Genomic DNA, 57,496 nt, shown 5'->3' on the forward strand with positions numbered 1-57,496 from the left:
TACATGACTTATTAGAGATAGGCGGAGGTCATGTGACCTTTACGTCAAAACAAAAGTTTAAACGTTGACGCTCAGTGTAACGGCGATATTGTTACGAGTCGCATTTGAATATGGGCAAACTTGATGCGCATCATCCACTAATTTTTCTGCAAGCGTTTTGTCCAATCCCGGTATGTTAACCACGAGTTTTGCAGCAATACCAAAACCATGTTCAATTGGCCCAATGCTAACAGACGCATCAATACTGGTTTCTGTTGGTAACGTGACTTTTTGTTGTGATGCAACCAATTGCAGCGCACCAATAAAGCAAGCCGAGTAACCCGCGGCAAACAGTTGTTCAGGGTTGGTGCCTTCACCACCGGCGCCACCAAGTGCTTTTGGGGTGCTCAGTTTAACATTGAGAGCGCCATCATCGGAGCGTGATTCTCCCGTACGTCCACCTTTTGATGTTGCGTGTGCGGTGTAAAGAACCTCATTTAATGTTGTCATTGCTGTCTCCTAATGTTGAAATTTAAAATAAAATAGCTAGCTATTAAATAGCGCGCTATTAGATAGCTAAAAAATAAGAACTTAGTTACAAGGCACTCTTCTATAATCGTCTTAAGAGTGTGTAAGTAAGCTCTGTCGAAGTGCTTCTATTGCTACTTTGGTATTCGATAGCTCATCCAACGAAAGATCCACAGCACAAACTGCCTGTTGAATGATGCCTTCTACTTTGGTTTCTAAGGCTTCACCTTGCTCGGTTAGCTCGATGATGACATGACGTTCATCCTCTTGAGCGCGGTGCCTTGTGACAAAGCCGGCCACCTCCATTCTTTTCAGTAACGGGGTGAGGGTGGCTGAGTCTAAATAGAGCTGTTCTCCAATGGTTGATACGGAGCAGGATCTATGTTGCCAAAGTACAATTAAAACCAGGTATTGTGGGTAAGTGATGCCTAAAGGCTTGAGTAATTTCCGGTATAACTTATTCATCGCCAACGACGTTGAATACAAGGAAAAACACAAAAGCTCATTTAACTTTGGAGCGCCTGTCATGGCGGACTTACCTCTAAACTCTGGATTCGTTTATAGTAGATAGCGCGCTATTTAATAGCAATACCTTCTATTCCGCTTCCTTGCTTTTTGACGCCTTGATCCTATTTTAGTGTTCTTTTGACTCCAAATTTGAGCATTTTGTTATGTCGCCTTTGATGGAGTTGGCGAGCCATTAGGTGTAAACCCCCAATTGTCATTTAGTGGTTCTGTGGCAAGATGTCTGGGCTGCTCTGACCAATGAATAAGATTGAGTTGCCCGCTTGGTGCTTCGGTTAATGCGGTGCAATGCTCAACCCAATCGCCATCATTGCAATACAACACATCGTCTTTGATGCGAAATGATGCGTAGTGAATATGCCCACAGATATAGCCATCGACCTGATGATTTTTAGCCGATTTCAGCGCCGCGGTTTCAAAACGCTCGATGAACTCTTTTGCCTTGTTAATATGTGTTTTTAGATAACCAGCCAGCGACCAATAGGGCAAACCGAATAAGCGGCGTACGCCATTAATCCATTGATTCAGAGAAAGCATAAGGCCATGGGCGCGGTCGCCAATGGCTAACATAAGAGGGCTTATCTTTATCATTTGGTCGAATTCATCACCGTGGCTCACATAAAAGGTACGTCCATCTGAGGTGGTGTGTCTGGCATTCAGACGGATATCTATGCCTGATAGTGTTTGTCCCGCGAATTGTCGAAAGAAGGCGTCATGGTTCCCAGGAATATAAATCACCTTAGTGCCAGTGCGAGCCATGTCGAGTACTTGTTCAATAATCCGTGTATGGGTATCGACAAAATGCGCGCGGTTTTTCATCTCTTGTAAATCGATAATGTCGCCAACCAAATACAGGGTTTCCGTCGTGATTTTTTGTAGAAAATCTAGCAAATGATCCGCTTGGCACGCTTTAGTGCCTAAGTGGACATCTGAAATAAAGACCGAACGAAAAGTGTTTTGCATAACAGCTTCCTTTAAACGATTTAGTCTTAGAGTAGGGAGGCTTTATGACAAATTCATGAGCGCCATATGACAGTTTTGTCACACCGCGCTCATTGGTTCGCAATAGGTGTTTTGATAAGGTTGAATATAAAGGGCATTTCCGCCTTTTTGTTTGGCTGATTTTTTTGCTTGGGCGGCCAGTTCTGCAACAAGGTGATGGTTGTCACACTCTTCTGGGTTCGGGTTTACTACGCCAATGGCTAAGCTCAAAATCGGATGAAATAGCGTATTACCTTGGCGATCCTGAGTCCAAACACCGCCTTCTTGTAAAGTCTCTTGGGTGTAGAAATGACGCACCTCTAGGGCAAACTTATCTAAGATGGCGCGGCATTGATGCTCCCAATTTTGCGAGCGGAAAATAGCGACAAAATCGTCTCCACCAATATGGCCTATAAAATTACCTTCGGGGCTGACCAGTTCTTTGATTAGATTCCCCACGAGTTGGATCACCGCATCGCCTTTTGCGTAGCCAAAATAGTCATTGAAGGGTTTGAAATCGTTGAGATCGAAATAGGCCACGTGAAAATCTTCTTTAGCGGCCAATCGCAAACTGACTTCTTTATGAATTGGAACATTCCCGGGCAACAAGGTTAACGGATTTGAGTAGGTCGCATTCTGTATTTTTAATTCGGTAATGCGCTTTAGTAAGTCACGTAAATGCCCAGTACCTATAAATTTCCCTTCTTGAACAATGATGATTTCATTGTTCAATGCATCCGCTTCTTGATTGGTTACTAGTGCCGACACGCTTGATAAGCTGGCCGTGCTCTCAACGATTAATATGTCGTCACTGAGTAATAGCGTTGCGGGCTTATGCTCGTATAAAGATCGTCCATAGGTGGTCGAGAAAAGCTCATGGAGCTGGTGTCGACGAATGACACCAATCGGTTTTTCATTCTTGAGTATGGGAACCGCAAATAAAGTCGGGTAGTCAGTAAAAAGCTGCGACACCAAATTTAAAGGGCTATTGGCTAATGCGGCTGGTGTTGTACGACATAATGTTTGTACTGTTTCGGCGTGATCTATGTTAAATGTTGAACGTCGTTGGGCCTGTTTTTGTAAATAAAGATGAGTGTTTGGAATCGGGTTCTCTGTTGGTCTGCCTAGGAAAAAACCCTGACCAAGAGTGACTCCCATTTCAATAAGTTGGTCCAGTTCTTGTTGTGTTTCTATGCCTTCTGCGATCAACTTACAGTCAAGACGCTGTGAAATTGTGATGATGGAGCGAACAAACTCACGCTTGATGTCGTCTTTATCAATATCATGAATAAAGTGTTTGTCGATTTTAACAATGTCAGGTTGTAATTCTGACCAGAGTCTTAGTCCCGAATAGCCGACGCCCAAATCATCAATAGCAACTTGGAAGCCCATTTTTCGATAATGCTCGACACTGGTTCTAGATAAACCATTGTGATCGTAGGGGTGTTGCTCAGAGAGCTCGATAATAATGTCTTTCTGGTCTAAACCGAGATCATTAAGAATGGATAATGTCATGCCTTTTTGGTGGTAAGGAGAGCTTAGTAAAGAAGCGCTAACGTTTAAAAAAAGGCGACCCGGTAGGGAAAGTTTTGCGTAGCGAGTTAAAGCTCGTTCACGGCAAAGTAGCTCAAGCTCATGAAGGCGGTTTTCTTCTGTGGCTAAAGAAAAAAGCGCATCAGGTGAATAAAGCGGTGTGTTTTTTGGACCACGAGAAAGGGCTTCATGGCCGTAGACTTTACCAGAGGTTAAATCAAATATAGGCTGAAAAACCGGCGTGATTAAACTATGGCTAAGAATGTTATCCAGTAAGACATTTTTTTCAATCGGGCTCATGCTCTCTCAAATACTTATATGACGGTATTAAAATGCAAGTTTATGTCAAATTTGTGACCGTTTAATGACCGAGCGAAATAGGTAAAAAAGAAAGGATTGTTTTATTCTTGGTTAATGATTACGACTCAAAATACATTAGAGAGAATAGCTCAAAAGGAATGTCTGAAAGGTTAAAAAAGAGGGTGTTAAAAATGTTTATTGAAAGGTATGTAAGTATGAATAACTGAGTTCAAATAGCTGGGTTTGAATTGTGGACAACTACGTCGTCTAGGAAGTAAAACAGCACCCCGTAGCCTGATCGGTATTTTTATTCTTACCTTACGATCGGGAACATTGGGTTCTTAGTCTTCACAACGGTTGTTTTGTGACAACGGAAGTCGACTAATGGTATTAGCGCTAATGATTAGTGAGCTGTGTGGCCTTGAGCAGAACGTGCTGGAATTAAACTAACAATGGCTTTTTTCATGGCAGAAAACATTTTTTTGAATGCTAGCGCTAAATAGTAGCGGCGCATTTCGTATGCTTTTTCAACATAATAATCAGTGTCGATGTTACCAGTGTTATCGTATTTTAAATCAGTATTCATGTTATATCCCCTACATTAGAATCGTATTTTCTTTACGATGCTAATGATAGAGGGAGAGTAATTCTTGTACAAACGATCAATACTCAGCTTATAGATGAGAAAAACTAAACATCAAAAATCATCATGACTTTAGGCTATTATTGTCAAAAGATGATGAGATTAATGTATGCCGCTTTATCTTTTTTACTTTGTTCGTTTTCCGTGCATCTGACATCTGAACGCTACTTTTGGCCAGTCAACCAAGTGAACAAGAAAGAGACCGCTTTCTTAGACCAGTCTGCTGAGGCTTTGTTTTTAGCGCTTTCTTTGTTTTTATCTATACCTCTAGCACTGACATTCCAGGTGGCGAGCCGGCTACCACTTGGTCCGGTGAGGGACAGAGTACCTTCTTCAAACACATAGTAGCGGCCATTTTGGGTTTGTGTATGGTTTGAGGTCTGCGAAGAGAGCGTGAAAACAGCGTTATTTTTTGCGGTTAAACCATATTTTGACAGTTCGCTAGCAAGTTGATTTGCTTTATTTGTTGTCGATACATCAAATCCATACTGGCTTAGCGCTTGGTTCAATTGGCGTTCAGCGTTTTGAATAGTGTGATCGGCGTGACCGATTAATGCCTCTTGTGTTGAGTACAGATTTAATTCGTCTTGATAGGTTTTGCGTTGGGCAAATAATGGAATTAATCCCATGTAGGTTCGCCAATCTTTCACCTCAGCGGGCTCATCACTCGTGGTGCTCAATCTTGCCATTGCACTGCGAATTTTGTCATCGGTATCTTGAAGGGTTGTTTTTAATTTAGCCACAATACGTTGACGATCAATAGACTGCAGTACATAAACGTAATCATGCCCTGCAAAACGCTGCTCATTAACGGTTTGCTCCAGCTCAATAGGCGCTGTTTTCACTTGGGTGTAAGCACTTTGAACACGAACAACTTGCTCACCTTGGCTTGATGTAGAAGAAACCTGAGTGTCTTGGGTGTTTATCTGGCTGACTTGCGTACGCAGCTGTTGGGCAATCTGAGCATTGCCATTTTGTTCCGCTTGCGAAAAGGCTAAAGCAAGATTGTCGATACGCGGTGCGCTGCCCACACCATAAAGGTGTGAGCTGTCCCTTGGAGGAGATAGCACCCAATCAGGAACACTGGATGGATCTGTTTTGACTAGACCGTCCTCTGGTAGGGCGCTAAGGCAGCCAGTAAGGCTGACAACGCTAAATGATGCAACCAGCAACCAACTAAGGGTGCGGGGGAGTGACGCTTTTTTCATGGTTAAAAGAAGCCGCCCTTAGTCGCCAGTTTTTTGATTTGCTTCTGGCCATTCCACACTTCTTCATTGGTGGTCATATTAATCAATTTCAAATCCACTTGATAAAAGGTAACGCGTTGATCGCCATTAGAATCGACAATGGAATTGATGGTTCCTGAAAGCGCAAAGCCAGCACCTTGTTCAAGACCGAATTTTGCAGCGGTGTCGGGCGCGGCGTTCATTTCTTGGTCGCTTCTCTCTGTACGAATGTCTTCACGTTCGGCGCCAGAGACGACGAAATTGACCTTGCCAGCACGTAGTAAGCTGCGCTTAATGTCGTTTACAAAGGTATCCACCGGAATATGTTCTGAGCTTTTATTGCGAATGGTTTGAATGATAATAGTTGGATTGCCTTTTTTCGAAAAACTGTAATCTCGGTACCAAGGAAAACTCAGCATGTCATTGATCATGGCATCAGCAACCAGTTTTGAATCGATATTATTCCATCGATCAGAAAGTGCGACTTCTGTGTTGGTATCGATACGCTTTACGCTGCCAGAGCAAGCGGCCAAGGTGACGGCAAGCAGTATTACCAGCAAGTGTTTCCATTGAGCTATTATTCGCATAATTTGAGTCCTTGTTTTCTGCCCAAGATATTAGGCGGTTATACTAAGTTTAGTAGGGGTTACGTAAGTTCCACACTTTTATTTCATTCGGTTTTAAAGCAAATTTCTCATGTGAAAAATGTTGTTTATCCACTGAATAGTTTGGTTCATAGGTATTCGGAGGTAACGGCTCTCGGGTTAATCTGATCTGTGCTGGGAGCGTTAGCCAATTGCGAGTGTCGGCGGCAGACGAAGAAAAAACTGCGACTTGCCCAATCAAACTTAATATTAAGCTAGCCGTATTGTCTTTCACGCTTCGGGCGATTCTATCAGCCAACCAGCTTCTTAATAATTCGCGTACTAATCCTTCGTATATATCTCGTTGTGCTTCGGATAACTGTTCTTGTAAGGCAATATCAGCCAGCGATGTCATGCGAATCGTGTTCACAGGCGGTAGTTCACTGTCTTGTCCATTTAGACTTAAAATTGGTGTCTGGTCATCAAGCTTAAAGCGGCGGTAATAAGGAACGGTGACACGGATAAATTGTTGAGTCAGTAAGGTGTCTAAATGAGCGGCTTCTAGTTGTCGCCACACTGCTGGGCCAAGGATAACACGCTTAGTGAAAACACCTCCTAGTGCTCCCCAAGCACCGCCTGCTTTGTAGTTGGCGATGAGATTTAAAGGACTGATGTCTGAATACACCATAGTAAACCAACGAAAGGCATCGTTTTGCTGTCCTTGGTCGCTTCCCCCAAGTGGCTGGAGCACTAAAGAGTAAGCGCTCGGGTCTGCATACAGTTGTAAGGTCATTTCACTTTTGTCTGGAACGAAGCCTTCATTTTCGAGAATAACTAACTCGCCATCGTCTTTTTTGTAGGAGGCAAGTACCGTTTGCATCTTTGGTGACAGCTTGGCCGCAATCAGCTTATCGATATCATCCTTACTCCAATCACCGCCTTTACGCATCATGCGAATACTATCCAGCCAGGCGCGTTCAGCCGTCATATTAGAGAGACTGTATTGCTTGGCATACCCTTCTTCGTAGAGTTTGGCAGCGTCCTGATAGCTGATACGAGCATCGTCGTATTGTTGGCTTATTTCGTACTGTAAGCCTTCCATATATCGGGCCCAAGCATCATCTCGATACGCGTATTTTTCAGTGCTGCGGCCACCGTTATAAAAGTTGCCTAACCAACTTAGCGCTTTCATATAAAAAGCTTGGTTAGCCTTTGCGTTTAGATCTTGATAAGTCGGTTTTTGAGCTTGAATTTCATTAAGTTTGTTATCGATACGGCGAGCTTCTACAAGGGCGGCATCGAGTAATTTCTCTTTTTGATCGCGGTCTTTGGCTTGTGAGGACAAGGCGAGATAGTTAAGCGATTTAAAATAACTGATATAGACGCGTTCTAGTGGGCTACCTCGATAGTCTTCTTGTCTAGGGTTGCTTAACAAAGCCCATGCACGATTTTTGAAATTCTGTTGAAAGAAGGTATCACTTAAGATATCGGCTTGTGCAAGTAACTCGTTGCTACGTTTATAGTCGCCTTGGTTTTGTGCTAAAGCGCCCATTTCGAGGAAGTAGAGTAATTGATCTTGAGGGCTATCATGCAGCGCATCGGAAAATTTTCCTTCTGCACTTTTCCATTGTCCCTGTTTGGCGAGAGTAAGGCCTTGATCTATTTCTTGTTTATAAGTTGCACAACCGGTTAGTAAAGTGAAACTAATCCATATCACAGCCCACTTCACATTAGTGCCCTTTACCTAAAAACTGATTAATGAACAGTAAGCCGATCAATGCCATGCAAGCCAAGTAAAGTAGAAGCCAGCGAGCTTTTAAACAATATGGGCAGGGTTTTTTCTTCTTTTTTGTCATGATGGTCAACGCCGTATTTTTAGGTCGCTATAAAAATGATCGAGATGATTACACTATGCCACAAAAAAGGAGGCGCTGAGCCTCCTTTTATAAACAATAATGCGAGTAATGGCTACTGCGTTGTTGTCGTTTCTTCTGCTTGCTGTGATTGCAGGTTATCTAAATAAAGCGCATCAAAGTTAATCGGTGCAAGCATAACTGCTGGGAAGCTTCCTTTAACGATAGTTGCGTCAACATTTTCGCGAGCATAAGGGAATAATGTTGCTGGGCAGAAAGCGCCTAGTGCATGATGAAGTTGTTGATCATCAAGACCTGCAATAACGAATAGGCCACCTTGTTGAACTTGTACAAGGTAAGCAGGCTCATCAGCATTTTTCACATTCAATGTAATGTCCAGAACAACTTCATACACGTTTTCACCTACTTGGCGACTACGGGTATTAAGTTCCATGCCAACTTCTGGTTGCCATTCTTCTTGGAAAATCATCGGTGAACGTGGTGATTCAAAAGAAATATCTTTTAGAAAAACACGTTGCAGAGAAAGCTGAGGACCTTGTTCTTCTTGGTTTACTGCCGCTTCGTTATTATCAGCCATTATTATTCCTTTTTCTTATGTTGAGTATTCCGATCCACTGCGAAAGGTAGCAGCGCCGTTTTTATTTAATGGTTTAACGCCGTGCTGTATTAGCTGGCGAGTAAACGATCAAGTGTTTTGTTTCTTTCTAAATCAAAAAGATCATCACAACCACCAACATGGGTATCACCAACCCAAATTTGAGGGACGGTATGACGACCACTTTTCGCCATCATTTCTTGGCGTTTTTTAGGTTGTCCATCCACACGAATTTCGTCGAATGCAATGTTCTTTTTGGCTAATAACTGTTTTGCACGAGTACAAAACGGACAATAGTCACTAGAGTAAATTGTTACAGTCGCCATAATCGTCTCTCTTATTTTTTCACTAGAGGCAAGTTAGATGTTTGCCACTCGGAGATGCCGCCTTGGAGTTTGTATATCTTGCTGAAGCCTGCTTTTTTCAGCTCTTTCGAGCTTGCGCCAGAGTGGACACCAGATTTGCATACTACAATAATAGGGGCATCTTTGTGTTTCTCAAGCTTTGCTAAGCTATCTTTGATTTTAGCGGCAGGGATGTTTATCGCGCCGGTAATATGACCTGTTTTAAATTCCTTTTCTGGACGGATATCTAAAATCACCGCCTCTTCCGTGTTCATTAGGTTTGTTGCTGCAGAAGGAGATAATCCTTTTGGGCCACTTTTAGTTTCAGAAAAGACAAGAGTCACTAGGATTGCCAAAAATACAGCAACCATTTCCCAGTGAGCAGTCGCAAATTCAATAAATTGATTCATCATCATAACGGTAAGACCTGTAAAAAAACTGCCAGCATTATACACGGCCAGCTTAGCGGGTACATACTCCTGATAGGAGGATGTAGTTTCTTAGAAAAACATTACACTTTGACAACAATGATAAAAAAAGCCAATTGGCTATTTATCGAGGCTGATACAAGCCTTTTTAAATAGCCAACTGGCTTTTAATGAATGCAAGGATTGAGCTTAGTTTGACGTTACTTGGTGTTTGTTGAGTCAAATATCTTGTCGGCATTACCTTCAATAAAACTATCGAATAATGTTCCATCACTTGTTTTATGACGACGAGCGAATTCATAAAAGCAGCTAGGGATCGTTTTTTCTTTGCCGTCAGAGAAGGTGTAATGAATTTTATCGGCCATGGTCGAAGATTGCTCTAAGTACACACTTGGTGAGCCCTTAATGACACCGCCAACTTGATTCAACAAATAACCTTCGCTTAATAGCAACTGATTCACTTCTTCAAGAGTCGTGAATCTCTCAAGTAAGTTAACGCTGACTGTAAAATGGTTAGCTTGCAAACCCATAGTGGCAAACCAAGCGGCGTATTCACTGTGTTCAGTTAGCGTATCGTACTGATCTAAAGTCGGTTTTTTCCATAATAGACCTGACCAGAAAATGGCAGGAGACTGAACGGCGTCTTCTGGAATTTGATCGATCATGGTGTTGATAATACGCTGACAGCTTTCTGGTAACTCATTAACGAGCAGTTCTGAGAGAAAAATCTTAGGCCAATCATTATGATCAGGGTGCTTGTAACAGCGGGCAACTAGGTGTTTGTTTTCAAAACGAAAAGCGCCATAGGCTTGATACCCCATACTTTCTAATTGAGGCTCTAACTTTTCTAAAGAAATTGGCGAATTAGCAAAAGTACGGAACGCAATGTGGTCATTTAATACGGTTTCACCGTGGCTTTTAAACAAGGCCTGAATGCGATTAGCCTGAGGCGTCATGGTGATATAATGTTGCCATAGAGAATCGAAAAATTGTGGTGCTTGCATAACTTACCTCTAAAAAATGATTGGCCGTTTGTGTGACTTTACTGGATAGCGTGTTTTATCAGCAAAGGGTAAAAATGCATTTTGTCATGCGAAAAAATTATGCGACTCTCGATTTAATGGCGCTTTTTTTGCCAAAGAATTTATTCTTCGACATTAAAATGGTGTTTATCACGTAAGCGGGAAAGCTGCGGTCTTTATTATGCGCCAAACCAACCACACGTTTCAGTGCAATATCATTCAATGTCCGCAAGACAATGTCTCCTCGGCCTCGCGCTGAATGCTCCGGAATCAATGAGATTCCTAGCCCTGCTGCCACTAGATCTAATGCGTATTCTTCTGTTTTGACTTGCGCTCTCACATCAGTAGTAAGCCCTTGTTTTTGCATGATGAAGTTCCACGACTCCAAAATGTCGCAAGGCGTCCGAGAAACAAAAGGTTGTTTATCAATTTGCTTGATGGAAATGGATGTGTAATCCGCTAACCAGTAGCCGACGGGCATAGCCACGACATAATCATCTTCCCATAGTGGGTAAAAGACATCGTCGTTTTTTGTGTAGCTATCACAAGTGAATCGTAAGTCGGCACTCTCGGAGGCATCTACCAAACTTAGCGTGAGCCCAGGGATTTCATCAAGCATGGTTTTTATTACTTGGCTGATTAGGGTTCCAGAAAGGAATGGAGCTAAAGAAATGGACAAGGTTAATGGCTTGGCATTCTTACGGAACATGTCCTTTATGTCGTTGAGTTCATTTACCATTCGACATGCATGGGGATAAAGTTGAGTGCCACTGTCTGTTGGTGCAACGCCTTTAGAGTGACGAACAAATAATTTAGTGTCTAAATCCTCTTCTAGTTGTGACAGTGTGGTGGAAATCGACGGTTGTGCAATAAAACAACGTTTCGCTGCAGCGCTTAAACTGCGCTCTTCAAAAACAGCAATAAAATATCGAAGTGATCGAACATCCATAAATATTTCCTCTGTGTCGCTTTTGTTTATTTAAGTATGGAACAGGCTATAGGTAAAAACTAGAGCACCCACAGAAAAACGATATTTCTCACCGATGGTGAAGCTGAGTAAGGTGTTGGAAAGACGCAAACGACTTATTTTTTTAACAGACGTTTCATTCATTTTTCAACACAAGTATTACAGAGGTTCATCATGTCACTCACTTGCTTAGAAACACTAGGTGTTAATACATTAAAACAAGGCGATATTTTTTACAGCGTGCTCACGGGTAATACACTTGCATTGGGTAAAGGCGCTGAGTTTTCTGCTTATAGCCCGATTGATGGGGCTAAACTGTCTCAATTTAACAATGCGACACCTGAGCAACTTGAGACAGTCAGTGCGGAGTTAAAAGAGGCATTTAAAGTATTGCGTACGATTCCTGCGCCACGCCGCGGTGAGTTGGTACGTCGCATCGGTGAAGAAGCACGTAAATACAAAGAAGAGCTTGCTCAGGTTATCTCTTTAGAAGCGGGCAAAATTGTCCCTGAAGCCTTGGGTGAAGTTCAAGAATGGATCGATGTGTGTGACTTTGCGGTGGGTCAATCTCGTATGCTGCATGGTTTGTCGATTGTCTCTGAACGACCAGGTCACCGCATGATGGAACAATGGCAACCGCTTGGTCCTGTTGCTGTGATTACCGCGTTCAACTTCCCTATGGCGGTTTGGGCATGGAACACCATGTTAGGTTTGGTGTGTGGTGACCCTGTTCTATTAAAGCCATCCGAAAAAGCGCCTCTTTGTGCATTGGCAATGTATCAAATTGCTCAAAATGTATTAGCGGATATGCCTGATATTCCTAAAGCCGTGGTCTCCGTCATGATTGGTGATCGTGATCTGGGTGAAGCGATTGCCGCAAACGATACTTTCCCGCTAGTTTCTGCAACTGGATCAACCACCATGGGGCGCGCGGTAGCAACGACGGTAGCGGGTCGCCTTGGTCGCTCTTTGCTTGAGCTTGGTGGCAACAACGCGATGATAGTGTCGCCAACCGCAGATTTGGATTTGGCGCTGCGTGCCATTGTATTCTCAGCAGCAGGAACGGCTGGTCAGCGCTGTACTACTCTGCGTCGATTGATTACTCATGAGTCGATTGTTGATGGTTTGGTTGAACGTTTGGCGAAATCTTACGGGTCGTTACGCGTTGGCAACCCACTGGAAGACGGAACCTTAGTAGGTCCTTTGGTCGATGATGGCAGCTTTTCTCGCATGCAAGCGGCGTTAGTAACGGCGAAAAAGCAAGGCGGAGAGGTTGTGTGTGGTGGTGAGCGTGTAACAGAAGGTGTCCCTGCTGGTGGCTTTTACGTTAGGCCTGCAATAGTCCGTATTGCTCACGATGCACCGATTGTTCATGAAGAAACGTTTGCCCCTATTCTTTATGTTCTTACCTATCGCAATTTCGATGAGGCGATCGATATTCAAAACGAAGTACCTCAAGGTTTGTCTTCTGCCGTGTTCACAGAAAGTTTGCAAGAGGCTGAAATGTTTATGTCACCAGAAGGCTCTGATTGCGGTATTGCCAATGTCAATATTGGGACTTCTGGGGCAGAAATTGGCGGCGCATTTGGTGGTGAAAAAGAAACCGGAGGTGGTCGCGAATCAGGTTCTGACGCATGGAGAAACTACATGCGCCGTACGACGAACACGATCAACTATGGTGGTGATCTGCCATTAGCCCAAGGTATTGTTTTCGAGTGATGAATGCTTGAAGAGATGGCAGTAAAGGTGAGCATAGGCTCACCTTTACTCGTGTTAATAAGTTTGGATGTACACACTTCGATTATTTGCTCTATTTTTAAGGTCGGCTTGGTCGACTTTTAAGGTCGTGGATATGGCGGAACGTTTATGTGATTCATTGTGGCGAGCAAGTGCGATAGCAGGGCCAGACCTGATACCTTTGCAAGGTAGTCATAACGCGCAGGTAGTCATTGTTGGTGGGGGCTTTACGGGTTTATCAACGGCACTGCATCTCGGCAAATTAGGTATTTCTGTGATCGTGGTTGAGGCTCATGAAATTGGCTTTGGTGGTTCTGGGCGTAATGTCGGTTTGGCAAACGCAGGAGTCTGGCTTGAGCCAGATCAGCTAGATAGTGCCATTGGCCCAGAAGCGGGCCGAACGTTATACAACACTTTGGCCGGTGCTCCAAATCTGGTCTATGCATTAATTGAAGAGTACGACATACAGTGTGAAGCGGTGCGTAATGGTACCTTGCATGCCGGTGTAGGTAAGCAAGGTTTAGCTCAGTTACAGCGTCGTTGTGAACAAATGCAAACACGCGGTGCCCCGGTGCAATTGTTGGAGAGCGCTGAAGCGCAATCACGCATTGGTTCTAGTAAGTTTAATTCAGCGTTGTTTGACCCAAGAGCGGGTACGATCCAACCTCTGTCTTATGCTCACGGTTTGGCGCACGCAGCGATCAAAGAAGGCGCTAAGCTTTTCGACTATTCTCCAGTCACTAGTGTGCAGCCGACACAAGATGGTTGGATTGTCCAAACATCTCATGGTGAAGTGCGAGCAGAGACGGTGGTTTTAGCCACGAATGCTTACAGCGAGCATGGGGTGAAAGAGCAGGCGAGAAAATTCGTGCCTATTTTTTACAGTCAATTAGCCAGCAAACCATTAACGTCCTCTCAGCTTGAACAAATCCTACCCAACCGTGAGGGAGTTTGGGATACCTGTACGGTGATGAGTTCTTTTCGCCTTGATCAGCAAGGGCGTTTAGTTTTTGGTGGCATGGGAGGAGAAGGAGGCGTGCTAGCAAATTGGGCGTCACAACGGGTCAGCGAATTGTTTCCATTCTTAAGCAATGTTGAATGGGATTATTCATGGACCGGGCAAATTGCCTACAGTGAAGACCACCTACCACATTGCCAGCAACTCCAGCGCGGATTATTTAGTGTAGCGGGATACAGTGGTCGAGGTATTGGACCAGGTACTATGATGGGTAAAGAATTGGCGGAATGGTTTGCTGGGAAGCGTGAGTCCTTGTCTGTTCCAACGACGATATTACGCAATATACCACTTAGAGAGCTAAAACGATTATTTTATGAAGTTGGCGCGCAGACCTATCACCTAGGCCAAAAAACACATGCCCTTGATTAGTTAATCGGATGATTTGACAATAAAAACAAAGGAATGCGCAATTATCGAGCATTCCTTTGTTTGCCTAATTAGCTTAAGGTAAAGTACTTGTCATTCCTCTTACATCTTGAAAATAAAGTGGCCCAGAATGCGGAGATATATCCCGTCGTCAACCGCGCTAAAGTGTTTTGAAGCGTCGGTTAGGCATCTTAGCTTTACGCGTGCAGCAGAAGAGTTATGCCTAACTCAGAGCGCGGTGAGTCGTCAGATTCGTAACCTCGAAGAATTTTTATCACGAGATTTATTCATTCGTCTAAATAAACGTTTGGTCTTGACCGGAACCGGTGCCGCTTATTATAAAGAAGTCGTACCTTTGCTCGATGGAATGGAAAACGCTTGTTTACGAATGTTACATCGAGAAGATGAAAAAACCACTTTAACCATTTCTGCATTACCTACATTTGCTTCTCATTGGTTAGTACCCCATTTAGCGGAATTTCAACAACAGCATCCACAATTTCAAATCAAAGTTCGATCTTTAGATGACGCCGCAAAAGTAGACCCAGAAAGCATTGATATTATTCTGCATTACGGTGGTGATCACTGGCCACGAGCGGTATCTCATCAATTGATGCAAGAAAAAGTCATCGCCGTTTGTTCTCCTCGTTTATTAGAACACTACCAGAAGAGTGATCATCAGGCTGAATGGGAATGTGGGGACGTGGTGATGTTCCCATTATTGCATTCCTCCGCTCGTATTAATGCTTGGCCGGATTGGATGGTCGCTCAAGGGCTAGAAAATGGCTCTTTTGCGGGGACGTCTTTTGAGCATTTTCATATGTTGATTGAAGCGGCGAAAAACGCCATGGGGGTTGCTGTTATTCCTAGCATACTGGCAGAGGGCAGCTTAAGAGCGGGTGAACTTGTGGCGCCATTTGGCGATGCTGTTGCTACGCCACATGAATATTTACTTTCTTACCCTGCGGACAAAGCAGATTTGGAACAAGTCGTGATTTTTCGTGATTGGTTATTAGCGAAGCAGACGGCGCAATAAAGAGAATTAATAGACGGAATAGTACTTGCAGTCTGTAACTAAATTACATGCCTGTGATAGTATCAATCCATAGACATGTTCAATTTACGGGACGAATTACCATGAATAAAAAGACGACAGCACTCTTCATCCTTGATGGATGGGGATACAGCGAAACATCTAAATCAAATGCTATTGAAGCAGCCAACACACCCAATTGGGATCGCTTGTGGAACAATCGTGCGCACTCTTTAATTAAAACTTCAGGATTGGCCGTGGGTTTGCCAGATGGTCAGATGGGCAATTCTGAAGTAGGCCATATGAATCTGGGCGCAGGACGAATTGTCTATCAGAATTTCACTCGCATTGGCAAAGCCATAGAAGAAGGTTCTTTTTTTACAAACGAAGCGCTTGTTTCTGCGGTAGACAAAGCCGTCGTAGCGGATAAAGCCGTGCATATTCTAGGCTTGCTTTCGAACGGTGGCGTACACAGCCATCATGAGCAAATCATGGCAATGTGCGAACTAGCGGTAAAACGCGGCGCAAAAGCAGTGTATGTACATGGTTTTACCGATGGCCGAGATACGCCACCACGTTCAGCGCAAACTCCTATTGCTGAATTAGAAGCCAAATTAGCCGAGTTGGGCGTTGGTAAAATAGCCACGTTAGTTGGTCGTTATTTTGCTATGGATCGCGATAATCATTGGGATCGAATTGAAAATGCTTATAACGCTATCGCATCAGGCGAAGGGCAGTTCCAAGCAGAATCTGCAGAACAAGCGGTTCAAGCTGCCTATGATCGCGGTGAAAATGATGAATTTGTAAAAGCGACGACGATTGGCGCGCCAGTGAGCATTGAAGATGGCGATGCCATTGTGTTTGCTAACTTCCGCCCAGATCGTGCGCGTGAATTGACTCGTGCCTTTACCGAAGATGATTTCACCGGTTTTAAACGTAAAATACGACCTGCCTATGCCGCATTTGTAACCTTTACTGAGTTTGCTGCTGATATTGCTGCAGACGTTGCGTTTCCACCTATTACACTGAGCAATACGCTTGGTGAAGTGCTATCAAAATCAGGTAAAAAACAACTGCGTATCGCGGAAACAGAAAAGTACGCCCACGTTACTTTTTTCTTTAATGGCGGTAGGGAGTCTGTTTTTGATGGTGAAGAGCGCGAATTGATCCCTTCTCCTAATGTAGCAACTTATGATCTAAAACCAGAAATGAGTGCGCCAGAAATGACGGATAAGCTGGTGGAAGTGATTGAAGCAGGCAAATACGACACTATTATTTGTAACTTTGCTAACGGCGACATGGTTGGCCATAGCGGTGTATTTGCCGCAGCGGTAAAAGCCGTTGAAGCAGTCGATGCTTGTTTAGGACGCATTATCGAAGCATTGAAAGTGAATGGTGGACAGTGTTTGATTACCGCGGATCATGGTAATGCCGAGCAAATGCTAAGTAACGATGGTTCACAGCCTTTGACTTCTCACACGACTGGACCGGTTCCTTTAGTATTAGTTTCCCCAACACCAGGTCTTGGCATTAAAGAAGGAGCATTATGTGATATTGCCCCGACTTTATTGGATATGATGGGCATGAAACAACCTGAAGAAATGAGTGGTGTTAGTCTGCTCACTCGTCAGTGAGGTATTGATGGCTTTAGTATGTCGTCACCTGTTCTGCATTGCGTTGCTCTTGTTGTCCAGCATTAGCTGGGCAGCCGGAGAGCCTCAAACGCCAGCGGAGGCTAAGCAACAAATTCAAACATTGCAGAAAGATTTAAAAAAACTGAATGGCTGGTTGAAAGAGACCAAGTCTCAACGCTCGGATGTTGAGAAAGGCCTAGAGAGCAAAGAAAAAGCGATAGAAGGTTTGCTTAAAAAAATCAACGATCTGCAAGAGAGCCTTAAAAAAGGAGAGCAGCAGCTCGGGAAATTAAAACAGCAGCAGCAGTCTTTTCAGCTCAGTATTCAGAAACAAAATGACCAAATAGCCGCCCAATTAAGGGCGGTTTATCGTTCTGGCAAGCAAGAAGGCATTAAATTACTTTTAAATGGGTCTGAACCCGAAGAGTCGATGCGCTTATTACAATATAACCGCTATTTTTCTACCGCTCGACAATCTCTTATTAATGGTTATGCCAACGAAGTAAATGACCTTAATTTGGTCGAGAAAAGCATTCGCCAAAAGCGTGCTCAGCAAGCCCAAGAAGAAGCGTCTTTGAATGAACAACGTGCAGGCTTAGTGAAAGAAAAAGCGGCACGTCGCGTTTTGTTAGCTAAGCTAGACAAAGATTTAGCTAAGGGAAATCAGCGTTCTCAGCAGCTTGCGCAAAACCAAAAAGATCTGAAAGAAATGCTGAAGCGTCTAGAAGAAGCGCTTGCAGATGTCAAACTGCCTGATCAAGATGTGCCTTTTTCATCACAGAAAGGCAAGCTAGTTAGTCCGCTTAGAAAACTGGTTCGTTTGCCGACTGACGGAAAGGTTAATCTTGGTGGTGTCACGCTCGAAGCGAAAGAAGGCACTAAGGTACATGCGATTTTTAACGGTCGAGTTGTGTTTGCTGATTGGCTCAGAGGTTTTGGTTTTCTAATGATTGTTGATCATGGAAATGGTTATATGTCTCTTTATGGTTATAACCAGAGTTTGTTGAAAGAAGTTGGTGAATGGGTAAATGCCAATGATGTAATCGCCACGGTAGGCAGTTCTGGGGGTCGTTCAGAATCGGCTTTGTTTTTTGCCATTCGACACAATGGTACGCCTTTATCTCCACTTTCTTGGGTGAGATCTAGTTGATCTATGCGCCAATAGAGTGTCTTTTATATATATGACACAACAGCAGGAAAAAACATGATGAATTCCTTAAGTCGAGGTTTGGTTTTAATACTGATGACCTTTTCTGTACAGCAGAGCATCGCTGCACAGAAGACCGTTGCTAACGATAAATCGACGTTACCTCTTACTGAAATACAAGCATTTGTAGAAACGTTTGAAACCATTCGTGAAGGTTATGTGGATAAGTTAACGGATCAGCAGATATTGAACAAAGCGTTAAAGGGCATGGTATCTGCGCTTGATCCACATTCTGAATACATGACGAAAGATGAAGTCGCCGATTTTGACGAGTTGACGTCAGGTAACTACGCAGGCGTCGGTGTGGAAGTGGAAATGAAAGGTGATAAGTTGGTTGTAGTATCACCGATAGATGGCTCACCAGCGAAGCAGGCAGGTATTTTATCCGGTGATGTTATCGTAAAAGTGGGCAACACTTTTATCACCAGCCTTGGTTTTCAAGATGTAATGAACCTAATGCGAGGCGAGGTGGGAACCAAAATATCATTGGATATTGAGCGCGATGGCAAAATCAAACATTACAATCTTGAGCGTCGATTAGTGGAAGATAATAGTGTTAGCACTAAATGGTTAAGCAAAGGCATTGCTTATTTGCGCATTAGTCAGTTTCAAGGTGATACTGATACCGAGTTTTATAAAGCCATTGATAAATTGAAAAAAGAACAAGCAATCAAAGGTGTTGTGTTAGATCTTCGAAATAATCCAGGCGGTGTACTACAGGCAGCGGTTGGTGTGGTGGATGCTTTTATTGATAAAGGCATGATTGTTTATACCGAAGGCCGTCATAAATCATCAAGCAGCCAATTTAGAGCAACAACAAAAAATACACGATTACCTACGGTTCCTTTGGTTGTCTTGGTCAATGATGGCTCAGCATCGGCTTCTGAGATTGTTGCAGGTGCCTTACAAGATCATAAACGGGGTGTGATTATGGGCACAGAGTCTTTTGGTAAAGGGTCGGTACAAACAGTGGTGCCTTTGTCTGATGGGGCGGCAGTGAAACTCACTACGGCTCTTTATTACACGCCCAATGGTCGATCTATCCAAGCGCAAGGTATTACGCCTGATCTTGTTGTTCCTCAGGCGAAATTAACGTTAGATAAAGACCACTTCGTTGTTAAAGAGTCAGAGTTAAAAGGACATCTTGGTAATGGCACAGGTGGTGCAGATAGAACAAATACCGATGTTAAATTTGAACTGGCTGATTTAGCTAAAACGGACTTTCAATTATTTCAAGCGGTGACTATTTTGAAAACGTTACCAAAGTTTGACTATCATCCTTGAGAGAAAAGACAGTGAATGTAATTAGTATCAAGAAGGGCATGCGCTTGTGTGCCTTTCTTTTGGTTGGCTTGATGTGTAATCAAGCTCAATCCGCAGAAAATCCAGTTGAGCCAGATCAGGTGACACCTTTGGCTCATGGTATTTTTTTATTAGGTCCTAACGTTAATGTTGAAAATGAAGCGTCAAATCCTGCTTCCGAAGATTGGTTAGGGCCAATAGTAAACGAGATAACACACTCGGATAAGCTTGACTCTCTCGGATCAAAGTTGGTTATTACTCCGCCTTATTCGAAAGCGACCCAGTCAACGCTTGAAGGGTTGAATACAGATGCACCCTCGATAGTAGAGCCGCGACATAATAAGCATCCTTTACCCAGGATTGCGATTTTGATCGACGACCTTGGTTATAACCGACAAGGAATGGAGTCAGCCTTGGCGTTACCTAAAAACGTCGCATTGGCCATTCTTCCATTAACGCCTTTCGCTCATAAAACAGCTACTCAGGCGAAAAAACAACACCGCGTCACTTTACTGCATGCGCCCATGGAAAATGTGCGAGAGCTTAAGCTTGGGCCAGGTGGATTGTATGCAAAAATGACAGAAGAGCAGCTTAAGAAAGCTCTCATAAAAGACATAGACAGTTTGCCTGGCATCAAAGGGGTGAATAATCACATGGGGAGCTTGTTAACTGCAAAGCAAGACTCGATGGACTGGGTGATGGAGGTGTTGAAAAAGCGCTCTTTGTTTTTCATTGATAGCTTAACGTCATCTCATAGTGTTGCGAAAGAAACAGCCCAAAAGCATGGATTAAAAACAACAAGTCGAGATATTTTCCTAGATAATATTCGTACTGAGAAAGCAATTGATAAGCAGTTCTCACGACTGGTTAAAGAGGCAAAACACAGTGGTGTTGCGTTGGCGATTGGTCATCCATACCCAGAAACCATGGCGTATTTGAAAAAACGTTTGGTTAAGTTAGAAAAAGAAGGCGTTAGATTAGTGCCTCTTACGACGGTTTTACATAATAGCCCCATTCCGCAATAAGTCGAAAACCCCTCCTACCTACAAAGAATTTGAAGCAAACACTTTGCGTTCTTTGTGGGTTTTTAATTACTAGGTTTTATGAATATAAAGATCAAATTGTTGTTTTTTTTGATTTGCAGGGTCATGTTTGTAAACTAGTTTCAATATTAATCTTCTTTGTCAGCTTTCTGGCAACTATAAGGCCCTTTCAAAAAATAGTGAGCCAAGCTGTTTTTGGTGCATTTACCTGTCTTTAAAGTATAAAAAACTTATCTTCAATAATTTTTTAGTATTTAGTTTGTTTGTATTGCTACATCTGATGATTATTTGTTCTATTTTAGTGCCTCTCTATTGACCAAAGACTGATCAAACATTAATGTTGTGCCTTAATGCGGTGCACATTATTTGTGATATCGCATAAAAAACTCCACTATTTCTACTGTTTTATAGGTTGAAAATTGTTGGAACGCATCTTGCTTTAATATAATAACGATAAACAAAACAAGTTGGAGCTCTTCTTATGTCACATGCGGTTATAAAGAAAACGTTAATTTCTATGGCGATAGCGGGTGCTGCAACACTGGCACAAGCTGATGTTGTTATCGGTGTAGCAGGACCTCATACAGGGGCTTATGCCGCCTTTGGTGAGCAGCTATGGAAAGGGGCGGAACAAGCAGCCAAAGATATCAATAAAGCGGGCGGCATTAATGGTGAAATGATTAAGCTTGTCAAAGCGGATGATGCTTGTGAGCCAAAACAAGCGGTTTCTATTGCTAACCGATTAGTTGACTCTGATGACGCTGTGGCGGTTATTGGACATTTCTGTTCTTCTTCTACACAACCTGCTTCAAATATCTACGCGGAAGCGGGTGTACTAATGATTACCCCTGCTTCTACCAACCCGACAATCACAGATCGTGGTCTTCCTAACGTATTTCGTGTGTGCGGCCGTGATGACCAACAAGGTGATGTTGCAGCAACCTATATCGTTGATAAGCTTCACGCAAAGCGCGTTGCTATCATTCATGATAAAGACACCTATGGCAAAGGCCTAGCGGATGCAATGAAAGCATCTCTTAATGCATATGGTACTAAAGAAGTCATGTACGAAGGTTTGACTCGAGGTGAAAAAGACTTTAACGCACTCGTGACTAAGATTCGTTCTGTCAATGCCGATGTTGTTTACTTCGGTGGTTTGCATTCTGAAGCAGGCCCATTAGTTCGTCAGCTTCGTGAACAAGGTTCAAAAGCGATCTTCATGTCGGGTGACGGCATTGTGTCTGATGAATTTGTTACCGTTGCCGGTGGGCCACAATACGTTAAAGGCGTAATGATGACATTTGGTGCTAACCCAATGTCTTACCCATCAGGTAAAGAAGTGGTTAAAGAGTTCCGTGCTGAGGGTTATGAGCCAGAAGGCTATACGCTTTACTCATATACTGCGATGCAAGTGGCTGCAGCAGCGCTTAGTCATGCGAACTTAGATCCAATCAAGGGTGCTGAGTGGTTGCATGCTAATTCTATCGATACAGTAATGGGTAAAAAAGCGTTTGATGCGAAAGGCGATCTGACCGTATCCGATTACGTAATGTACCAGTGGGATGATAAAGGTAAATATCATCAAATAGACTAATTTTCCTAATTAGCTTATTTCACAACTCGCCGAGGTGAATACTTCGGCGAGCTTGATCTTCGATTTACATTCCCACGAGGTTATACGATGGATATCGTTCTCCAGCAGTTGGTAAACGGTTTAACGCTTGGCTCAGTTTATGGGCTTATAGCGATAGGCTACACCATGGTGTACGGCATTATTGGCATGATTAACTTCGCCCATGGCGACGTTTACATGGTTTCTGCTTATCTCACCGCCATTTCGATCGCACTACTCACTTTTTTTGGTGTTGAATCTTTTCCTTTTATTATTTTTGGCGCATTGGTTTTTACTATTGTTATTACAGGCGCTTATGGCTGGGTGATAGAGCGTGTTGCTTATCGACCTTTGCGTAACTCTAGCCGCCTTTCTGTTTTAATTTCAGCCATTGGTATGTCTCTTATTTTGCAGAACTACGTGCAGCTGAGTCAGGGTCCAAATCAACAAGGTGTTCCAACACTCATCACGGGGGCTTTTCGTTTTCATATTGGTGATGGCTACGTGCAGATTACTTATATGAAAGTGTTGATTTTGCTTATCGCATTAGCCGGCATGGGGATTCTTACTTATATCATCCAAAAAACAAAGTTGGGGCGCATGTGTCGAGCGACTCAGCAAGACCGTAAGATGGCGTCCATCTTAGGTATTGATACAGATAAAGTTATTTCGTCCGTTTTCGTTATTGGTTCTGCTATGGCCGCATTGGCTGGGGTTTTAGTGACGCTAGATTATGGCGCATTTGACTTTTATATCGGCTTTATCATGGGGATAAAAGCCTTTACTGCCGCAGTATTGGGTGGGATTGGTTCATTACCCGGTGCCATGTTAGGTGGGCTTATTCTTGGTCTTTCTGAATCATTGTTTGCTGGCTTAGTTAGCTCTGATTATAAAGATGTTTTTTCTTTCTCTTTGTTAGTCCTCATTTTGATTATTCGTCCGAGTGGTCTTTTAGGCAAACCAGCAGTGGAGAAAGTATAAATGAGCCAAACAGCAGGTATGAACTATAAACAATGTTTCATTGATGCAGTGGTTGCTGCCTTAATGGCGTTAGTGGTCTTCGGTCCTATTATGGGGATCGTTCTTGATGGGTATAAGTTTGATATTGATTTCCAACGCGTGGGTTGGATTGTATCGATTGTCTTTGTTGGCCGTCTCTTTATGTCTTACTATTTTCAGACGGCAAAGGGCCAAGCAATGCTCTTCAAATACGCCAACAATCATGATGGCGTAACCGTAAACCCACCAAACCATAAATCTAAAATGATTTGGGTTATCCCTTTAGTAATGGTGATTGGTTTTCTGATTCCTTTTATCGCTTCTAAATACATTCTGACGGTGCTGATATTAGGTCTTATTTACGTGTTGTTGGGACTGGGTCTGAATATCGTGGTCGGTTTGGCTGGCTTATTGGATCTTGGTTTTGTTGGTTTTTATGCAATAGGAGCATACTCATTAGCATTAGGTTATGAAAACTTAGGTTTGGGTTTTTGGTCTATGTTGCCCATTGCCGCGATTGCCGCTGCTTTTGCGGGAGCAATCCTTGGTTTTCCGGTGCTGAGAATGCATGGTGATTATCTAGCGATAGTTACCTTAGGTTTTGGTGAGATCATCCGCCTAATATTAACCAATTGGGTATCACTAACTCATGGTCCAAACGGCATATCTGCCCCTCTTCCTACATTCTTTGGCTTAGAGTTTAAGCGGCGATCTGCACACGGTGAAACGTTCCATGAATTTTTCAACCTCCCATACGATTCAGGCTACAAATACATGTTTGTGTATTTGGTCTTGTTTGCCGTTGTCTGGGCTGTTCTTTTTATTAAGCATCGTCTTGTAAAAATGCCGATTGGTCGTGCTTGGGAAGCATTGCGTGAAGACGAAATTGCCTGTCGTTCTTTGGGTTTAAATCATGTTCTAGTTAAATTATCAGCCTTTATGTTGGGGGCTTCAACAGCAGGTTTGGCCGGTGTTTTCTTTGCGACGTATCAAGGCTTTGTGAGTCCATCTTCGTTTACCTTCTTCGAGTCTGCACTGATCTTAGCGATCGTGGTATTGGGTGGTATGGGGTCAACGTTGGGTGTGGTGATTGCCGCCTTCTGTTTGACGGTATTGCCCGAGATGCTGAGGGAAGTGGCTGAGTATCGTGTTTTGTTGTTTGGTATTTTGATGGTGGTGATGATGATTTGGAAACCTCGAGGTCTCGTTCGTGTGACGCGAAATGGTTTTGCCGCGAGAGAAGGGGTGATTAAATGAGCCAAGAAAATATTTTAAAAATAGAAAACTTGGTCATGCACTTTGGTGGTATTAAAGCCCTTAATGATGTGACTTTTGACATAAAACGCGGCTCTGTGTCGGCTTTAATTGGACCAAATGGTGCGGGTAAAACCACGGTTTTTAACTGTATCACGGGATTTTATAAAGCCACGGGTGGCAATATTATGTTGTCTGCCAATGGAAAAGAAACCAGTGTGATTAAAGTATTGGGTGAAGCGTTTAGGCTAACCGATTTCTTTTCCCCCATCGCTTTCTTTCAGCGTTTAAAATACAAGATGTTTGGAGGCTCGCATTTGGTAAATCGTGCAGGCTTGTCCAGAACATTTCAAAACATTCGCTTATTTAAAGAAATGTCAGTGGTTGAAAACCTGTTGGTTGCTCAACACATGCGGGTTAATCGTAATTTATTGGGTGGTATTTTAAATACAAAGGCTTATAAACAAGCAGAGAGTGACGCATTAGAGCGTGCTTTTTATTGGCTTGGAGTTGTTGATTTAGTGGACTTTGCTAACCGTTTGGCTGGTGAGCTTTCGTATGGTCAACAGCGCCGCCTGGAAATCGCTAGAGCGATGTGTACCAATCCTGAAATTGTCTGCCTCGATGAGCCCGCAGCGGGTTTGAACCCTTCAGAAACAGAAGCGTTGACGAAAATGATCCGTGTCTTGCGCGATGAGCACAATACTACCGTGTTGTTGATTGAGCATGATATGGGCATGGTGATGGATATTTCAGACTATATTGTGGTGCTCGACCATGGCGAAGTGATTGCTGAAGGTGGCCCTGATGATATTAAAACGAATCCTAAAGTAATTGCTGCCTATCTTGGGGCAGAAGAAGGTGAGGAGATGACCCTATGAGCACCTTGATGGAGTTTAAAGAGGTTGATGTCCATTATGGTCCAATCCAAGCGCTTAAAAAAGTGTCGTTATCAATAGATGAAGGTGAAATTGTCACCATGATCGGAGCGAATGGCGCCGGGAAGTCGACGTTGTTAATGTCGATCTTTGGGCAGCCACGCATTTCTAGTGGAGAAATTATTTATCGTGGTGAAGATATTTCGCAAAAATCTGCGCATTATGTTGCCTCGCATGGTTTGGCTCAGTCTCCAGAAGGGCGTCGTATTTTCCCAAGTATGTCAGTAGAAGAAAACTTACTGATGGGGACCATTCCTATCGGTATGAAGCATGCTGATGAAGATATGAAGCATATGTTTGAGTTATTTCCTCGTTTAGAAGAGCGTCGTAATCAACGCGCTTCCACCATGTCTGGTGGTGAGCAGCAGATGCTGGCCATTGCTCGAGCATTGATGAGTCGCCCCAAACTATTGTTGTTGGATGAGCCGAGCTTGGGATTGGCGCCCATTATTGTGAAACAAATATTTCAAATATTGAAAGATGTAGCGAGCACAGGAATGACCATCTTCTTAGTGGAGCAGAACGCAAACCATGCATTGAAGCTGGCCGACCGAGGATACGTTATGGTAAACGGAGAAATTCGTTTGACAGGAACGGGTGCTGAGCTCTTGGTTAATCCTGAAGTACGTGAAGCGTATTTAGGCGGGCATTAATTAACGTCAACTATCTCTAGTTATGTATAAATGGCGAATCTCTTGGTTGAGGCTCGCCATTTTTTTATAGTCTAAATAATGTATCACTGATTAGATCTTTGACTTGGGATGGCTGTGCGCTTTCCCCTAACGAAGCATCATAAATAGCGTCTATTTCGTCACCAAAGTAAGCGAACACTTCCTCTTTTGAAAGCGCTGGAGTTAGCCCGGCCGGATTTGCTGAGGTTGAAACAATGGCGCCATTAAAGGCGTTACATAGATTCCTCACAGCAGTGTGCTGTGACAGCCGAATAGCGACACTCTCGTGCTTTCCTCGAATCCATGGCGGCGCCACTGTCGTATCTGGAACAACCCATGAAGTCGGAATGCTTGTCTTACTCGTTAGTCGGTTCGCTGATTCCAAGCTTAATTTTTTTGTCCAATCGAGAAGGTGAGAAGGTTTTCCCGCGACTAAAATAAGCCCTTTTTCAACGGGGCGCGCTTTTAATTTAAGGATTTTTTGCACGGCCGATTGATTAAATGGATCACAGCCTAATCCCCAAACGGCTTCGGTTGGATAAGCAATAACACCACCTTGGCGCATTATCTCAGCAAGCTTTTCTGGAGAATATATTAATGTCATGAAGTGGACACCCAAACAGGCAAAATAAAAAGATTAGGAAGGATTTTAATGGTATTTAAGTGGCTGGGCTAGAAGGGAAGACTGATTAAAGAGAGTTAATCAGTCTTAGAACCCAATGCTACTGCTAGAAATAGAACCAGAAGTTTATTTTAACGCTTTAATTTTTTCTTTAATGTCAGCAATTTTACTTTCCATTACTTTTTCTAAGTGCTCTAACTCAACGATAAGGTCGTCTTTAGACACTTTGATTTCATGCTGTTTACCAACAATTTTTTCTAGCTCTTCTAAGGCGCGAACAACGATTAAAGAAGGCTCTTGCACTTGGCGATAAGTTTGTTGACCACCATCGGCTAATACTGTTTTTGTAGAGCGGCCAAATTTAAATTTTTTACTTTTTGGTAGTAAAGAGCCTTTTTCGCGACGGTAATAGACTTTTAAAACATCTTGTCCATTTTCATAGCGAAGGGTAAATTTTTCGATATTTTCTGTGCTGGTGATGCCCATGGATTCAAGCGTTGGATTCATAACAGGGTCCTGTTTTGTGAGTTTAACTAATTAATGTTCTGTTTAATTAGTTTGGGATTGTCATGTTAAAAGCAAGGGTAAAGCAAGAGGAAAACATAAGAAACTTGAGATGGCGCAGAAAACAAGAATATATCTTGTTTTCGCCATTTCCCTAAGAACAAATTAATCTTCTTCTTGCTCGGTATTATCTATCCCGAGTTCTTTTATTTTTCGAGTAAGGGTATTGCGTCCCCACCCTAATAAAAGAGAAGCATCACGTCGTCTACCTGCTGTGTGAGCGAGTGCTGTCTCAATCATAATGCGTTCAAATTTAGGCACAGCTTGCTCTAAAATGCCTTTTTGACCGCTTGCTAGAGCGCTATCAACCCAATTTTTAAGAGCATCTTCCCACGAGCCTAACGGTTGTTCGCTTGGTGTAGCAGCAAGCAATTCAGGTGGAAGGTCTTCTATTAAAACTTCACGACCTGAAGCCATTACGATGAGCCAGCGGCAGGTGTTTTCTAATTGGCGAACGTTTCCGGGCCATTCTAATCGAGTTAAATAAGCCTCTGTTTCTTTGGTTAGCAGTTTAGGTTCCACAGCCAGTTCTTCGGCAGCTCGGCTTAAAAAGTGACGAGCTAATTTAGGAATATCTTCACGGCGTTCAGCCAGTTTAGGGAGGTGAATTCGAATAACATTTAAGCGATGGAATAGATCTTCTCGGAACGAGCCTTTTTGAACCAAGTTTTCTAGATTCTGATGCGTTGCGGCAATGATTCGCACATCCACCTTAACTGGCGTGTGCCCACCGACTCGATAAAATTCTCCATCCGCGAGAACGCGCAGTAGGCGAGTCTGTGTCTCTGCTGGCATATCACCGATTTCATCTAGGAACAGAGTGCCACCGTTGGCTTGTTCAAAGCGCCCGCGGCGTTGAGTATTCGCACCAGTAAACGCGCCTTTTTCATGACCGAATAATTCAGATTCGATTAAATCATGGGGAATAGCGGCCATGTTAAGGGCGATAAAAGGGTTCGCGGCTCTTGGGCTATGAGTATGTAGCGCTTTAGCAACCAGCTCTTTACCAGTACCAGACTCACCATTAATGAGAACAGTGATATTGGAATTCGCAAGACGTCCGATAGCACGAAACACTTCTTGCATAGCGGGTGCTTCACCGATGATATCCTTGTCGACTTCTTCTACTTCCGCGACCGGTATATCAGCACTAGGCATGGCTTTTTGATAATGAAGAATGGCGCGTTTTACAAGGGTTACCGCTTCTTCTACATCAAACGGTTTTGGTAAGTATTCAAACGCACCGCCTTGGTAAGAAGCGACCGCACTTTCCAAATCTGAATGGGCTGTCATTATGATGACAGGCAGATGCGGATGCTCTGTTTGTAGCCTATTCAGCAGCGTTAAGCCATCCATACCTGGCATGCGAATATCACTAATAATGGCGCTAGGTTGTTCTTGGTCTATCATATCAACCAAGTTTTCTGCCGAATCAAACAGACGACATTGAATGCCTTCTTGCTCTAGTGTCTTTTCCAATACCCAGCGAATAGACCTATCGTCATCTACAATCCATACGGTTTCTTGTTGTGTCATAGGTTCTTCTCCTTGCCTGAGAGGATTGTCTCAATTGGCATCAATATATTAAATTCGGTTTGTTGAGGGGTGCTCTGACATTCGATAATTCCGTGGTGTTGATGAATAACAGATTGGGATATCGAAAGCCCGAGCCCTGTTCCTTCTGCTCGGCCACTTACCATAGGGTAGAATAATGTTTTTAATATAGACTCAGGAATTCCTGGTCCATTATCAATAATGCTAATTTTACAAACCAGTCTATGGCGTTTAGCACCAATGGTGAATTGACGAAGTGCACGCGTCACCAGTCTAATTTGTTTCTGATTATTCTCGTCCTGTTCTAGTAGTGCTTGCATCGCATTGCGCGTGACATTCAGTATGGCTTGTATTAATTGAGATTCGTCACCGATGATGTCTGGGATACTAGGGTCGTAATCGCGAATGATTTCTATGCGGCCATCAGATTCCACTTGAATCAGCTGTTTTACTCTTTCAATCACCCGATGAATGTTGAGTGGTTTGTTTTTTGGTAATTGGCGAGGGCCAAGTAAGCGGTCAACCAAATCTCTCAAACGATCAGACTCTTCAATAATTACTTGCGTGTAATCTTTTAGCGCTTCATCAGTAAACGCTCTGCTGATGAGTTGAGCGGCTCCGCGGATACCACCTAATGGGTTTTTTATCTCGTGGGCAAGATTTCGCACCAATTCTTTACTGGTCTGATGGTTAGCAATCAGTTCGTCTTCCAGAGAAATACGCTTCATACGATCTCTAGGGTAGAGTTCAATTAAAAGGCTGTCAGTTGTGTTGCTGGTATTGCTAATTGGCGTGACCGTGTAGTCGCAAAATAGTTTTTCGCCATTTGCTCTCTCGACCTCAGCTTCCCGTTTAGTAAAGGGATGTCCTGAGTTGATGGCTGATAACAAGGAATCGATGCCTTGCTCATTTTCGCGAAAAGCAGCGCCTAAGTCTTGGCCATAAATGCGTTTTCGGCTGACAGCAAGCAGCATCTCAGCCGCGGGGTTTAAGTATTCAATAACCAGCTCGCGGTTTACTTGTACCACAGCGGTTGATAAACGATCTATTAATAAGCTATACACAATTGTGCCTCTTTAGTGATTCTAATTAACTGCAAAATACGAACCAACAATGGGCGGTCAGGAATGTTGATTTAATAGACTATTTCCTGGGTGCGATACGTCATTGTGCCTTTTTTTGGTGCAGCCATGAATCTTTGTTTTTTTTGAGGGCAAAAAAAAGCCCCAAATTGGATCGGGGCTTTTCTGGGTATTATTTAATATCTAAACTTATAGGCTGTAGTAAAGTTCAAACTCAAGCGGATGAGTTGTCATCGCTACACGTTGAGCTTCTTCTGCTTTTAGGTCGATGTAAGCATCGATCATGTCATTAGAGAATACGCCGCCTTGAGTTAAGAACTCACGATCTTCGTCTAGACACTTAAGCGCTTCTTCTAAGCTGCTAGCAACTTGAGGGATAGCGGCTGCTTCTTCAGCTGGAAGGTCGTACAAATCTTTGTCTGCTGCATCGCCAGGGTGAATCTTGTTTTTAATTCCGTCAATACCCGCCATCAACATAGCAGAGAACGCTAGGTATGGGTTAGCGGTTGGATCAGGAAAACGAGCTTCAATACGTTTGCCTTTAGGGCTTGCAACGAATGGGATACGGATAGAAGCAGAACGGTTACGCGCTGAGTAAGCCAACATAACAGGTGCTTCGAAACCAGGAACAAGACGTTTGTAAGAGTTAGTTGACGCGTTAGTGAACGCATTCAATGCTTTCGCGTGCTTGATGATACCGCCGATGTAGTAAAGCGCCATATCAGATAGACCAGCGTACTGATCACCAGCGAATTGGTTTTCGCCGTCTTTCCAGAAAGATTGGTGAACATGCATACCAGAACCGTTATCGCCAACGATTGGTTTAGGCATGAAAGTCGCTGTTTTACCGTAAGCGTGAGCCACGTTATGAACACAGTACTTAAGAATTTGAACTTCATCAGCTTTCTTAACTAGCGTGTTGAATTTAGCACCGATTTCGTTTTGACCAGCAGTGGCAACTTCATGGTGATGAACTTCAATAACCAAGCCCATAGATTCCATCGCACCACACATTGCGCCACGTAGATCGTGATGAGAATCAACTGGTGGAACTGGGAAGTAGCCGCCTTTTACGAAAGGACGGTGACCCATGTTGCCGCCTTCAATCTTCTTGTTAGAAGACCAAGCAGCTTCTTCAGCGTTGATTTCTACTGTTGAACCAGACATGTCTGTTTTCCAGCGAACATCATCAAAGATGAAGAATTCAGGCTCAGGACCAAAAAATGCTGTGTCGCCAAGACCGGTTGATTTTAGGAATTCTTCAGCGCGAAGAGCAACAGAACGTGGGTCACGATCGTAGCCTTGCATAGTTGAAGGCTCGATGATGTTACAACGAACGATCAAAGTAGACTCTTCAGTGAAAGGATCAACAACAACAGTGTCGTCCTGCGGCATCATAATCATGTCGGATTCATTAATGCCTTTCCAGCCTGCAATAGAAGAACCGTCGAACATTTGGCCGTTCTCAAAAAACTCTTCGTCTACAGTAACTGCTGGAATCGTTACATGTTGCTCTTTACCTTTAAAATCAGTAAAGCGAAGGTCAACCCACTTCACGTCGTGCTCAGCAATCAAGGCAAGGGTCTTGTTAGACATAGTTGGTTCTCCAATGTAATTAAAACGAAATTTCTTCCGACATAGTATTTAAAATTGCTTCAAGGTGAAGCGCTGATGGTAAATAACTAAGCACAAGTTGTGCCAGAATTTTGGGCGTTCATTTAAAACCTTTAATAACAACAAGATAACATAATTAGCGGTTGAAAATGCACAATTTTATTGCTTTACGATAGAGCATTTCAAAAACCATTGTCACTTTTTGGTGCGATAAGTATCTTTGCGCTCATAAATGGTGCGAATATATTGTTTTCGTCCTTCTAGCCTTTTCTTTATAATAAGTTCCGTTTTTAATTATCTGGCATGCAACGCACTCTTTATGAAATTTATTGTTAAGTTTTTCGCTGAAATAACCATCAAAAGCCGTCCTGTAAGAAAATCATTTATCAAGCAACTTCGCCAAAACATAAAACTGGTGCTTAAAAAGCACGACGTCGATGTTGTGGTAGCAGGGAACTGGGATTTCATTGAGGTGTTGTCTGAACGTGACGATTTGCGTAACGACTTTATTGACGCTCTATCTAATACCGCCGGTATCGCACACTTTCAATTTGTTCGTGAGTTTCCATTAGTGGATCTTGACGGTGTTGTGGACGAAGCATTGGTGTCTTATGGCGACGTCTTAAAGGATGCCGTGTTTGCAGTGCGAGTTAAGCGTGTTGGCAAACATCACGACTTCACCTCTGTTGAAGCAGAACGCTATATTGGTGGCTGTTTGAAAGCCAAATCTGGTGCGCACAGTGTTCGTCTGAAAAACCCTGATGTGCTGGTGCCAATTGATATTCGTGATAATCGAGTTTGGATGATCGAACAGCGGGTTGAAGGCTTGGGTGGTTATCCGATTGGCTCTCAAGACTCTGTACTGTCGTTGATTTCAGGTGGCTATGATTCCACAGTAAGTACTTATATGACCATGAGTCGTGGTTTAAAAACGCATTTTTGCTTCTTTAATTTGGGTGGCGATGCGCACGAAATTGGTGTGAAACAAGTCTCTCATTTTTTGTGGGAAAAATACGGCTCTGGTTTGACGGTAAAATTTGTCACCGTTCCTTTTGAAGATGTTGTTGGAGAGATCTTGACGAAAGTGGATAACTCTCAAATGGGGGTTGTCTTGAAACGCATGATGTTACGAGCGGCGTCTCAAGTGATGGAAGGTGTTAACGCGAAAGCACTGGTGACGGGCGAAAGTGTGGCGCAGGTTTCTAGTCAAACCTTGATTAATTTAAAAGTGATTGATCAGGTGACCGATGAGTTGGTCATTCGTCCATTAATCACTACTAATAAACAAGAAATTATAGACAAAGCGATCGATATTGGTACGGCAACGTTTGCGGCCAGTATGCCTGAGTTTTGTGGTGTAATTTCTGTTAAGCCGACGACGCGAGCAAAAATGCAAAAAGTTCAGCGGGAAGAGGAAAAATTCGACTTCGCTGTATTAGAAAAAGCCATTGATGAAACTCGTGTTATGTCGATTCAGAATGTCATGGACGATGTCGACAAACAATACCAAGGCGAAGTGCCTGTTGTGCGCATGCCTGTAGCGGATGAAGTTATTATAGACATTCGTCACCCAGATGAATCGATAAAGCGTCCATTAAAAGTCAGTGGTCGTCCAGTTAAAATCGTACCATTTTTTGCGTTGGATTCGACGTGGTCCTCATTAGACCAAGACGTGATGCATTTATTGTATTGCGGAAAGGGTGTAATGAGTCGGATGCATGCTTCCTATTTATTAGGTAAAGGGCATTCCAACGTCGGAATTTACTTACCGTAAAAAACGATCATGAACGTGATCTATTTATTGATGAAAATATATTTGTCATAAATAGATCTCGGGCGTGCTTTTATTCCCTCAAAATACCCTGTGAAGATTATTTGTTGACTTTTTTAGTTACTTTAATGGGATCTTCATCAATATAAGGGTACAATTGCGCGAATTTTACCCCGTACTGAGATTCACCGCGCTTGAAGAGCATAGCTGCTCGAGCCAAGCAGCGATATATCTTTTTGCTTACGCTTAATGCAGAGAATTAAAATGTCTAATGATATTAGCAAGTTACGCAATATAGCCATCATTGCGCACGTTGACCATGGTAAAACTACCTTGGTTGATAAACTATTGAGTCAATCTGGTACTCTTGATCGTAAAGATGAAGGTTCAGAGCGCATCATGGATTCCAACGATCAAGAAAAAGAACGTGGTATCACCATATTGGCGAAAAACACGTCAATCATGTGGAATGATTACCGCATCAACATCGTAGACACACCAGGACACGCCGATTTCGGTGGTGAAGTGGAACGTGTACTATCTATGGTCGATTGTGTATGTCTATTGGTTGATGCTGTTGATGGCCCAATGCCGCAAACGCGTTTCGTAACTTCTAAAGCATTTGAGCAAGGTTTGCGTCCTATTGTTGTTATCAACAAAGTTGACCGTCCTGGCGCTCGTCCTGATTGGGTTATGGATCAAGTTTTTGATCTTTTTGATAACCTTGGCGCAACAGAAGAACAGTTAGACTTCCCTGTTATTTACGCTTCTGCAATCAATGGTCAAGCTGGTACTGATCCAGACAACCTAGCGGATGACATGACGCCATTGTACGAAATGATCGTAGAAAGCGTTCCAGTTCCTGATGTTGATCCAGAAGGTACTTTCCAAATGCAGATTTCTGCATTGGATTACGACAGCTATGTTGGTGTAATCGGTGTAGGCCGTATCACACGTGGTAGCCTTTCTCCTAACCAACAGGTGATTGTAAAATCGGCTAATGGCGATGAGCGTAAAGGTAAAGTAGTAAACGTTAAGGGTTACCACGGTCTAGACCGTGTAGACACTAATAAAGCGTCTGCTGGTGACATCGTTTGTATTAATGGTATTGATGGCCTAAGTATTTCTGATACTTTATGTGATCCTACTTGTGTTGAAGCGCTTCCACCGTTGTCGGTAGATGAGCCAACAGTAAGCATGACATTCATCGTAAACGATTCTCCGTTTGCTGGTAAAGAAGGTAAGTTTGTTACGACTCGTAACATCAAAGACCGTCTAGACCAAGAGCTTATCCATAACGTAGCACTTCGTGTAAAAGAAGGTGATACGCCAGATAAATTTGTTGTTTCTGGTCGTGGTGAGCTTCACTTGTCTGTATTGATCGAAACAATGCGTCGCGAAGGCTTCGAAATGGGCGTATCTCGTCCTGAAGTTGTTGTGAAAGAAATCGACGGTGTTAAATCTGAACCTTTCGAAATGGTAGTAATCGATGTTGAAGATCAGCATCAAGGTTCTATCATGGAAGAAATTGGCTTACGTAAAGGTGAGCTAACAAACATGGAGCCAGATGGTAAAGGCCGTACACGTCTTGAATTCATGATGCCTTCACGTGGTCTTATCGGTTTCCGTGGCTTGTTCCTAACATTGACGTCTGGTTCTGGTATTTTGACAAGCGTTTTTGATCACTACGGTCCAGTGAAAGACGGTGAAGTTCAAAGTCGTAAAAATGGTGTATTAGTAAGCATGCTTACTGGTAAAACAGCCGCTTACTCTTTGTTTAATTTACAAAGCCGTGGTCGTATGTTCCTAGGTCACGCTGTTGAAGTGTACGAAGGTCAAATTATCGGTATTCACTCACGTGATAACGATTTAGCCGTTAACCCTGTTAAAGGTAAGCAGCTGACTAACGTACGTGCTTCTGGTACGGATGAAGCGTTAACGCTTACGCCACCAATCAAGCAAACACTTGAGCAAGCACTTGAATTTATCGAAGACGATGAATTGGTAGAAGTAACACCAGTGAGTATTCGTGTTCGTAAGAAATACTTAACTGAAAACGAGCGTAAACGTAACGGTCGTAAGTAAGACATCGCCATTCTTTAACAAGCAACTCGTCAGAGTGGTTTAAAAGAGCAGCAGCAAATGAACTTATGCAAATAAGTTCAGGAGCGACATAAGCGCCTTCGGGCGCTTTTGTTTTATCTGGGGTTTGTAAAAGTGTTACGAGCAATGTGTTGGATGCGTATGTATTAGATAGAATCTTAACGATAAGTGCCTGATAGAAAAAGGAGCTGAAAATGAAGGTATTAGTACAGCGAGCATTGAATGCTAGTGTCATGGTGGAGGGTGAGATCATTGGAGCGATCGATCATGGGCAGCTTGTTTTGGTGGGGATCGAAAAGGGTGATACAGAGCAGGATGTGCAGCGCCTCGCCGATAAATTGCTCAAATATCGTATGTTTTCCGATCAAAATGGCAAGATGAATTTAGATGTTCAGCAAGTCGGCGGTGGTGTTTTGTTGGTGTCTCAGTTTACCTTAGTGGCAGACACGAGAAAGGGTCTGCGTCCTGGGTTTTCCACAGCGGCAGTGCCCGTTGAAGGCGAACGTTTATTTAATTGTTTTGTGGATAAAGTTCGTTCACAGTACGATCGTGTCGCGACAGGCCGCTTCGGTGCTGACATGAAGGTATCCTTTACTAATGACGGTCCAGTGACCTTTATGTTGGATTAACGTCTGGATTCAATCATCGCGAGATCATAAAAAAGCGGCTGTGGATAACAAGCCGCTTTATTAACAAAATTTTGACAGAGCAATGGATTGTTAAACTTGCTCTGAGTCGTCTTCTGGTTCTTCTATTTCAACTTTCACTGTTCTTCCTGCCAGCAAGCCTAATTCAAAAAGTAGCCACATAGGGATAGCTAACAGCGTCTGAGAGAAAATATCAGGTGGTGTAATAAGCATACCTATGACAAAGCAGCCAAGAAAAACATATGGGCGTTTCTTAGATAAAGTTGCGACAGTTGTCACGCCTGCTTTTATCAAAAGATAAGTGGCAATAGGAATTTCAAACGTGACGCCAAAAGCGAAAAACAGCTTAAGGACAAAGTTAAGGTAGTTGTTGATGTCTGTCATCACAGTCACATCACTAGGGCCTACTGTTGTAAAAAAACCAAAGATAAGCGGCAACACAACAAAATACGCAAAAAGTACACCGCCGTAGAAAAGGATAATGCTGGATACGAGTAGTGGGATGGCGATTCTTTTTTCGTTTTTGTACAAAGCTGGTGCGATAAAAGACCAGGCTTGATAGAGGGTATAGGGGATAGAAATTAACACTGAAATCGCAAATGTCAGCTTTAGCGGAGCTAAAAATGGCGATGCAACCTCAGTGGCGATTAGTGAACTGCCTTTTGGTAATAATAGGCGTAATGGCTCAGAGACGATCATATAAAGATCATTGGCAAAATAATATAAGCCAATAAAAATGACTAAAACAGCAATCACTGATTTTAATAATCGATTTCTTAGCTCAATTAAATGGGCAACAAGCGGCGCTTGGGAAGAAGAATCAGTACTCATAGTATTAATAATCTGCCAGTGAATTAAGGGCGAGAGGTGTCAGTTGTGCTGGTTTTATCGTCTGTACTTGCTTTGTCTGTGCTTATTTTATCTGTACTTACTTTATCTGCATTAGTTTCTGAGTCACGAGTCTTAGATGGATTGAGCTCATTGCTAGTAATCGTATTGTCTAACGTAATGTTCTCTTCTTCTAGCTGGTTTGTTGGTTCAGTTGATAACGGCGCCAAGTTTTCTGTTTCTAATGCGCCTTGCAGGATTATATTTTCTTCTGCTTGCGCAACAGTGTTGGATTTTTCAGCATCAATGTCTGCTTTTTCAGCGAGCATTGATTCAGGTAAAGGCGTGATCATGTTTTGAATGTCGTTGCCTTCTTTTAAAATGCGCTTGTTTGTCTGCTCGATTTTTTGCTGTAGTTCTTCTTGATCCAATTGGGCGTTTATTTCCCGCTGCACCGTACTAATAGTACGGCGAATCTTACGAATCCATAGGCCTGCTGTTTTAGCGGCAATAGGAAGCCGTTCAGGGCCAAGAATAATCAAGGCCACTACGAATACAACTAATAGTTCTGAGAAGCCAATATCGAACACAGATTAAGCGCTCTTGTCGTCTTTTTTAGTTTCTGATTCGATGACTTTGCTTTGCGCTGTCTTCGATTCCTCTTCTGCGTCATCTTCTTTGTTAACGGCTTCTTTAAAGCCTTTAACTGCACCACCTAAATCGCCACCTAGGTTTTTCAGTTTTTTAGTGCCAAAAATAAGAACTAAAATTGCTAAAACAATGAGCAATTGCCAAATACTGATACCACCTAACATATGTATGTACTCCTATTTAGTGCGGTTAGCTTTTTCTTCCAAGCCTGATAAGTTGAATCGTCGCGCTAGCTCATTTAAAACATCATCAGGGCCTAAATCAAGATGGGAAAGCATCACTAATGTGTGAAACCATAAATCAGCTGTTTCACCAATTACTTCTGAATTATCTTTCGAAACCAATGCATCTTTCGCTGCAATAATAGTCTCTATGCTTTCTTCACCTACTTTTTCGAGTATTTTATTCAACCCTTTCGCGTGTAAGCTGGCAACATAAGATGAATCAGCTGCCGCTGTTTTGCGTTGTTCTAGGGTGATAGAAAGTTCGGCTAATACGTCGGTTTTCATTATAATCTCACGAATGTTACGGTTTTAGTATCAATAAGTATAAGCCTACAAAAAAGAGCGAAACGCTCAAAATGTCGGCACTTTGAAGGTATTGAAGTGACTCTGGGTCTATGGTTAACCATGCCGCGCCTAGACTGACAATGCCCAGTAGTCTAAATGGTATGCCGCGTCTGCTTTGTTTTACTTCTTTACCTAGTTCAAGTATCGCAGCTGTTTGTGCTTGCATGCGCTCTTCTTGGTGAGAAATTTGAGTCAGAGCAGAAAAGATCAAATTTGGAATTTTAGGCAATTGGCCCGCCCATTCTGGCGCTTGTTTGCGCATTTCTTCTATCATGCGCTTTGGCCCCATCTGTTCGTGCATCCAGCGTTCCAAGAAAGGTTTCGCAGTCACCCACAAGTCCAAATCGGGATAAAGCTGGCGGCCAAGCCCTTCGATGTTCAGCAGTGTTTTTTCAAGTAAAACAAGTTGAGGTTGGACTTCCATATTAAAGCGTCGAGCGGTTTGGAACAGACCAATTAGCACTTGCCCAAAAGAAATGTCTTTAAGTGGTTTGGCAAACATAGGTTCGCATACACTTCGAATAGCGGATTCAAAAGCATGAACTGGCGTTTCTTTTGGTACCCAGCCACTTTCCACATGTAATTCAGCAACGAGACGATAATCGCGTTTGAAAAACGCCAAAAGATTGCGTGCTAAATAATTCTTATCGGCATCGTCTAAGCTGCCCATAATTGCGCAATCGATGGCAATATATTTGGGTTTAAGCGGATTAGATACGTCGACAAAAATATTGCCAGGATGCATGTCTGCATGGAAAAAGCTATGAGAGAACACCTGAGTGAAGAATATTTCGACGCCACGCTCAGCTAAACATTTCATGTCTACCTTAGCGGCGTTTAATGCTTTGATGTCTGCAACTGGAATACCGGATATACGCTCCATAACCATGACATTTTTATGGCAAAAGTCCCAGTAAACTTGCGGCACATAAAGTAATTCGGAGTCCGTGAAATTTCGTTGCAATAGGCCTGTATTAGCGGCTTCTTTAGCAAGGTCTAATTCATCCAAAATAGTGTATTCGTAATCAGTCACTACTTCGACAGGTCGTAAGCGACGGCCATCAGAGCTGGTTTTCGCGACAAAATGGGCCAGAGTATAAAGTAGGCCTATGTCTTGACGAATAGTGGTTTCGATATTTGGTCGAATCACTTTTACCACAACATCTTCACCAGAGTGGAGTTTAGCGGTATGAACTTGAGCTATGGATGCAGAAGCAAGCGGCGTGGCTGAGAATTCAGCGAAGAGTTCGCTTACTGGTGCTTTTAGGTCTCGTTCAATAATTGCTTGAGCGGTTTTACCAGAGAATGCAGGCACTTTATCCTGCAGCTTAGCTAGCTCGTCAGCAATATCATCATCAAGAAGGTCTCTGCGTGTAGACAATATTTGCCCAAATTTCACGAAGATAGGGCCAAGCGATTCTAGCGCTAAACGCAATCGTTCTCCGCGATTTTTGAGCGCTCTTTGTCTACCAAATCGACAGACTACCCCCATGGTGTAACGCAAATACCAAGGTAGCTTATCAAAAGGAACGAGCGCATCAAGGCGGAAACGAATCACCGTAAAAATGATACGAATTAAACGCAAGGCACTTCTTAGCATATTAGAATTTAAACCCTTTATGTAATGCGACAATACCGCCAGTCATATTTTGATAGCTAGTACGCTCAAAGCCAACGTCATCCATCATTCCCTTTAGTGTTTCTTGGTCAGGATGCATACGAATAGATTCTGCTAAGTAGCGGTAACTTTCCGAATCATTAGCAATCACTTTACCGATGAAAGGCAATAAACGAAAAGAATATTGATCGTATATTTGCGACAATGCCTCGGATTCAGGTTTTGAGAATTCAAGCACTAATAAGCGGCCGCCGGGTTTAAGAACGCGATACATAGACGCCAGTGCTTTAGATTTGTCCGTAACATTGCGTAGGCCAAAGGCAATCGTGATGCAGTCAAAAGTGTTGTCTGGAAATGGCAGCTCTTCGGCGTTGGCTTGAACAAACTGCACATTACCCACCACACCATGGTTAGCCAATTTATCACGGCCTACTTTCAGCATAGAATCATTGATATCCGCTAGGATGACTTGCCCTTTACTGCCAACTAAGCGAGAAAACTTGAGCGTTAGATCACCAGTACCACCGGCAATATCAAGTACCTTGTTACCCGCGCGGACGCCAGATTGGCTAATAGTGTGGCGTTTCCACAAGCGATGTATGCCACCTGACATAAGGTCGTTCATAATGTCGTATTTGGTGGCAACAGAATGAAAGACATTAGCAACAGCTTGTACTTTCTCATCAGTAGGGATTTCTTTAAAGCCAAAGTCGGTGGTTTTTTTCTGATCGTCTTGCATAAACTCATTCATCCTAAGGGCGCCAAGACGCGCCAAATTCTTTAACTGTGGTGCGTACATAATAGTAAAGCATTGTAACTGCCATAACTTAGCTAGGGTACTGCTTTATTGGATAGTTTTATCAGCCATCACGGTGTTTCTGCCTGCTTCTTTTGCTGAGTAGAGTTGTTTATCTGCTCGAGAAAAGAGTGCTTCATGGTCTTCGTTTTCAGCTAACTCGGCCAAGCCGATAGAGATAGTAATAGATACGGGCTCTCCATTCACATTAAAAGGTGTTTTTTCTACTTCTTTACGGATCTCTTCAGCTCGATGAGTCGCTTGTGCTAATGTCGTATTAGGGAAAATAATAGCGAATTCTTCACCACCATAGCGAAATGCTAAATCTGTGTCTGCTAAGGCATGACGAATTTGCCTGGGGACTAAGCGCAATACTTTATCCCCTGCTAAATGCCCCCAAGTGTCGTTGACCTGTTTAAAAAAGTCGATATCACACACGGCCAAACAAAGGGCTTGTTTTTGTTCATGGCTTGCTTGGCACAAGGGTAATATATTATCTGAATACGCGGCTCTATTAGGTAGATTGGTTAGCGAGTCTGTCATCGCTTGAGCCATTTTTTCTTGTAAGCTAGAGCGTAAAGCAAGGGTGTCTTTTTCCATTCGGTTTACCTTACTTTTTAATAGGGTAATCGATTGGGTCGCCATTTTTTCTTGGCTGTGCATTTGGTCGCGATATTGCGTCATGGTGGTAGAAATATTGACCATACGCTCACTGATGAGTTGTTTAAGGCTGCTTAAATTGTCAGCTTTCTGGACAGCTTCTGAGGTATCTTTTACTTGTTTTTGCAGCGTTGCGTCGAAGCCTTCTCGGCTTTCAGATAAGCTCTTCTGGCTTCTATAGTTCTTAATAATAGAGTTATTTATTCCTGCAAGCTGTTGATTTAATTCATTAAGGTAAGAGCTTAATCCTTCCTGAGTATTACCAATAGCAACCATCACTAAAGTGATTACGTCATCAAACAGTCTGGGGAGATTCTGAAAATCTTGGTCTTGACTTAGAGTATTTTGAATTTCGTTGATTTTACTGTCATATTCGTTCGATAAGGCTAAGTTATTGAGCAAACCAGCAAGGGTATGGCTTATCTGTTTTAGAATATCTTGGTTGTTTGTCTTTTTTTTAGCTGAGGAGTGCTTTAAAAGACGTTTAAAAAGAGAGTCTTTGTTTTTTTCTGTAGAGGCGTCTTGAGACAGGGTATTTTCAACAAGGGCCAAATACTCTTTTAACAACTGAGGCCAGGACGGCAAATATTCCCAATTAGAGCGAATAGAGGCAATAAACGCTTTTTTCTCGCTTTGTGGAATGGTCTTATTTTGTTGCTCAAGGACATCGATTAAGTCGTGTAGCGTATCTCGAAACGCCTTAGCTTTTGCTAACTTAGCGTCGTCTGCTTGTAGAAGAAGAGGCTCCACATTATTCAAAATTGTTTGAATCGCCGCCGCATCGGCGCCTTTGGTTATCAAACGAATTTGACGGATAGCGGAGTCCAGCTCAGGATTGTTTCCTTCGGCTAGTAAACTCGTCCTTGATACGGCTTTACGTAAAGCCTTAACTAGCTTGTCTTGAGAAGTATCCGTCATGGAGCCTCACCTTAAATGGTTATTTGTTTTGTTCTTCTTTCTTAATCAGATAATTAACGACTTTGTAGATGTTTTCACTGCCATCTGCGGTTTCAGCATCCACTAAGTATTTGCCATTAACCACGAGTGTTGGCGTGCCACGAACGCCATAAGATCGAATTTTCGCATCCGCTTGGCTAAGGCGACTGTCAACAGCAAATGAATTGTACTGTTTCTTGAACTCAGCTTTACTAACGCCATAGTTTGCAAAGAATGACGCTAATGAGTCTTCTGTATTTAGGCGTTCACGTTTCACGTTAATGGCATTGTAAAGGTCTTCGTGTACTTTACCTTCAATTCCCAATAATTCAGCAACATAAAACGCTTTCGCATGAGCGAGCCAATTACGGCCAAATACGGCTGGTAAATATTTGAAGTCTACGTCATTGGAAATAGTCTTTTTCCACGCTTGTGTATAAGGCTCAAGGTGGTAGCAGTGCGGACAACCAAACCAAAATACTTCGACCACTTCAACCTTGCTAGGATCTTCTGTTCGAACGGGTGTTGGGATGGTTGTATAGCCGTGTCCATCACTGTAATCCTGCGCGTAGGACGTTAATGGAATGAGTAAAGTAAGAATTAGGGCTGAAAACAGCTTTTTCATTGATAGCTCCTGATAATCGATGTTTGTAGTGGTTGGCAACATGTTGCCCAGATTTTCGATTTAATTCGATGGCTTGTCTGCTATAAAGTTCTAATATTCCAGTAAGTTTACATAAAACTTACTGCTTTAGTCTCAGTGCTTGACGTATTTCTTTTATTTCTTATGCGTTCTGTCATGATTTTGTGACGACTCATGGAGTCCTTGAATATAATTAGCCACGACATCCATTTCATTATCTGTCATTTTCTTGGTAATTGTTTGCATCATTTCAGACGGATCATTGTGGCGACCCCCCGTTTTAAACTGAATTAACTGTGATTTTGTGTATTGTTCAAACTGTCCCGCTAAAGCAGGGAATGTTGCGGAATTTAGACCGTTACCGGCAGGGCCATGACAAGATGCACAAGCTGGTACGCCTGAGTCTGGGTTGCCGAAACGAAACAGTGTTTCACCTTGTTCTACTTTATTGGCAGAGGCTTTACCCAACGTGGTTTTTTGAGTGGAAAAATACGCGGCGATAGCGGACAGGTTTTGTGGCGAGTATGTCGTTAATAAACCGGTCATTTGCGGGACGTTGCGTTTACCGGATTGAATATCGAGAAGCTGTTTTAATAAGTAACCTTGTTGTTGGCCAGCAAGTTTAGGAAACAGGCTTATTTTGCTGTTGCCATCTTCGCCATGACACGCCACGCAAGTTGTTGAAAGTGTTTTACCTTGATTTATGGTGTCGTTAGCTAGCGCATAAGACGCGGCGCTTAATGAGATAAAAAGACAAAGACACAAACGTACCATAATTGACCCTAGTGCAAGTAACTGCGAGAAAGATTGAATTAAACACATATTTACAGGTGAAAACATGGCAAAAAAAGCGAATTACAGGCATTATATACAACCGATGAATAAACGTGAACGCTAATTCCGATTCCACTGACGAATACCAACTTATGACTCCTTTTGACGCAATCTTCCGCTCCGCCCACTTTATTAAAAGTGCCGAAAAGCTTTCACAATGTCCACTTGATCAAGGTATTGAGGTTGCTTTTGCTGGTCGATCTAATGCTGGTAAATCGACGGCATTAAATACGCTAACTGACCAGAAAAAATTGGCACGTACCTCTAAAACACCGGGGCGCACTCAGTTGATCAACTGCTTTGGCCTAAGTGTGGACGACAGACGATTGATTGATTTGCCAGGCTACGGTTTTGCAAAAGTGCCAATCGCCATGAAAAAAGTTTGGCAAGCACACATGCAAGATTACCTAATGAATCGTCGTTCTTTGGCAGGCGTGGTATTGGTAATGGATATTCGTCATCCACTGAAAGAATTCGATGAAATGATGTTAGATTGGGCAAAATCTAATGGCATGAAAGTACACGTATTACTTACCAAGTCCGATAAGCTAAAACGCGGCCCAGCTAAATCGACCATGTTAATGGTGCAAAAAGCGATTAACAGTCAAGGGGTGGATGGCACAGTACAAACCTTCTCTGCGCTAAATAACGATGGCATTGATGAGTTACGTACACAGCTTGCCGAGTGGTTGGTATTTGATAAATTGGACGAAATCCCAATTTCACCAAACGCTTAATCGCCGATATTTAGTTACGAAAACTTATATTTAGTCATTAAACTCTATATTTAATAATAAAAAAGCCTCAATTTGAGGCTTTTTTTGTGCTTATCTTAGGGGGCAGTCACTTACGAGGCTTGATAAGCCGCTAAGAAAGTATCGAAATCCACCTCATCGCTGTCTTCAATGTGTTTCTGTTCCGCGATCGACTTCTCAGCCAGAGCCGCAAACGTTGTTAGTGTTTTCTCGGACAACGGAGACGCTAGCCAAGCAGCTTGTTGCTTATTAGCGATAGATAACATGGCGGGCTGGAACCCCTGTGCTTGCTGGCACTTAGCGAGTAGCTGTGCCGAAGGTAACAGGGATTCATCAGAAAGCTTATTTTCTTGCTCATTAATAGCGTCTAAATACGCGCTATTACCTGTTTGATTCACTAGGAACTGAGCAACGATTTTCAGTTCACTAAGTAGATGTTCTGCTTTATCGCGCAGACGGATTGGTCCTTGTCCGAAATCAAAGGAAGAGTCCAGTTCTCGACCATGAGACGCCACTTCTTGTTGGGCAATCCGCAGTTGATGACATTCGTCGCTGTCTAATAAAGTGTCATCGCTGAGCATGCAATACAGTAAGAATACGTCGATGAAATAAAGCGTCGAAGCTTTCATACCAATGGATGACTCTGGGTCTAAATCCATAATCCGCACTTCGATGTATTCCACACCACGATCTTGAAGTGCTGCGCTTGGGTGTTCGCCTGATTGTGTCACGCGCTTTGGACGAATGTCGCTGTAATACTCATTTTCAATTTGCAGTAAATTGCTGTTCAGTTGGCGATATTTACCATCTACTTTAACGCCTATTTCTTGATAACGCGGATAGGGTGTTTTCAGTGCGTTTTTAACCGTCTGAATATAAGTATCGACTTCGTTATAACAAACAAACAAATCGGCTTGAGCTTTATTTTGATAGCCCAAATCACTCATGCGTAACGATGTCGCTTTATCACCAACCCAGGTGTTTTTTTCCAAACTAGACAAACTATTCGGTTTTATCTTGAGAAAACTCTCATCAATAGCCGGAGAAGCGCCGAACAATAATGACAACACCCATGAATTGCGACGGAAGTTACGAATGAGGGCAAAATAGTTATCTGACTGAAACGTCTGCTTTTGCATGTCAGTCAGTACTGTTTGTCCTTTATGTGCGGCTAAAAACTGCCAAAACGCCGCGTCAAAAGAGAAATTATAATGCATACCTGCGATGCATTGCATAATGCGACCATAGCGATTGGACAAGCCTTCACGGTATACATACTTTAATTTACCTGTATTGGATTCACCAAAGTAGGCAATGGGCACTTCTTCATTGCTTTCTAGATAGCAGGGCATGCTGGCTGGCCATAAGCATTCGTCTTGCTTGGCTAGCTCATGGTTGACCACATTATGAATCTCATTCAGCTCATTAATCACACCTTCTACACTAGGGTGAACCTTAGTGATGAATTCCATCAAAGATTCAGAATAATCTGTGGTGATTGAAGGGTGAGTTAATGCCGCACCGAGCACCGCTGGATGTGGTTTATGGGAAATGCGACCTTGCAAGCGGTCGACACGTAGCGCTTCCCGCTCTACTCCGCGATGAAACGTTAGTGCTGCTGAAGAATCTGATTGTTGGCAATGAGTCGCCAGCGCATTTAAAGCATCGTTTAAGGTAGTCAAGAAGTCGTCCTTCTATAAAATAAGGCAAAAATAAATACCGTGATTGTACTCGGCTGAGCTTATCGGCAGCAAGCTGACATTTCCTATCTGACGAAAGATTGCTGAATCACTCCTTAGTCCTTGGTAGTTATTGTATTGTCCAGTCGGTAAAATAGGTGGTTCATTCATTGTTAAAGACTGGCGATTTTGAGAAAACATGATGACCGTTAGATTAAAACAAATAGCTTTTTGGCTGGTGTTCACGCTGCTTATTATAGTGGCACTAACGTGGGGAGTAGATCGGATTCTGCCTCAAAGAGATACTTCTAGTATCGGCCAGTGTGATAAAACAGAGCATGAATGCACTGTGGCTATGCCTGGCGAAGACGTGCCCGCTATTTTAGCTTTTGATAATGGTATTCATGTTAATACCTCTATTCCAGTGTCTATTTCTTTACCGCCAGACTTAGCGAATAAAACCAACTCCGTTCGATTAACGCTAAGCTGTAAAGACACCTACATGGGTGTGAGCTCAATAATGTTAACGCAAAAGCCTGCGCCGACTGAATGGCGCGGTAATATTCGTTTACCAAAGTCAGAGAAGCAGAAAGTAACCTGGCAAGTGAAAGCAACCTTGATTGAAGCGAATGGAAATGAACAAGATATTTGGTTTGAATTTAATGTGATGTCGCCAAACGAACTCACACCGTCGGTGAATAATTAGAAAGCAGGAAACAGGAAACAGGAAACAGGAAACAGGAAACAGGAAACAGGAAACAGACGGGACAAGTTTAATAAAAAAGGCGACCTTCATCAGAAAGTCGCCTTTTTAATGGGCGTATATAGCTAATACTTAGTCACTAACGCAAATCGCTAGCGTTTATCCATTAGCGTTCAACAATAACCAGCGCTTAAAGGTGACACCTTATAGGCGCATTTCGATACCGGCGTCGCTCATGCGATCTTTAGCCTGCTGAATGCTGTATTCGCCAAAGTGAAAAATACTCGCCGCCAACACCGCATCGGCTTTGCCTTCAAGAACGCCATCAACAAGATGATCTAGATTGCCGACACCGCCAGAGGCGATAACAGGCACATGAACCGCTTCGCTAATAGCGCGCGTCACGCCTAGATCAAAGCCATTTTTGGTGCCATCGCGATCCATACTGGTTAACAAGATTTCTCCTGCTCCGTACTCGACCATTTTCTTCGCCCATTCAACAGCGTCTAGCCCGGTTGGTTTACGACCACCGTGGGTGAAGATCTCCCACTTGTCGGTTTCGCCTTCCGCGCTGACTTTTTTCGCATCAATCGCCACCACAATACATTGTGAACCAAAACGCTGTGCCGCTTCACGAACGAATTCAGGATTAAACACCGCCGCCGTGTTAATGCCGACTTTGTCCGCGCCTGCATTTAGCATTCGGCGAATGTCTTCACAGGTGCGAATACCACCACCCACGGTGAGAGGGATAAATACTTGGCTGGCAATGGCTTCCACCATATGAACCGTGGTCGCGCGGTCATCCGAACTGGCGGTAATGTCGAGAAACGTGATTTCGTCAGCGCCTTGCTCGTTGTAGCGTTTGGCCACTTCAACTGGGTCGCCAGCGTCTCGAATGTCGAGAAATTGAACGCCTTTTACGACTCGGCCATTGTCCACATCAAGACAAGGAATAATACGTTTTGCTAATCCCATAACAGGCTCCTAATCGTTGTTGGCCGAAGATGGCTTGCCATCCCAGTGAATGAAATTCTTGTATAGTTGGAGACCGTCTTTATGGCTTTTTTCTGGGTGGAATTGCACCGCAAAAACATTGTTACGAGACAAGGCCACGCAAAACTCCAAACCATAATCACAGGTCCCTGCCACTTCACTTTTATTTTCTGGCACAACGTAAAAGCTGTGTACGAAATAAAAACGTGCGTTGTCTGGAATACCTTTCCACAAAGGATGATCAATGGTGTGTTTTACTTGGTTCCAACCCATGTGTGGCACTTTTAACTTACTGCCGTTATGGTCTTTGTGTTGCTCACCAAAGAAAAGCGCATTGCCTTTGAAATGGTCTAAACAATCGACGCCGCCGTTTTCTTCACTGTGCGACATTAAAGATTGAATACCGACACAAATCGCCAAAAATGGCTTTTCGGCCATCGCTTTGCGAATACAGGGGACTAAACCGGCATCATACATTTCACCGATACAATCGCGGATCGCGCCGACACCGGGTAATAACACACGGTCTGCGGCATCAATCACCGCAGGGTCACTGGTGACGACCACTTGGGTGTTTTCATCAGCAACAAATTCTAATGCTTTGGCGACCGAATGCAGGTTGCCCATACCGTAATCAATAACGGCCACTACCGATTTTTTAACGTCATTCATGCAAGAATCCTACAAACAGCCTTTTGTCGATGGCATTTGACCTGCCATGCGCTCGTCCACTTCTAGCGCCATGCGTAAGGCACGACCAAATGCTTTAAAAATGGTTTCCGCTTGGTGGTGAGTGTTCTTACCACGAAGGTTGTCTAGGTGCAGAGTGACTTTGGCGTGGTTGATAAAACCGTGGAAAAACTCGGAGAACAAGTCCACATCAAAACCGCCCACAGAGCCGCGCGTAAAAGGTACGTGCATTTCTAAGCCTGGACGACCAGAAAAATCGATCACCACACGAGAAAGCGCTTCGTCTAATGGAACGTAGGCGTGGCCGTAACGTTTGATGCCTTTTTTGTCGCCCACGGCAATATCAAATGCTTGGCCCAAGGTGATGCCCAAATCTTCTACCGTATGGTGAGCGTCAATGTGAAGGTCACCAACCGCGTGAATATCTAAGTCGATCAAGCCATGGCGAGCGACTTGTTCGAGCATATGGTCAAGAAAAGGCACACCCGTGAAGCACTTAAATTGGCCAGTGCCATCTAAATTAATGGATACCTTGATCTGAGTTTCAAGCGTATTACGCTCGACGCTAGCAATGCGGTCGGACATTGATTGTGTTCTCCACGTTGAATCGTGACGCGTAGTCATCACGGGTTAGGCAGTCGGTTTTGAGTGCCGTTTAAAATTGCCATTGAAAAGCATAGTAGTCGCCATTATAGAACGAGGGGTCTCAGGCTTCTATCCTTTACACGCCGTTTTTGATGAGTTGTTGCTATTGGATCGATAAACCTAGGGTTCGAGTGCTATTATGTTACTAAATAAGCGAACTGGATTTAAGGATTTACGTCTATGACATGGCTAAAAAGAATCGGAATAGTAATCGGTGTGCTGTTTGTGTTGCTGGCTGCAATATTGGCTTATGCTCTGTATTTTGTAAATTCTGCTTCATTTAAAACAGAATTGCAGAAAGTCGCGTTAGAAAAAGCAGACATACATCTTCGTATCGATGGCGATATCCAGTGGTCCTTCTTTCCTTGGCTCGGCATAGAATTAGATGATATAGGTGTTGCGATGGGTGACGACCCAGAGATACTTCAATTTGATCGTGCTGAATTCGGCCTCGCGATTTTGCCCTTATTAAAGCAGTCCATCCAAGTGGATCAAGTTCGCTTGGTTAACCTTAAAGCCAATTTGAGTGTAGATAAATCAGGACGAGGAAACTGGCAGCGATCTTTTGCCGAGCCAGCGTCAAAAAACACCAATAAGACCACGCCTAGTATCGCGAATAGCCAAACGTCAAACGCTTATCAAGCAACGTCATCAGGGGCTAAAAAATCAGTCATCCCAGATATTAAGTTAGATAAATTACAGATTGATAACGCACAGGTCGTTTATCGAGATGCAAAAACCAATCAGAAAATAGACGCTACGTTCAATGTTAACCTAAGTGATGTTCAATGGAATAAAGCATGGCCAATGGTGATGGATGCAGTCATCAAACAAAGTGATCTGAATGGAAAAAATGCATTAACCATCTCTAGCAAGCTAACCGCTAAGTTAACCGTGTTTCCTGAGCGTGAAGTGTTTTCGTTAGCAAATATGTCGTTGTCGACAGAATTACAAGGCGACGCTCTGCCTGCTAGCCCATTGAAAGCCAATGTAGATATAAAACAAGTGGATATGGACATACCACAAGAAAACTTGTTTATGGATGGCATGTCACTCAGTACATTGGGTGTCAATCTCAATGCAAAAGTTAAAATGTATCAAGTACTTAGCGATCCACAATACACCGCGTCTGTTTCCGTTGGGGAATTTAATCCACGCGATGTATTAAAGCAGCTGCATATTACTATTCCAGACATGGCAGATAGCTCAGTATTGAGCAAAGCCAGTGGAGACGTGAAAATAGAGGGCAGTACAGACAAGGTTGTTATACAGCCGATGTCGCTCATGTTGGATGACACCAACCTGCAAGCCAATGTGGTTGCAGAACTATCACCGCTTCGTTGGGATGCTAACATTACCGGTGAAAACCTTGATATCGATCGTTATTTACCACCTCCAGCAGACCCTAAAGACAGCAAAAGTAGTGCGAAAACAGTCGCTGCAACACCGTCTGATAGCGATGTTACGTCATCAGGATCCAATGATGCTGCTACCGCAGACCTTGTTCCGTTGGATCTAGTGCGTTCTTTAAACGGTCATCTCGGCTTTGAATTTAAAAATCTAACCGTGAAAAAGCTGCAACTGAATAGCGTGAACCTAGATGCCACCATGGGCAATGGCGTTGTGCACATATCGCCTGCTGCGGTAAGTTTATACAAAGGCAAATCCACCGTTGATGCGACGTACGACGCTCGGACAAATACACCAACATTGGATGTCTCCTCTCGTGTACAAGGTATTCAAATTCAGCCATTGCTTAAGGACTTTATGGACCTTGATAAACTCTCAGGCACTACCTCATTAACAGGTGAGTTAAGCGCAAAGGGCAATCAAGTAGATGCTCTGATGTCGAGTTTAAATGGAGACTTTTTAGCCGAAATCACCAATGGCACTCTGAACGGTGTGAACTTAACCAAGACGGTCTGCCAAGGCATTGCAGCCATTCGCAAAGAGTCCTTGTCGGGCAATAATTTCTCTGCCAATACGCCATTTGAAAGTATGAATTTTCCTATTCATATTGTTAACGGAAATGTCTCTACTCCTGGTCTAGTGATGACCTCAGCCGGTGTATCGGTAACCGGAGATGGTGATGTTTCTTTGGTGAATAAATCGTTAGATTATCAAGTCAATGTTGCCATAGCAGGGAGTGAGTTAGACCACGCTTGCCGAGTCGATAAAACATTAACGGATTTGGCTTTTCCTGTTGTTTGTAAAGGAAAATTCAGTGATGATCCAGCGGGCTTGTGTCGCCCAGATGTAAAAGGGTTTGGTCATATATTGGCCGACCTTGCTAAAGCGGAATTGAAAGAGAAAGCAAAGGCTAAGGTTGACGAAGAACAAGACAAATTGAAAGAGAAATTAAAAGATAAGCTGAAAAGCTTGTTCTAGGCCATAAGGCTTTATTGAAGCCCAAACAACAGTGTGAGAAATGAATGCAAGCAGTAGAAAACTTTGCGCCCCGTGTATTAGCGTGGTTCGACGAATTTGGGCGTAAAAGTCTGCCGTGGCAGCAAAACAAAACACCGTACCGTGTTTGGATCTCAGAGATCATGTTACAGCAGACCCAAGTCACCACAGTTATTCCGTATTACCATAAATTTATGACCTCGTTCCCAACTGTAGAGGCGCTAGCCGCTGCGGAACAGGATGAAGTGCTGGCTCATTGGAGTGGCTTGGGTTACTACGCCCGCGCCCGTAATATGCACAAAGCCGCCAAGATGTTGGTGGATGAACTGGACAGTGAGTTTCCGCAAAGCGTCGAAGGCGTTTGTGAATTACCAGGAATAGGGCGCTCAACGGCTGCCGCTATTCTATCGATTTCTCGTGGTGTTCAAGCGGCTATTTTAGATGGCAATGTAAAACGAGTGTTGGCGCGTTTTCATGCAGTACCAACTTGGCCCGGTGAAAAGAAAACCGAAAATGCTATGTGGGAATTGGCCGAGCATTATATGCCGAGCGAACGCTGTGGCGACTACACTCAAGCGATGATGGATTTAGGGGCAACCTTATGCACACGCTCTAAACCGCAATGTTTGATTTGCCCTTTGCAAGCCGATTGCTTAGGGCGACGTAGCGAAGACCCAGTTCAATTTCCTATCCGTAAACCTAAGAAAGCCGCTAAGCCAGAGAAAAGTCTGCAATTGTTGGTGCTAGTGAATGACGATAATCAAGTATTGATGGAAAAACGCCCGCAAGTAGGTATTTGGGGTGGACTCTGGAGTTTGCCTGAATTGGCGAGCGAAGAAAGTGTTGTCTTGCACGTTGAACAACGTTTTCAAACAAGCACCCACACGATAGCTCCGCTAAACGCTTTTCGTCATACGTTTAGTCACTACCATTTGGATATTGAGCCAAGTCGAGTTGAAATTGGCCCTATTGGCGCTGTATTTGAGCCCGGAAAATACCAATGGTTTTCATTGAATGAAGCGTTTTCCCTGGGTTTACCAGCGCCAGTCCGCAGTATTTTAGATAATATGAATAAGGGCTAATGTTTTATTAGACAATGGTTAGCTCTTATTTATGCAGTATATATTTAAGCGATATTTATTTCAGTAACCGTGATTTCAGGCGTATTTCTTTTAGAGCGCCGTTAATTGGAGTCGAAAGTAATGGAAAATACGTCATATTTTAAGCGCCTTAGGGACATTTTTGTTTCTTTTCTGATGTTAGGATTAACCAGTTTTGGCGGTCCGGCGGCGCATTTAGGTAACTTTAATCGGGAGTTTGTGCAGCGTAAAAAGTGGGCAACAGAGTCTCAATTTGCTCAGTGGGTGGCATTAAGTCAAATCGTCCCAGGCCCAGGGTCGAGTCAAGTGGGTTTTGCAATCGGCTATCATCGTGGTGGCTATGGGGGTGGTCTGGCCGCCTTTTTGGCTTTTACCTTGCCTTCTTTTGTGGTCATGGTGTTGTTGGCTAAATTTGGTCAGGCATGGCAAGGCAGTGTGTTATTTGAAGGTGTCGTGCATGCATTGAAACTACTGGCTGTGGTGGTGGTAGCGGATGCGTGTCTTACTATGTGGCGCTCATTTTGTCAGCGTAAAAGCATGATGCTGGTGGCGTTATTAAGTGCTTTGTTTATTACTTTTTCACCGTTTGAGCTGGCCAGTCTTGTGGTCTTGTTGTTGGTCGCTGTAGTGGGTATGTTGAGCCCAGTAGCTACAGCAGAACATACTGAAGCTTTACCCAAGGTACGTTTTGGTTATTGGCTTTTGGTCATCTCGCTGGGGATATTTGGGGCGAGTTTTCTTGTCGATGGTGGTTTATTCGGGTTGTTTGCGAGTTTTTATCAAGCGGGCGCCTTGGTCTTTGGTGGCGGTCACGTGGTGCTGCCTATGCTGTCAGCGTTTGTCTCCGATACCGTATCAGACTCAAATCTATTATTAGGCTATGCCGCTGCGCAAGTGGTGCCTGGACCTATGTTTACCATGGCGAGCTTTCTTGGTGCAGCGGTAGCTCCGAGTGGGACGAATGATTGGCTTTGGGCTGCGGTAGCGACCTTGGCTGTTTTCTCATCTGGCTTGTTGTTGATGCTAAGTGGGCAGAATATGTGGCAAACCTTGTCCACGAATGTGCGCTTTCGCTCTGCGGTAGGCAATGTGAATGCCGCGGTAGTAGGGATCTTGATAGCCGCTTTGTATCACCCAATTGCCTCTTCTAGCGTGCTCAATGGTTGGGATCTAGCTTGTGTGCTGGTGGGTTTCTTATGGCTTAAGTTTAAGCGCCCTTCGATTTTTTCGTTGATTATCGTGTTTATTTTGGTCGGCGTGCTGCGTAGCTATCTGTAAGTTTGTATTAGCGTTTTGGTTGGAGAGGCTGCGTGCAGTGACAGACCTTGATTTTTGATGTTTTAACGCCATTATGAAAAGCATCCTTTTTAAATCGCGAGTTATTCTTATGTCGAACACTGTTTTTTGCAAAAAGTACCAAAAAGACATGGAAGCGTTAGATCGCGCACCCTTACCTGGCGCCAGAGGGCAAGAGATTCTACAAACTGTGTCTAAGCAGGCATGGCAAGAATGGCAAATGTTGCAAACGATGATCATTAATGAAAAACAACTTAATCTAATGCTGCCGGAATCTCGTAAGTACGTGATGGAGCAGATGGAGAAATTTTTCAATAATGAGCCGACAGATAAAGTAACAGGCTACGTTAGTCCAGACGATATCGTCGAGTTATAAAGTTTCTAGCGACTATTTGCTAACAACGACTTTTGTTAGCTAGCTACTTTTAAATAATGACTTTTTAATCGCGTTAAAAAGTCATTAAAAAGCCCGATTAATATGGCTTAGTCGGGCTTTTTTTGGTTATAACTGACCTTTATAGAAACATTTATTGCGTCAAGAAACTACCAAAGAGCACACTTTTGACTGGCTCTTGATTGGTTTCTTTCTTGAGTGCGATGTTTACTGCCACCGCGGCTTCTTCACGGGTCTTTTCTCTTTCTTGAGCGCCAGAGACTTGAGCATCGGTGCGCGAGCTTAAAAACATCACTAAGGCATCTCTGATGAGTGGCATATTGGCTTGAATGATGGCTTCATGAGAGCTATCTGTTTGTATGGTTATACTAGTTTTAATGTACTTAAGACGGCTGCTAGCGGTTGTGTAATTTACAATAAAGTCTGGAGTGAGTTCTACGTAAGCGGGTTGATTCGGGTTTTCTTCGTCTGCAGCCAGTGTGAAATTGCTAAATAAAGAGGCAAGTATCAAGCTCAGTGCAAAAAATTGTTTTAAAGTTGTTATCGGTGACATCATTTGGTCTCGTACTCATTTTAATAGTCAGTATACTAACTGTCATTAAAGTCGTATGTCAGTAGGAATTTAAACTTTCCTATATTGTCATCGTCGTTACTAACTATTTCAACTTTAAAAGACAGAATGTGAAGGCCCTATATGTTTACTATTTTTTCGGCGCGTCGTTTTCATGGTGTGATTGGTTTTGCTGCTTTTATTTTGCTGGGTGTAGCATTTTACATGGAATATCAAATGGGTTTAGAACCTTGTCCATTATGTATGCTGCAGCGTATAGTCTTGTTAATAATCGGTGTGGTTTCGTTGTTTTCAGCGATCATGTCTAGCCAACGTTTAAGAAAGTGGTTGTCTATTGTTGTCGTTATTTTGTCATTATTAGGAGCGGCACTGGCTATTCGCCATTTGTATTTACAGAACTTACCTATTGATGATTTGCCTGCTTGCTTGCCGGGCTTGAGTTATATGATAGATGCATTTCCTTGGCAAGATGTTGCTAAAGCCATGATTATGGGCACGGGAGATTGTGGTGAAGTAGTGTGGACTTTCTTAGGTCTAAGTATTCCGGGTTGGACTCTCATTGCTTTTGTAGGCATGGCTATTATTAATGGTTTTATTGCGTTTCGTAGGGTTAACAAGGGTTAATCATAAAGAATCGAAACGTTACAATTCCCTGATTTGAGCCGCTTGCAGGGGATAATCGTTCGGAATATGCTAGATAAAAAGCCAAGTACATCTTTTACTTACCATTAGCGAGAGACGTTACCGTCGCTCGTTAGCGCAAGAATGGAGTCACGCTATGTTAGAGCGATGTAAAACAGCACAAGAGCGTTGGGGTGGAGTGCATGTGATCATTGATCGGTGGTTAGAACAACGCCGTCAACTAATTGAAGCGGGGATGTACTTGCGCGAACGAGGTGAATGTACACCAACAGACACGCCTAAAATCCAAGCGTTTTGCGAACAACTAGTAGACTACGTTTCTGTAGGACATTTTACTGTTTACGAACAGTTAGCTTTAGAAGCAAAAGATTTTCATGATGCCAGCGCGGTAAAACTATTGAAAACGCTTTTGCCTGAGATCGACCATACCACGCAGCTCGCCATTGAATTTCACGATAAATACGACACGAAAGACCACTGTAATACTCAGCTAGAAGCTTTGCCATTTTCGCTGCAAGCCTTGAGTGTCGTTATGGCAGAACGTTTTGAGTACGAAGATAGATTAATCAAGGAACTCCATGAAGCCCATAGTGAACAAGGCGCTTAAACTGTGTTTTGTTATCTCCACGTCGGCATTACTGCTGTCGTGTTCTGCTAAATCACCTGAAAGAACCGCAGAATATGCGGTTCAAGGTCTGTATTCTGCTGCCTTAAGCCAAGATGGTAGTGCCGCGGTGATTGGTTCGATACAACATGGTGGTAGCTATTGGACGACAGCATTAAACGACCGTCGTTATAATTGGAATCACGCCAAAGGCGAATACACCTCATTAACCAGTGTCGATATTGACCCGACTAATGCTTTTGCCGCAACAGGCTCAGCGCGCACCTTGGTCTTATGGAATACCAGTAATGGTCATTCTGCCGGTTTTTGGAACACGCCGGGCGATATAAAATCGTTAAAACTCACCAATAATGGTGATTTCGCGTTAGTCGGATTGGATGATCAGACAGCGCGCTATTTTGATGTTAAAAATGGCGGCATCAAACAAACTTTTCGCACTGGAGCCATCGTTCGCTCAGTGGCTGTGACTCCCGATGGTGCGCTAGGATTAACTGGCGACGACAAACATCAGGTTATTCTTTGGGATACTCAAACCGGCAAACAGAAATTCTTATGGCGCTTGAGTAACCGCATCTCAACCGTGGCGTTATCGGCTGACGGGAAATACGCTTTTGGCGCGGCACAACTTGGCAACGCTAAAGTCTGGTCAACACGCACCGGTAAAGAAGTCGCCACCGTTAATACGGGCGATCTCGAAAGGCGTCAAAATACCATTAGCCAAGCCGTCTTCTCCACGAATGATGGAAACCTCCTAGTCGGCGGTGTGAATCGACGTGTTTCACTGCGTAATATTAGTTCGGGAGAAACAGTAAAAGAGTGGGATTTGTATCTGAAAGACACGCTCCGTCCTACGGGGGCAAGTGTGTTGGCGTTAGCCTTTGGTAAAGATGGGCGTTATTACGCCATTGGCAGTAATGGCTATCTCAATGTGTTGGAATAGTGAATGTGCTGAAATAACGAAAGTGTTGAAACAACCAAGCAATTAGAGCAACAAACATTAGAACAATGAATCTACCGGAATTAATAGTTTATGGTTTCCTTTCCTGCTAAATGGGCTGCATTGGCCGCTAGTCAAGGTTTTGTGTCCGTAGCGGCAGGAGCATTTGGTGCTCATGCCTTAACCAAAGTATTAGATGAAAAAGCCTTAAGCTGGTGGCAC

59 protein-coding genes (2 of these 59 only partly in view) are annotated in these 57,496 nt (G+C 43.3%); 26 read left to right on the forward strand and 33 right to left on the reverse strand.

Going from position 1 to position 57,496, the window contains the following annotated elements; translation table 11 throughout:
* A protein-coding gene (locus V6259_RS02165; protein WP_133010929.1) for a 3'-5' exonuclease crosses the window boundary here: on the forward strand, positions 1-68 show its final stretch. The gene continues 610 nt to the left of window position 1, outside the view; only the last 68 of its 678 coding nucleotides appear in the window; its start codon lies beyond the left edge, outside the window; the stop codon is at positions 66-68.
* On the opposite strand, the gene V6259_RS02170 is transcribed toward V6259_RS02165, so the two are convergent.
* The 14 genes from V6259_RS02170 to V6259_RS02230 all read right to left on the reverse strand — a co-directional run bounded on the left by V6259_RS02170 (position 58) and on the right by V6259_RS02230 (position 11,511).
* Positions 58-489: an organic hydroperoxide resistance protein gene (locus V6259_RS02170; RefSeq protein WP_341583138.1), complete on the reverse strand. Its 432-nt coding sequence runs from the start codon at positions 487-489 to the stop codon at positions 58-60. The genes V6259_RS02165 and V6259_RS02170 overlap by 11 nt on opposite strands.
* A 111-nt stretch (positions 490-600) precedes the next feature.
* Complete coding sequence (locus V6259_RS02175) at positions 601-1,035, reverse strand: MarR family winged helix-turn-helix transcriptional regulator (protein ID WP_133010931.1); 435 nt, start codon at positions 1,033-1,035, stop codon at positions 601-603.
* A 141-nt stretch (positions 1,036-1,176) separates the two neighbouring features.
* Positions 1,177-1,995, reverse strand: a complete 819-nt coding sequence (locus tag V6259_RS02180; RefSeq protein ID WP_341583139.1) for a UDP-2,3-diacylglucosamine diphosphatase — start codon at positions 1,993-1,995, stop codon at positions 1,177-1,179.
* Positions 1,996-2,073: 78 nt separating this feature from the next.
* Positions 2,074-3,846: a GGDEF domain-containing protein gene (locus tag V6259_RS02185; RefSeq protein WP_341583140.1), complete on the reverse strand. Its 1,773-nt coding sequence runs from the start codon at positions 3,844-3,846 to the stop codon at positions 2,074-2,076.
* A gap of 403 nt (positions 3,847-4,249) precedes the next feature.
* Positions 4,250-4,432, reverse strand: a complete 183-nt coding sequence (locus tag V6259_RS02190; protein ID WP_341583141.1) for a hypothetical protein — start codon at positions 4,430-4,432, stop codon at positions 4,250-4,252.
* 221 nt (positions 4,433-4,653) lie between these two features.
* Positions 4,654-5,697, reverse strand: a complete 1,044-nt coding sequence (locus V6259_RS02195; protein ID WP_341583142.1) for an LPP20 family lipoprotein — start codon at positions 5,695-5,697, stop codon at positions 4,654-4,656.
* A 2-nt stretch (positions 5,698-5,699) separates the two neighbouring features.
* A complete protein-coding gene (locus V6259_RS02200) occupies positions 5,700-6,302 on the reverse strand; it encodes a penicillin-binding protein activator LpoB (protein ID WP_341583143.1) in 603 nt (200 codons plus the stop codon).
* Between the two features lie 49 nt (positions 6,303-6,351).
* A complete protein-coding gene (locus V6259_RS02205) occupies positions 6,352-8,028 on the reverse strand; it encodes a hypothetical protein (protein ID WP_341583144.1) in 1,677 nt (558 codons plus the stop codon).
* Position 8,029: 1 nt separating this feature from the next.
* A complete protein-coding gene (locus tag V6259_RS20015; protein WP_445928493.1) occupies positions 8,030-8,155 on the reverse strand; it encodes a disulfide bond formation protein B in 126 nt (41 codons plus the stop codon).
* 112 nt (positions 8,156-8,267) lie between these two features.
* A complete protein-coding gene (gene secB, locus V6259_RS02210) occupies positions 8,268-8,750 on the reverse strand; it encodes a protein-export chaperone SecB (RefSeq protein WP_341583145.1) in 483 nt (160 codons plus the stop codon).
* An 89-nt stretch (positions 8,751-8,839) separates the two neighbouring features.
* A complete protein-coding gene (grxC, locus tag V6259_RS02215) occupies positions 8,840-9,094 on the reverse strand; it encodes a glutaredoxin 3 (RefSeq protein WP_133013036.1) in 255 nt (84 codons plus the stop codon).
* A gap of 11 nt (positions 9,095-9,105) precedes the next feature.
* Complete coding sequence (locus V6259_RS02220; RefSeq protein ID WP_338068576.1) at positions 9,106-9,528, reverse strand: rhodanese-like domain-containing protein; 423 nt, start codon at positions 9,526-9,528, stop codon at positions 9,106-9,108.
* 212 nt (positions 9,529-9,740) lie between these two features.
* Positions 9,741-10,544 (reverse strand): DUF1338 domain-containing protein, encoded by an 804-nt coding sequence (locus tag V6259_RS02225; RefSeq protein WP_341583146.1) that lies wholly within the window; start codon positions 10,542-10,544, stop codon positions 9,741-9,743.
* A gap of 97 nt (positions 10,545-10,641) precedes the next feature.
* The gene (locus V6259_RS02230) at positions 10,642-11,511 is read right to left on the reverse strand and encodes a LysR family transcriptional regulator (RefSeq protein WP_133013038.1); all 870 of its coding nucleotides are present in this window, start codon (positions 11,509-11,511) and stop codon (positions 10,642-10,644) included.
* A 192-nt stretch (positions 11,512-11,703) separates the two neighbouring features.
* Here V6259_RS02230 and amaB point away from each other — a divergent pair, with 192 nt between their 5' ends.
* The 12 genes from amaB to V6259_RS02290 all read left to right on the forward strand — a co-directional run bounded on the left by amaB (position 11,704) and on the right by V6259_RS02290 (position 26,325).
* Complete coding sequence (gene amaB, locus V6259_RS02235; RefSeq protein ID WP_341583147.1) at positions 11,704-13,248, forward strand: L-piperidine-6-carboxylate dehydrogenase; 1,545 nt, start codon at positions 11,704-11,706, stop codon at positions 13,246-13,248.
* Between the two features lie 133 nt (positions 13,249-13,381).
* A complete protein-coding gene (locus tag V6259_RS02240; protein WP_341583148.1) occupies positions 13,382-14,653 on the forward strand; it encodes an NAD(P)/FAD-dependent oxidoreductase in 1,272 nt (423 codons plus the stop codon).
* Positions 14,654-14,780: 127 nt separating this feature from the next.
* Positions 14,781-15,686, forward strand: coding sequence for a LysR substrate-binding domain-containing protein (locus V6259_RS02245; RefSeq protein ID WP_341583149.1), 906 nt, complete (start codon positions 14,781-14,783; stop codon positions 15,684-15,686).
* A gap of 101 nt (positions 15,687-15,787) precedes the next feature.
* Entirely contained in the window at positions 15,788-17,317 is a 1,530-nt protein-coding gene (gene gpmI / locus V6259_RS02250) for a 2,3-bisphosphoglycerate-independent phosphoglycerate mutase (RefSeq protein WP_341583150.1), read from the forward strand.
* A gap of 7 nt (positions 17,318-17,324) precedes the next feature.
* The gene (locus V6259_RS02255) at positions 17,325-18,467 is read left to right on the forward strand and encodes a murein hydrolase activator EnvC family protein (RefSeq protein WP_341583151.1); all 1,143 of its coding nucleotides are present in this window, start codon (positions 17,325-17,327) and stop codon (positions 18,465-18,467) included.
* Between the two features lie 54 nt (positions 18,468-18,521).
* Positions 18,522-19,808 (forward strand): S41 family peptidase, encoded by a 1,287-nt coding sequence (locus V6259_RS02260; RefSeq protein WP_341583152.1) that lies wholly within the window; start codon positions 18,522-18,524, stop codon positions 19,806-19,808.
* Positions 19,809-19,819: 11 nt separating this feature from the next.
* On the forward strand, positions 19,820-20,851 hold the full coding sequence (locus tag V6259_RS02265) for a divergent polysaccharide deacetylase family protein (protein WP_341583153.1): 1,032 nt from the start codon (positions 19,820-19,822) through the stop codon (positions 20,849-20,851).
* Positions 20,852-21,350: 499 nt separating this feature from the next.
* On the forward strand, positions 21,351-22,463 hold the full coding sequence (locus tag V6259_RS02270; protein ID WP_133013045.1) for a branched-chain amino acid ABC transporter substrate-binding protein: 1,113 nt from the start codon (positions 21,351-21,353) through the stop codon (positions 22,461-22,463).
* An 87-nt stretch (positions 22,464-22,550) separates the two neighbouring features.
* A complete protein-coding gene (locus tag V6259_RS02275) occupies positions 22,551-23,462 on the forward strand; it encodes an ABC transporter permease subunit (protein ID WP_133013046.1) in 912 nt (303 codons plus the stop codon).
* Positions 23,463-24,737, forward strand: coding sequence for a high-affinity branched-chain amino acid ABC transporter permease LivM (livM, locus tag V6259_RS02280; RefSeq protein WP_133013047.1), 1,275 nt, complete (start codon positions 23,463-23,465; stop codon positions 24,735-24,737).
* Positions 24,734-25,615 (forward strand): ABC transporter ATP-binding protein, encoded by an 882-nt coding sequence (locus tag V6259_RS02285; RefSeq protein ID WP_133013048.1) that lies wholly within the window; start codon positions 24,734-24,736, stop codon positions 25,613-25,615. The genes livM and V6259_RS02285 overlap by 4 nt, the downstream gene beginning before the upstream one ends.
* Entirely contained in the window at positions 25,612-26,325 is a 714-nt protein-coding gene (locus V6259_RS02290) for an ABC transporter ATP-binding protein (protein WP_133013049.1), read from the forward strand. Before V6259_RS02285 ends, V6259_RS02290 begins: the two co-directional genes overlap by 4 nt.
* A gap of 64 nt (positions 26,326-26,389) precedes the next feature.
* Here V6259_RS02290 and V6259_RS02295 read toward each other — a convergent pair whose 3' ends face one another.
* The 5 genes from V6259_RS02295 to glnA all read right to left on the reverse strand — a co-directional run bounded on the left by V6259_RS02295 (position 26,390) and on the right by glnA (position 31,761).
* Positions 26,390-26,947 (reverse strand): L-threonylcarbamoyladenylate synthase, encoded by a 558-nt coding sequence (locus tag V6259_RS02295; protein ID WP_341583154.1) that lies wholly within the window; start codon positions 26,945-26,947, stop codon positions 26,390-26,392.
* Positions 26,948-27,091: 144 nt separating this feature from the next.
* Entirely contained in the window at positions 27,092-27,472 is a 381-nt protein-coding gene (locus tag V6259_RS02300) for a DUF3461 family protein (RefSeq protein ID WP_133013051.1), read from the reverse strand.
* Positions 27,473-27,634: 162 nt separating this feature from the next.
* Positions 27,635-29,065, reverse strand: a complete 1,431-nt coding sequence (gene ntrC, locus V6259_RS02305; protein ID WP_133013052.1) for a nitrogen regulation protein NR(I) — start codon at positions 29,063-29,065, stop codon at positions 27,635-27,637.
* On the reverse strand, positions 29,062-30,147 hold the full coding sequence (gene glnL / locus V6259_RS02310; RefSeq protein ID WP_341583155.1) for a nitrogen regulation protein NR(II): 1,086 nt from the start codon (positions 30,145-30,147) through the stop codon (positions 29,062-29,064). The genes ntrC and glnL overlap by 4 nt, the downstream gene beginning before the upstream one ends.
* Before the next feature lie 207 nt (positions 30,148-30,354).
* Positions 30,355-31,761: a glutamate--ammonia ligase gene (glnA, locus tag V6259_RS02315; protein WP_341583156.1), complete on the reverse strand. Its 1,407-nt coding sequence runs from the start codon at positions 31,759-31,761 to the stop codon at positions 30,355-30,357.
* Between the two features lie 337 nt (positions 31,762-32,098).
* Between glnA and thiI the strand changes: the two genes are divergently transcribed.
* The 3 genes from thiI (at position 32,099) to dtd (ending at position 36,282) form a co-directional block, all read left to right on the forward strand.
* Positions 32,099-33,553, forward strand: a complete 1,455-nt coding sequence (gene thiI / locus V6259_RS02320; protein WP_133013055.1) for a tRNA uracil 4-sulfurtransferase ThiI — start codon at positions 32,099-32,101, stop codon at positions 33,551-33,553.
* Between the two features lie 261 nt (positions 33,554-33,814).
* Entirely contained in the window at positions 33,815-35,635 is a 1,821-nt protein-coding gene (typA, locus tag V6259_RS02325) for a translational GTPase TypA (protein WP_341583157.1), read from the forward strand.
* Between the two features lie 212 nt (positions 35,636-35,847).
* Positions 35,848-36,282 carry a D-aminoacyl-tRNA deacylase gene (dtd, locus tag V6259_RS02330; protein ID WP_341583158.1) on the forward strand — a complete coding sequence of 145 codons (435 nt, stop codon included), beginning with the start codon at positions 35,848-35,850 and terminating at the stop codon, positions 36,280-36,282.
* 90 nt (positions 36,283-36,372) lie between these two features.
* On the opposite strand, the gene tatC is transcribed toward dtd, so the two are convergent.
* The 9 genes from tatC to V6259_RS02375 form a co-directional block, all read right to left on the reverse strand.
* On the reverse strand, positions 36,373-37,131 hold the full coding sequence (tatC, locus tag V6259_RS02335; RefSeq protein WP_341583159.1) for a twin-arginine translocase subunit TatC: 759 nt from the start codon (positions 37,129-37,131) through the stop codon (positions 36,373-36,375).
* Positions 37,132-37,154: 23 nt separating this feature from the next.
* Positions 37,155-37,718: a Sec-independent protein translocase protein TatB gene (gene tatB / locus V6259_RS02340; RefSeq protein WP_341583160.1), complete on the reverse strand. Its 564-nt coding sequence runs from the start codon at positions 37,716-37,718 to the stop codon at positions 37,155-37,157.
* A gap of 3 nt (positions 37,719-37,721) precedes the next feature.
* The gene (gene tatA / locus V6259_RS02345) at positions 37,722-37,943 is read right to left on the reverse strand and encodes a Sec-independent protein translocase subunit TatA (RefSeq protein WP_133013060.1); all 222 of its coding nucleotides are present in this window, start codon (positions 37,941-37,943) and stop codon (positions 37,722-37,724) included.
* Positions 37,944-37,955: 12 nt separating this feature from the next.
* Positions 37,956-38,288: a phosphoribosyl-ATP diphosphatase gene (locus V6259_RS02350; RefSeq protein ID WP_341583161.1), complete on the reverse strand. Its 333-nt coding sequence runs from the start codon at positions 38,286-38,288 to the stop codon at positions 37,956-37,958.
* Positions 38,289-38,304: 16 nt separating this feature from the next.
* The gene (gene ubiB / locus V6259_RS02355; protein ID WP_341583162.1) at positions 38,305-39,948 is read right to left on the reverse strand and encodes a ubiquinone biosynthesis regulatory protein kinase UbiB; all 1,644 of its coding nucleotides are present in this window, start codon (positions 39,946-39,948) and stop codon (positions 38,305-38,307) included.
* Position 39,949: 1 nt separating this feature from the next.
* A complete protein-coding gene (gene ubiE / locus V6259_RS02360) occupies positions 39,950-40,705 on the reverse strand; it encodes a bifunctional demethylmenaquinone methyltransferase/2-methoxy-6-polyprenyl-1,4-benzoquinol methylase UbiE (RefSeq protein WP_133013089.1) in 756 nt (251 codons plus the stop codon).
* Between the two features lie 105 nt (positions 40,706-40,810).
* Positions 40,811-42,340, reverse strand: coding sequence for a GGDEF domain-containing protein (locus tag V6259_RS02365; RefSeq protein ID WP_341583163.1), 1,530 nt, complete (start codon positions 42,338-42,340; stop codon positions 40,811-40,813).
* Positions 42,341-42,359: 19 nt separating this feature from the next.
* On the reverse strand, positions 42,360-42,983 hold the full coding sequence (locus tag V6259_RS02370; RefSeq protein ID WP_341583164.1) for a thiol:disulfide interchange protein DsbA/DsbL: 624 nt from the start codon (positions 42,981-42,983) through the stop codon (positions 42,360-42,362).
* 153 nt (positions 42,984-43,136) lie between these two features.
* Positions 43,137-43,775, reverse strand: coding sequence for a c-type cytochrome (locus V6259_RS02375; protein ID WP_341583165.1), 639 nt, complete (start codon positions 43,773-43,775; stop codon positions 43,137-43,139).
* Positions 43,776-43,927: 152 nt separating this feature from the next.
* Here V6259_RS02375 and yihA point away from each other — a divergent pair, with 152 nt between their 5' ends.
* Positions 43,928-44,572, forward strand: a complete 645-nt coding sequence (gene yihA / locus V6259_RS02380; RefSeq protein ID WP_133013090.1) for a ribosome biogenesis GTP-binding protein YihA/YsxC — start codon at positions 43,928-43,930, stop codon at positions 44,570-44,572.
* Positions 44,573-44,682: 110 nt separating this feature from the next.
* Here yihA and gshA read toward each other — a convergent pair whose 3' ends face one another.
* Positions 44,683-46,272, reverse strand: a complete 1,590-nt coding sequence (gene gshA, locus V6259_RS02385; RefSeq protein ID WP_341583166.1) for a glutamate--cysteine ligase — start codon at positions 46,270-46,272, stop codon at positions 44,683-44,685.
* Between the two features lie 196 nt (positions 46,273-46,468).
* On the opposite strand from gshA, the gene V6259_RS02390 reads away from it, so the two are divergent.
* Entirely contained in the window at positions 46,469-46,975 is a 507-nt protein-coding gene (locus V6259_RS02390; protein ID WP_341583167.1) for a hypothetical protein, read from the forward strand.
* 201 nt (positions 46,976-47,176) lie between these two features.
* Here the strand turns inward: V6259_RS02390 and hisF are convergent, their stop codons facing one another.
* Genes hisF through hisB form a run of 3 tightly spaced genes read right to left on the reverse strand, consistent with a single transcriptional unit; the run spans position 47,177 to position 49,243 of the window.
* A complete protein-coding gene (gene hisF / locus V6259_RS02395; protein ID WP_133013068.1) occupies positions 47,177-47,950 on the reverse strand; it encodes an imidazole glycerol phosphate synthase subunit HisF in 774 nt (257 codons plus the stop codon).
* 9 nt (positions 47,951-47,959) lie between these two features.
* On the reverse strand, positions 47,960-48,640 hold the full coding sequence (gene hisH, locus V6259_RS02400; RefSeq protein ID WP_341583168.1) for an imidazole glycerol phosphate synthase subunit HisH: 681 nt from the start codon (positions 48,638-48,640) through the stop codon (positions 47,960-47,962).
* Between the two features lie 9 nt (positions 48,641-48,649).
* Complete coding sequence (hisB, locus tag V6259_RS02405) at positions 48,650-49,243, reverse strand: imidazoleglycerol-phosphate dehydratase HisB (RefSeq protein ID WP_341583169.1); 594 nt, start codon at positions 49,241-49,243, stop codon at positions 48,650-48,652.
* Positions 49,244-49,483: 240 nt separating this feature from the next.
* On the opposite strand from hisB, the gene V6259_RS02410 reads away from it, so the two are divergent.
* The 4 genes from V6259_RS02410 (at position 49,484) to V6259_RS02425 (ending at position 54,481) form a co-directional block, all read left to right on the forward strand.
* Positions 49,484-51,691, forward strand: coding sequence for an AsmA family protein (locus V6259_RS02410; RefSeq protein WP_341583170.1), 2,208 nt, complete (start codon positions 49,484-49,486; stop codon positions 51,689-51,691).
* 44 nt (positions 51,692-51,735) lie between these two features.
* Positions 51,736-52,791, forward strand: a complete 1,056-nt coding sequence (gene mutY / locus V6259_RS02415; RefSeq protein WP_341583171.1) for an A/G-specific adenine glycosylase — start codon at positions 51,736-51,738, stop codon at positions 52,789-52,791.
* Between the two features lie 120 nt (positions 52,792-52,911).
* Positions 52,912-54,087, forward strand: a complete 1,176-nt coding sequence (gene chrA / locus V6259_RS02420; RefSeq protein WP_341583172.1) for a chromate efflux transporter — start codon at positions 52,912-52,914, stop codon at positions 54,085-54,087.
* A 109-nt stretch (positions 54,088-54,196) separates the two neighbouring features.
* Positions 54,197-54,481, forward strand: coding sequence for an oxidative damage protection protein (locus V6259_RS02425; RefSeq protein ID WP_341583173.1), 285 nt, complete (start codon positions 54,197-54,199; stop codon positions 54,479-54,481).
* 151 nt (positions 54,482-54,632) lie between these two features.
* On the opposite strand, the gene V6259_RS02430 is transcribed toward V6259_RS02425, so the two are convergent.
* Entirely contained in the window at positions 54,633-55,055 is a 423-nt protein-coding gene (locus V6259_RS02430; RefSeq protein WP_341583174.1) for a flagellar basal body-associated FliL family protein, read from the reverse strand.
* A 138-nt stretch (positions 55,056-55,193) separates the two neighbouring features.
* Between V6259_RS02430 and V6259_RS02435 the strand changes: the two genes are divergently transcribed.
* The 4 genes from V6259_RS02435 to V6259_RS02450 form a co-directional block, all read left to right on the forward strand.
* Positions 55,194-55,694 (forward strand): disulfide bond formation protein B, encoded by a 501-nt coding sequence (locus V6259_RS02435; RefSeq protein WP_341583175.1) that lies wholly within the window; start codon positions 55,194-55,196, stop codon positions 55,692-55,694.
* 154 nt (positions 55,695-55,848) lie between these two features.
* Positions 55,849-56,319, forward strand: coding sequence for a sigma D regulator (rsd, locus tag V6259_RS02440; protein ID WP_341583176.1), 471 nt, complete (start codon positions 55,849-55,851; stop codon positions 56,317-56,319).
* Positions 56,291-57,277: a WD40 repeat domain-containing protein gene (locus tag V6259_RS02445; RefSeq protein WP_341583177.1), complete on the forward strand. Its 987-nt coding sequence runs from the start codon at positions 56,291-56,293 to the stop codon at positions 57,275-57,277. The genes rsd and V6259_RS02445 overlap by 29 nt, the downstream gene beginning before the upstream one ends.
* A 90-nt stretch (positions 57,278-57,367) precedes the next feature.
* Positions 57,368-57,496: the 5' portion of a DUF423 domain-containing protein gene (locus V6259_RS02450; RefSeq protein WP_341583178.1), read on the forward strand. It continues 282 nt past the right edge of the window; the window shows 129 of its 411 coding nt (coding positions 1-129); the start codon lies at positions 57,368-57,370; its stop codon lies off the right edge, out of view.

It is taken from the genome of Marinomonas sp. TI.3.20 (genome assembly GCF_038155025.1).
Lineage (GTDB): Bacteria > Pseudomonadota > Gammaproteobacteria > Pseudomonadales > Marinomonadaceae > Marinomonas > Marinomonas flavescens.

Bases quoted from the DNA above. Each gene is read 5' to 3' on its own strand.
- V6259_RS02170 (WP_341583138.1), bottom strand. From the start codon at position 489: ATGACAACATTAAATGAGGTTCTTTACACCGCACACGCAACATCAAAA.
- V6259_RS02175 (WP_133010931.1), bottom strand. From the start codon at position 1,035: ATGACAGGCGCTCCAAAGTTAAATGAGCTTTTGTGTTTTTCCTTGTAT.
- V6259_RS02180 (WP_341583139.1), bottom strand. From the start codon at position 1,995: ATGCAAAACACTTTTCGTTCGGTCTTTATTTCAGATGTCCACTTAGGC.
- V6259_RS02185 (WP_341583140.1), bottom strand. From the start codon at position 3,846: ATGAGCCCGATTGAAAAAAATGTCTTACTGGATAACATTCTTAGCCAT.
- V6259_RS02190 (WP_341583141.1), bottom strand. From the start codon at position 4,432: ATGAATACTGATTTAAAATACGATAACACTGGTAACATCGACACTGAT.
- V6259_RS02195 (WP_341583142.1), bottom strand. From the start codon at position 5,697: ATGAAAAAAGCGTCACTCCCCCGCACCCTTAGTTGGTTGCTGGTTGCA.
- V6259_RS02200 (WP_341583143.1), bottom strand. From the start codon at position 6,302: ATGCGAATAATAGCTCAATGGAAACACTTGCTGGTAATACTGCTTGCC.
- V6259_RS20015 (WP_445928493.1), bottom strand. From the start codon at position 8,155: ATGACAAAAAAGAAGAAAAAACCCTGCCCATATTGTTTAAAAGCTCGC.
- secB (WP_341583145.1), bottom strand. From the start codon at position 8,750: ATGGCTGATAATAACGAAGCGGCAGTAAACCAAGAAGAACAAGGTCCT.
- grxC (WP_133013036.1), bottom strand. From the start codon at position 9,094: ATGGCGACTGTAACAATTTACTCTAGTGACTATTGTCCGTTTTGTACT.
- V6259_RS02220 (WP_338068576.1), bottom strand. From the start codon at position 9,528: ATGATGATGAATCAATTTATTGAATTTGCGACTGCTCACTGGGAAATG.
- V6259_RS02225 (WP_341583146.1), bottom strand. From the start codon at position 10,544: ATGCAAGCACCACAATTTTTCGATTCTCTATGGCAACATTATATCACC.
- V6259_RS02230 (WP_133013038.1), bottom strand. From the start codon at position 11,511: ATGGATGTTCGATCACTTCGATATTTTATTGCTGTTTTTGAAGAGCGC.
- amaB (WP_341583147.1), top strand. From the start codon at position 11,704: ATGTCACTCACTTGCTTAGAAACACTAGGTGTTAATACATTAAAACAA.
- V6259_RS02240 (WP_341583148.1), top strand. From the start codon at position 13,382: ATGGCGGAACGTTTATGTGATTCATTGTGGCGAGCAAGTGCGATAGCA.
- V6259_RS02245 (WP_341583149.1), top strand. From the start codon at position 14,781: ATGCGGAGATATATCCCGTCGTCAACCGCGCTAAAGTGTTTTGAAGCG.
- gpmI (WP_341583150.1), top strand. From the start codon at position 15,788: ATGAATAAAAAGACGACAGCACTCTTCATCCTTGATGGATGGGGATAC.
- V6259_RS02255 (WP_341583151.1), top strand. From the start codon at position 17,325: ATGGCTTTAGTATGTCGTCACCTGTTCTGCATTGCGTTGCTCTTGTTG.
- V6259_RS02260 (WP_341583152.1), top strand. From the start codon at position 18,522: ATGATGAATTCCTTAAGTCGAGGTTTGGTTTTAATACTGATGACCTTT.
- V6259_RS02270 (WP_133013045.1), top strand. From the start codon at position 21,351: ATGTCACATGCGGTTATAAAGAAAACGTTAATTTCTATGGCGATAGCG.
- V6259_RS02275 (WP_133013046.1), top strand. From the start codon at position 22,551: ATGGATATCGTTCTCCAGCAGTTGGTAAACGGTTTAACGCTTGGCTCA.
- livM (WP_133013047.1), top strand. From the start codon at position 23,463: ATGAGCCAAACAGCAGGTATGAACTATAAACAATGTTTCATTGATGCA.
- V6259_RS02285 (WP_133013048.1), top strand. From the start codon at position 24,734: ATGAGCCAAGAAAATATTTTAAAAATAGAAAACTTGGTCATGCACTTT.
- V6259_RS02290 (WP_133013049.1), top strand. From the start codon at position 25,612: ATGAGCACCTTGATGGAGTTTAAAGAGGTTGATGTCCATTATGGTCCA.
- V6259_RS02295 (WP_341583154.1), bottom strand. From the start codon at position 26,947: ATGACATTAATATATTCTCCAGAAAAGCTTGCTGAGATAATGCGCCAA.
- V6259_RS02300 (WP_133013051.1), bottom strand. From the start codon at position 27,472: ATGAATCCAACGCTTGAATCCATGGGCATCACCAGCACAGAAAATATC.
- ntrC (WP_133013052.1), bottom strand. From the start codon at position 29,065: ATGACACAACAAGAAACCGTATGGATTGTAGATGACGATAGGTCTATT.
- glnA (WP_341583156.1), bottom strand. From the start codon at position 31,761: ATGTCTAACAAGACCCTTGCCTTGATTGCTGAGCACGACGTGAAGTGG.
- thiI (WP_133013055.1), top strand. From the start codon at position 32,099: ATGAAATTTATTGTTAAGTTTTTCGCTGAAATAACCATCAAAAGCCGT.
- typA (WP_341583157.1), top strand. From the start codon at position 33,815: ATGTCTAATGATATTAGCAAGTTACGCAATATAGCCATCATTGCGCAC.
- dtd (WP_341583158.1), top strand. From the start codon at position 35,848: ATGAAGGTATTAGTACAGCGAGCATTGAATGCTAGTGTCATGGTGGAG.
- tatC (WP_341583159.1), bottom strand. From the start codon at position 37,131: ATGAGTACTGATTCTTCTTCCCAAGCGCCGCTTGTTGCCCATTTAATT.
- tatA (WP_133013060.1), bottom strand. From the start codon at position 37,943: ATGTTAGGTGGTATCAGTATTTGGCAATTGCTCATTGTTTTAGCAATT.
- V6259_RS02350 (WP_341583161.1), bottom strand. From the start codon at position 38,288: ATGAAAACCGACGTATTAGCCGAACTTTCTATCACCCTAGAACAACGC.
- ubiB (WP_341583162.1), bottom strand. From the start codon at position 39,948: ATGCTAAGAAGTGCCTTGCGTTTAATTCGTATCATTTTTACGGTGATT.
- ubiE (WP_133013089.1), bottom strand. From the start codon at position 40,705: ATGCAAGACGATCAGAAAAAAACCACCGACTTTGGCTTTAAAGAAATC.
- V6259_RS02365 (WP_341583163.1), bottom strand. From the start codon at position 42,340: ATGACGGATACTTCTCAAGACAAGCTAGTTAAGGCTTTACGTAAAGCC.
- V6259_RS02370 (WP_341583164.1), bottom strand. From the start codon at position 42,983: ATGAAAAAGCTGTTTTCAGCCCTAATTCTTACTTTACTCATTCCATTA.
- V6259_RS02375 (WP_341583165.1), bottom strand. From the start codon at position 43,775: ATGGTACGTTTGTGTCTTTGTCTTTTTATCTCATTAAGCGCCGCGTCT.
- yihA (WP_133013090.1), top strand. From the start codon at position 43,928: ATGACTCCTTTTGACGCAATCTTCCGCTCCGCCCACTTTATTAAAAGT.
- V6259_RS02390 (WP_341583167.1), top strand. From the start codon at position 46,469: ATGATGACCGTTAGATTAAAACAAATAGCTTTTTGGCTGGTGTTCACG.
- hisF (WP_133013068.1), bottom strand. From the start codon at position 47,950: ATGGGATTAGCAAAACGTATTATTCCTTGTCTTGATGTGGACAATGGC.
- hisH (WP_341583168.1), bottom strand. From the start codon at position 48,640: ATGAATGACGTTAAAAAATCGGTAGTGGCCGTTATTGATTACGGTATG.
- hisB (WP_341583169.1), bottom strand. From the start codon at position 49,243: ATGTCCGACCGCATTGCTAGCGTCGAGCGTAATACGCTTGAAACTCAG.
- V6259_RS02410 (WP_341583170.1), top strand. From the start codon at position 49,484: ATGACATGGCTAAAAAGAATCGGAATAGTAATCGGTGTGCTGTTTGTG.
- mutY (WP_341583171.1), top strand. From the start codon at position 51,736: ATGCAAGCAGTAGAAAACTTTGCGCCCCGTGTATTAGCGTGGTTCGAC.
- chrA (WP_341583172.1), top strand. From the start codon at position 52,912: ATGGAAAATACGTCATATTTTAAGCGCCTTAGGGACATTTTTGTTTCT.
- V6259_RS02425 (WP_341583173.1), top strand. From the start codon at position 54,197: ATGTCGAACACTGTTTTTTGCAAAAAGTACCAAAAAGACATGGAAGCG.
- V6259_RS02430 (WP_341583174.1), bottom strand. From the start codon at position 55,055: ATGATGTCACCGATAACAACTTTAAAACAATTTTTTGCACTGAGCTTG.
- V6259_RS02435 (WP_341583175.1), top strand. From the start codon at position 55,194: ATGTTTACTATTTTTTCGGCGCGTCGTTTTCATGGTGTGATTGGTTTT.
- rsd (WP_341583176.1), top strand. From the start codon at position 55,849: ATGTTAGAGCGATGTAAAACAGCACAAGAGCGTTGGGGTGGAGTGCAT.
- V6259_RS02445 (WP_341583177.1), top strand. From the start codon at position 56,291: ATGAAGCCCATAGTGAACAAGGCGCTTAAACTGTGTTTTGTTATCTCC.